This is a genomic window from Pseudomonas bananamidigenes (assembly GCF_001679645.1).
Lineage (GTDB): Bacteria > Pseudomonadota > Gammaproteobacteria > Pseudomonadales > Pseudomonadaceae > Aquipseudomonas > Aquipseudomonas bananamidigenes.
The window spans coordinates 1-57516 of the sequence record NZ_LRUN01000049.1 but is presented as its reverse complement, the minus strand read 5'-3'; the positions used below and the strand labels follow the sequence as shown (position 1 = coordinate 57516).

52 protein-coding genes are annotated in these 57516 nt (G+C 62.0%); 24 read left to right on the top strand and 28 right to left on the bottom strand.

What is annotated here, in order from left to right; translation table 11 throughout:
* Positions 1 to 120 precede the first annotated feature (120 nt).
* Together BBF94_RS17655 and BBF94_RS17650 are read left to right on the top strand one after the other, a co-directional pair.
* Positions 121 to 909 (top strand): hypothetical protein, encoded by a 789-nt coding sequence (locus BBF94_RS17655; RefSeq protein WP_082302433.1) that lies wholly within the window; start codon positions 121 to 123, stop codon positions 907 to 909.
* 58 nt (positions 910 to 967) lie between these two features.
* Positions 968 to 1666 (top strand): hypothetical protein, encoded by a 699-nt coding sequence (locus tag BBF94_RS17650; RefSeq protein WP_141676597.1) that lies wholly within the window; start codon positions 968 to 970, stop codon positions 1664 to 1666.
* An 18-nt stretch (positions 1667 to 1684) separates the two neighbouring features.
* Here BBF94_RS17650 and BBF94_RS17645 read toward each other — a convergent pair whose 3' ends face one another.
* The 12 genes from BBF94_RS17645 to gcbA form a co-directional block, all read right to left on the bottom strand.
* Entirely contained in the window at positions 1685 to 4462 is a 2778-nt protein-coding gene (locus BBF94_RS17645; protein ID WP_065260269.1) for a hybrid sensor histidine kinase/response regulator, read from the bottom strand.
* A 102-nt stretch (positions 4463 to 4564) separates the two neighbouring features.
* Complete coding sequence (gene purD, locus BBF94_RS17640; RefSeq protein WP_065260268.1) at positions 4565 to 5857, bottom strand: phosphoribosylamine--glycine ligase; 1293 nt, start codon at positions 5855 to 5857, stop codon at positions 4565 to 4567.
* A 151-nt stretch (positions 5858 to 6008) separates the two neighbouring features.
* A complete protein-coding gene (gene purH, locus BBF94_RS17635; RefSeq protein ID WP_065260267.1) occupies positions 6009 to 7616 on the bottom strand; it encodes a bifunctional phosphoribosylaminoimidazolecarboxamide formyltransferase/IMP cyclohydrolase in 1608 nt (535 codons plus the stop codon).
* 82 nt (positions 7617 to 7698) lie between these two features.
* Positions 7699 to 8019 carry a DNA-binding transcriptional regulator Fis gene (gene fis, locus BBF94_RS17630; protein WP_003186237.1) on the bottom strand — a complete coding sequence of 107 codons (321 nt, stop codon included), beginning with the start codon at positions 8017 to 8019 and terminating at the stop codon, positions 7699 to 7701.
* On the bottom strand, positions 8016 to 9026 hold the full coding sequence (gene dusB / locus BBF94_RS17625; RefSeq protein WP_065260266.1) for a tRNA dihydrouridine synthase DusB: 1011 nt from the start codon (positions 9024 to 9026) through the stop codon (positions 8016 to 8018). The genes fis and dusB overlap by 4 nt, the downstream gene beginning before the upstream one ends.
* Positions 9027 to 9211: 185 nt before the next feature.
* Entirely contained in the window at positions 9212 to 10483 is a 1272-nt protein-coding gene (locus BBF94_RS17620; RefSeq protein ID WP_065260265.1) for a DUF3426 domain-containing protein, read from the bottom strand.
* Between the two features lie 30 nt (positions 10484 to 10513).
* Positions 10514 to 11392, bottom strand: coding sequence for a 50S ribosomal protein L11 methyltransferase (gene prmA, locus BBF94_RS17615; RefSeq protein ID WP_065260264.1), 879 nt, complete (start codon positions 11390 to 11392; stop codon positions 10514 to 10516).
* 165 nt (positions 11393 to 11557) lie between these two features.
* The gene (accC, locus tag BBF94_RS17610; protein WP_065260263.1) at positions 11558 to 12916 is read right to left on the bottom strand and encodes an acetyl-CoA carboxylase biotin carboxylase subunit; all 1359 of its coding nucleotides are present in this window, start codon (positions 12914 to 12916) and stop codon (positions 11558 to 11560) included.
* Positions 12917 to 12933: 17 nt separating this feature from the next.
* On the bottom strand, positions 12934 to 13401 hold the full coding sequence (gene accB, locus BBF94_RS17605) for an acetyl-CoA carboxylase biotin carboxyl carrier protein (RefSeq protein WP_065260262.1): 468 nt from the start codon (positions 13399 to 13401) through the stop codon (positions 12934 to 12936).
* Between the two features lie 24 nt (positions 13402 to 13425).
* The gene (gene aroQ, locus BBF94_RS17600; protein ID WP_065260261.1) at positions 13426 to 13881 is read right to left on the bottom strand and encodes a type II 3-dehydroquinate dehydratase; all 456 of its coding nucleotides are present in this window, start codon (positions 13879 to 13881) and stop codon (positions 13426 to 13428) included.
* Positions 13882 to 14055: 174 nt separating this feature from the next.
* On the bottom strand, positions 14056 to 15099 hold the full coding sequence (locus BBF94_RS28445) for a methyl-accepting chemotaxis protein (RefSeq protein WP_404820954.1): 1044 nt from the start codon (positions 15097 to 15099) through the stop codon (positions 14056 to 14058).
* A 954-nt stretch (positions 15100 to 16053) separates the two neighbouring features.
* Positions 16054 to 17718, bottom strand: a complete 1665-nt coding sequence (gene gcbA, locus BBF94_RS17590) for a diguanylate cyclase GcbA (RefSeq protein WP_065260259.1) — start codon at positions 17716 to 17718, stop codon at positions 16054 to 16056.
* 324 nt (positions 17719 to 18042) lie between these two features.
* Here gcbA and BBF94_RS17585 point away from each other — a divergent pair, with 324 nt between their 5' ends.
* The 10 genes from BBF94_RS17585 (at position 18043) to BBF94_RS17540 (ending at position 27692) form a co-directional block, all read left to right on the top strand.
* Complete coding sequence (locus tag BBF94_RS17585; RefSeq protein WP_065260258.1) at positions 18043 to 19191, top strand: DUF2515 family protein; 1149 nt, start codon at positions 18043 to 18045, stop codon at positions 19189 to 19191.
* Positions 19191 to 19910 carry a hypothetical protein gene (locus BBF94_RS17580; RefSeq protein WP_065260257.1) on the top strand — a complete coding sequence of 240 codons (720 nt, stop codon included), beginning with the start codon at positions 19191 to 19193 and terminating at the stop codon, positions 19908 to 19910. Before BBF94_RS17585 ends, BBF94_RS17580 begins: the two co-directional genes overlap by 1 nt.
* Positions 19889 to 20395, top strand: coding sequence for an Hcp family type VI secretion system effector (locus BBF94_RS17575; protein WP_065260256.1), 507 nt, complete (start codon positions 19889 to 19891; stop codon positions 20393 to 20395). The genes BBF94_RS17580 and BBF94_RS17575 overlap by 22 nt, the downstream gene beginning before the upstream one ends.
* A 53-nt stretch (positions 20396 to 20448) precedes the next feature.
* Positions 20449 to 20868, top strand: coding sequence for a hypothetical protein (locus BBF94_RS17570; protein WP_225875071.1), 420 nt, complete (start codon positions 20449 to 20451; stop codon positions 20866 to 20868).
* 137 nt (positions 20869 to 21005) lie between these two features.
* A complete protein-coding gene (locus BBF94_RS17565) occupies positions 21006 to 22073 on the top strand; it encodes a DUF2333 family protein (protein ID WP_065260254.1) in 1068 nt (355 codons plus the stop codon).
* 3 nt (positions 22074 to 22076) lie between these two features.
* Complete coding sequence (locus tag BBF94_RS17560; RefSeq protein WP_065260253.1) at positions 22077 to 22634, top strand: NUDIX hydrolase; 558 nt, start codon at positions 22077 to 22079, stop codon at positions 22632 to 22634.
* Positions 22635 to 22821: 187 nt separating this feature from the next.
* A complete protein-coding gene (locus BBF94_RS17555) occupies positions 22822 to 23193 on the top strand; it encodes a translation initiation factor Sui1 (protein WP_065260252.1) in 372 nt (123 codons plus the stop codon).
* 219 nt (positions 23194 to 23412) lie between these two features.
* Entirely contained in the window at positions 23413 to 25326 is a 1914-nt protein-coding gene (speA, locus tag BBF94_RS17550) for an arginine decarboxylase (protein WP_065260251.1), read from the top strand.
* Between the two features lie 231 nt (positions 25327 to 25557).
* Entirely contained in the window at positions 25558 to 26901 is a 1344-nt protein-coding gene (locus BBF94_RS17545; RefSeq protein WP_065260250.1) for a type VI secretion system Vgr family protein, read from the top strand.
* Positions 26898 to 27692 (top strand): DUF4123 domain-containing protein, encoded by a 795-nt coding sequence (locus BBF94_RS17540; protein ID WP_065260249.1) that lies wholly within the window; start codon positions 26898 to 26900, stop codon positions 27690 to 27692. The genes BBF94_RS17545 and BBF94_RS17540 overlap by 4 nt, the downstream gene beginning before the upstream one ends.
* On the opposite strand, the gene BBF94_RS17535 is transcribed toward BBF94_RS17540, so the two are convergent.
* Together BBF94_RS17535 and BBF94_RS17530 are read right to left on the bottom strand one after the other, a co-directional pair.
* Positions 27683 to 29050 carry an MATE family efflux transporter gene (locus BBF94_RS17535; RefSeq protein ID WP_065260248.1) on the bottom strand — a complete coding sequence of 456 codons (1368 nt, stop codon included), beginning with the start codon at positions 29048 to 29050 and terminating at the stop codon, positions 27683 to 27685. The two genes, BBF94_RS17540 and BBF94_RS17535, sit on opposite strands and share 10 nt — an antisense overlap.
* Before the next feature lie 37 nt (positions 29051 to 29087).
* Positions 29088 to 29381, bottom strand: a complete 294-nt coding sequence (locus tag BBF94_RS17530) for a hypothetical protein (protein WP_065260247.1) — start codon at positions 29379 to 29381, stop codon at positions 29088 to 29090.
* Positions 29382 to 29524: 143 nt separating this feature from the next.
* Between BBF94_RS17530 and BBF94_RS17525 the strand changes: the two genes are divergently transcribed.
* From BBF94_RS17525 to BBF94_RS17505, 5 genes are all read left to right on the top strand, one after another.
* Positions 29525 to 29827, top strand: a complete 303-nt coding sequence (locus BBF94_RS17525; RefSeq protein ID WP_065260246.1) for a MazG-like family protein — start codon at positions 29525 to 29527, stop codon at positions 29825 to 29827.
* The gene (locus BBF94_RS17520) at positions 29827 to 30576 is read left to right on the top strand and encodes a methyltransferase (RefSeq protein WP_065260245.1); all 750 of its coding nucleotides are present in this window, start codon (positions 29827 to 29829) and stop codon (positions 30574 to 30576) included. The genes BBF94_RS17525 and BBF94_RS17520 overlap by 1 nt, the downstream gene beginning before the upstream one ends.
* A 12-nt stretch (positions 30577 to 30588) precedes the next feature.
* The gene (locus BBF94_RS17515; protein WP_065260244.1) at positions 30589 to 31200 is read left to right on the top strand and encodes a DUF4136 domain-containing protein; all 612 of its coding nucleotides are present in this window, start codon (positions 30589 to 30591) and stop codon (positions 31198 to 31200) included.
* A gap of 55 nt (positions 31201 to 31255) precedes the next feature.
* Positions 31256 to 31813, top strand: a complete 558-nt coding sequence (locus BBF94_RS17510) for a DUF4136 domain-containing protein (protein WP_065260243.1) — start codon at positions 31256 to 31258, stop codon at positions 31811 to 31813.
* 147 nt (positions 31814 to 31960) lie between these two features.
* Positions 31961 to 33958, top strand: coding sequence for a pilus assembly protein TadG-related protein (locus BBF94_RS17505; protein ID WP_065260242.1), 1998 nt, complete (start codon positions 31961 to 31963; stop codon positions 33956 to 33958).
* Here BBF94_RS17505 and BBF94_RS17500 read toward each other — a convergent pair.
* Positions 33955 to 36705 carry a PAS domain-containing sensor histidine kinase gene (locus BBF94_RS17500; protein ID WP_065260241.1) on the bottom strand — a complete coding sequence of 917 codons (2751 nt, stop codon included), beginning with the start codon at positions 36703 to 36705 and terminating at the stop codon, positions 33955 to 33957. The genes BBF94_RS17505 and BBF94_RS17500 overlap by 4 nt on opposite strands.
* The gene (locus BBF94_RS17495; RefSeq protein WP_065260240.1) at positions 36702 to 37148 is read right to left on the bottom strand and encodes a TadE/TadG family type IV pilus assembly protein; all 447 of its coding nucleotides are present in this window, start codon (positions 37146 to 37148) and stop codon (positions 36702 to 36704) included. Before BBF94_RS17495 ends, BBF94_RS17500 begins: the two co-directional genes overlap by 4 nt.
* Before the next feature lie 75 nt (positions 37149 to 37223).
* Between BBF94_RS17495 and BBF94_RS17490 the strand changes: the two genes are divergently transcribed.
* On the top strand, positions 37224 to 37694 hold the full coding sequence (locus BBF94_RS17490; protein WP_065260239.1) for an A24 family peptidase: 471 nt from the start codon (positions 37224 to 37226) through the stop codon (positions 37692 to 37694).
* Positions 37695 to 37818: 124 nt separating this feature from the next.
* Complete coding sequence (locus BBF94_RS17485) at positions 37819 to 38595, top strand: response regulator transcription factor (protein WP_065260287.1); 777 nt, start codon at positions 37819 to 37821, stop codon at positions 38593 to 38595.
* A gap of 49 nt (positions 38596 to 38644) precedes the next feature.
* On the opposite strand, the gene BBF94_RS17480 is transcribed toward BBF94_RS17485, so the two are convergent.
* Genes BBF94_RS17480 through cpaB form a run of 8 tightly spaced genes read right to left on the bottom strand, consistent with a single transcriptional unit; the run spans position 38645 to position 46098 of the window.
* Positions 38645 to 38917, bottom strand: coding sequence for a DUF3613 domain-containing protein (locus BBF94_RS17480; protein ID WP_065260238.1), 273 nt, complete (start codon positions 38915 to 38917; stop codon positions 38645 to 38647).
* 16 nt (positions 38918 to 38933) lie between these two features.
* Positions 38934 to 39656 (bottom strand): tetratricopeptide repeat protein, encoded by a 723-nt coding sequence (locus tag BBF94_RS17475; RefSeq protein WP_065260237.1) that lies wholly within the window; start codon positions 39654 to 39656, stop codon positions 38934 to 38936.
* A gap of 15 nt (positions 39657 to 39671) precedes the next feature.
* A complete protein-coding gene (locus tag BBF94_RS17470) occupies positions 39672 to 40556 on the bottom strand; it encodes a type II secretion system F family protein (protein ID WP_065260236.1) in 885 nt (294 codons plus the stop codon).
* 1 nt (position 40557) lies between these two features.
* Positions 40558 to 41442, bottom strand: a complete 885-nt coding sequence (locus BBF94_RS17465) for a type II secretion system F family protein (RefSeq protein ID WP_065260235.1) — start codon at positions 41440 to 41442, stop codon at positions 40558 to 40560.
* An 18-nt stretch (positions 41443 to 41460) separates the two neighbouring features.
* Positions 41461 to 42729, bottom strand: a complete 1269-nt coding sequence (locus tag BBF94_RS17460) for a CpaF family protein (protein WP_065260234.1) — start codon at positions 42727 to 42729, stop codon at positions 41461 to 41463.
* Positions 42726 to 43916: a pilus assembly protein gene (locus BBF94_RS17455; RefSeq protein ID WP_065260233.1), complete on the bottom strand. Its 1191-nt coding sequence runs from the start codon at positions 43914 to 43916 to the stop codon at positions 42726 to 42728. Before BBF94_RS17455 ends, BBF94_RS17460 begins: the two co-directional genes overlap by 4 nt.
* Complete coding sequence (locus BBF94_RS17450; RefSeq protein WP_065260232.1) at positions 43913 to 45136, bottom strand: type II and III secretion system protein family protein; 1224 nt, start codon at positions 45134 to 45136, stop codon at positions 43913 to 43915. Before BBF94_RS17450 ends, BBF94_RS17455 begins: the two co-directional genes overlap by 4 nt.
* A gap of 20 nt (positions 45137 to 45156) precedes the next feature.
* The gene (gene cpaB / locus BBF94_RS17445; protein WP_065260231.1) at positions 45157 to 46098 is read right to left on the bottom strand and encodes a Flp pilus assembly protein CpaB; all 942 of its coding nucleotides are present in this window, start codon (positions 46096 to 46098) and stop codon (positions 45157 to 45159) included.
* Positions 46099 to 46428: 330 nt separating this feature from the next.
* Here cpaB and BBF94_RS17440 point away from each other — a divergent pair, with 330 nt between their 5' ends.
* The 4 genes from BBF94_RS17440 to BBF94_RS17425 all read left to right on the top strand — a co-directional run bounded on the left by BBF94_RS17440 (position 46429) and on the right by BBF94_RS17425 (position 50015).
* Positions 46429 to 46635 (top strand): Flp family type IVb pilin, encoded by a 207-nt coding sequence (locus BBF94_RS17440; protein ID WP_065260230.1) that lies wholly within the window; start codon positions 46429 to 46431, stop codon positions 46633 to 46635.
* A 112-nt stretch (positions 46636 to 46747) separates the two neighbouring features.
* Complete coding sequence (locus BBF94_RS17435) at positions 46748 to 46960, top strand: Flp family type IVb pilin (RefSeq protein ID WP_065260229.1); 213 nt, start codon at positions 46748 to 46750, stop codon at positions 46958 to 46960.
* Between the two features lie 63 nt (positions 46961 to 47023).
* Positions 47024 to 47431, top strand: a complete 408-nt coding sequence (locus tag BBF94_RS17430) for a response regulator (protein WP_065260228.1) — start codon at positions 47024 to 47026, stop codon at positions 47429 to 47431.
* Positions 47432 to 47615: 184 nt separating this feature from the next.
* On the top strand, positions 47616 to 50015 hold the full coding sequence (locus BBF94_RS17425; protein WP_065260227.1) for an autotransporter family protein: 2400 nt from the start codon (positions 47616 to 47618) through the stop codon (positions 50013 to 50015).
* Between the two features lie 17 nt (positions 50016 to 50032).
* Here the strand turns inward: BBF94_RS17425 and BBF94_RS17420 are convergent, their stop codons facing one another.
* The 4 genes from BBF94_RS17420 to BBF94_RS17405 form a co-directional block, all read right to left on the bottom strand.
* Entirely contained in the window at positions 50033 to 51703 is a 1671-nt protein-coding gene (locus tag BBF94_RS17420) for a ShlB/FhaC/HecB family hemolysin secretion/activation protein (RefSeq protein ID WP_065260226.1), read from the bottom strand.
* Positions 51704 to 51837: 134 nt separating this feature from the next.
* Complete coding sequence (locus tag BBF94_RS17415; protein WP_065260225.1) at positions 51838 to 53373, bottom strand: collagen-like triple helix repeat-containing protein; 1536 nt, start codon at positions 53371 to 53373, stop codon at positions 51838 to 51840.
* A 349-nt stretch (positions 53374 to 53722) separates the two neighbouring features.
* Positions 53723 to 54577 carry a MaoC family dehydratase gene (locus tag BBF94_RS17410; protein WP_065260224.1) on the bottom strand — a complete coding sequence of 285 codons (855 nt, stop codon included), beginning with the start codon at positions 54575 to 54577 and terminating at the stop codon, positions 53723 to 53725.
* Positions 54578 to 54579: 2 nt separating this feature from the next.
* Positions 54580 to 55932 (bottom strand): 3-oxoacyl-ACP reductase, encoded by a 1353-nt coding sequence (locus BBF94_RS17405; protein WP_065260223.1) that lies wholly within the window; start codon positions 55930 to 55932, stop codon positions 54580 to 54582.
* Positions 55933 to 56187: 255 nt separating this feature from the next.
* Here BBF94_RS17405 and BBF94_RS17400 point away from each other — a divergent pair, with 255 nt between their 5' ends.
* Entirely contained in the window at positions 56188 to 57465 is a 1278-nt protein-coding gene (locus BBF94_RS17400; RefSeq protein WP_065260222.1) for an acetyl-CoA C-acetyltransferase, read from the top strand.
* Positions 57466 to 57516 lie beyond the last annotated feature (51 nt).

Sequence of the window (57516 nt, the reverse complement as noted above, 5' to 3'; positions counted from 1 at the left end):
AACTTGTTGTTGTTAGTTATTGGTAATGGTTGTTGTGTTGTGGCTTTTGTATTGGGTGAGTAAGTTTGCGTGGCGGGCTCAGGAAGAGTTTGCATCAACTAATTAATGGAAGTGGTTTTTATGAAAGATAATACTGTTGTTACCATTGCTGAACGCCTGGAACGTCTGAGCGCCTATGATGTAACGCCTGTTGAAGTTGCAGTGGCGCGCAACGCAAAGATGGTTTCCCTGGCCGTTGAACCGCCCGATCGCGCCTCTGTTGTCGGGGATGCCATACTTTCGTTCGTATCGGGCATGTCCGATCAGAATCGTACCGATGTACTGAATACTTACCTGTTTGCCTCGCTGGCAGCCAACAAGAAGTTTCCGGCAGATAACCAGGGCAAGGAGTGGTACCAGACTTTCCTGGCGGCCATTCAGGACTGTGGCTGGGTCGTGCTCAAGCGATATTACGATTCCACTTCGGCTTCGGGCAAAAGCTTCACGATGGATCAGCTGGCCCTGACTATTCTGGGCTCCGCCGTGGCCGCCGCTGCAGTACCTGGCCCGACCTCGGCACTGTTGCTCAAGGTGGCGGGCGATGCCATGGCTTCCCTGCAGAAAACCGATCAGCCGCTCAAGGTCTTTGATCAGAACATCAAGGAAAAAGGAACGGGCGGCTTTGCCGTCGGTTCCTGCATTGAAACCGCTGACAAGGAAGTCATTCTGACGCTGGGTGCGGTCCGGTTCATCAATCGCACGAACCAGACGAAAGTGCTTTTCGTCAATTGGGACAGCGGTTCGGTCGATCTGTATCGCGGTGAATCCCACATGACCATGGTGCCGTCGATCATTGAAAAGACCCGGGCCATTATTGCCGGGAAGTTGGGAGATCGCGCAGTCAAGCAAGTAAGTGAGTGGGAAATCTGATTGAGTAATGGCAAGTGGTGACAGGGATGTCGCCACTTTCTTTTTTGTGGAGAGTGCCATGGGTAATCAATATTCGATCTACGCCAATGCGGGTACAGTGGTTTTGTTATCGGCCGGAATGTCCGAGCGGGAAAAACAGGATGTTCAGCATTCACTGTTGTTCGCACAATTGGCAGCTACCAAAAGACATCCGCTTTTTTTCGAGACGCAAGAGTGGTATTCGACCTGGCAGCAAGTCTTGAAAGGCAGTTGGTTGCAAAGAACGGTAGGGTGGGACCAGTACAATCCGGGCCCCGCTTCCACGGTGACGGCCATGGAGCAATTGGTCAGTTACATGAAGGAGTCGCTGGCCAGTGTCGACGCTGCAGAATGGGCGCCCATTGTGCAAGGCATTGCCCGGCTGCCGGCGACCGATTCCGTTATTGAATGTCTTCGGGGACGGATCGAGCAAGAGGAGCAGCCTGACGGAAGCGAGACGGGAGCGACCCGTGGGGAGCGGTATCGGTTCATGTTCGTCGTCGCTCAGCCCGGTCCGCGCCTGAACGCGGTTTGCATGACAATGACGTCCTCGCAGGGAGACGGCGGTAATCCGTTTTCCAGAGTGTTAACGGCGGATGAGGTGTCTGGAGCGATTGAACAGCGATTTTTCCAGGCTGACTTTTCTGCGGTACTTCATGACCCGATTCGCGATGATCTGGCAAAACGGCTGAAGCCGTTCGCATCGTTGATCCAGGAAATACCGGGACGGCAGATCTGATCGACAACCGCGTATCGATCAGGATGTACGCGCGGTGCTGCGATTGTGCTGATCACGCTGGGCCACCCAATGCTCGATCAGCTCGCGCAGTTGCGACAGTTCCACCGGTTTGGCCATATGCCCGTCCATGCCGGCCTGGCGCGCACGCTCCTTGTGCTCGGCGAGGATGTGCGCGGTGAGTGCGACGATCGGCGTACGGATGCGCTGATTACCGACTTCCCAGGCCCGCAGTTGCTGGGTCGCGGAAAAACCGTCGAGGATCGGCATTTCGCAGTCCATCAGCACCAGGTCGTAGCGTTGGGCTTTCATGGCCTGCAAGGCTTCCTCGCCATTGCTGGCGGTATCCGGTTGCAGGTTGAGCTTGCCGAGCATGCCGCGGATCACTTTGGTGGAAATCGTGTTGTCTTCGGCGACGAGGATGCGGAAGTCGCTCGGAACCTTGACGGTCGTGGCCGGGCCGGTCACTTGAGGCTGGAACACTACCTGGCCGCGATTGCGCTGGTTCAGTTCGTCGGCCAGCGTGGTCTTGAGGGTATAACCGGCCACCGGTTTGGCCAGAATGCGTTTGATCCCCGAGTTGCGCGCGATGATCTTGCTCGGTGCGTTGCTGATGCCGGTCAGCATGATCAGCAGGATGTCGTGATTCAGGCTAGGGTCTTCCTTGATCTTGGCGGCCAGTTGCATGCCGGTCATGCCGGGCATGTTCTGATCCAGCAGGACCACATCGAAATAGTCGCGCAGATGCGCCTTGGTGCGCAGCAGCGCCAGCGCTTCCTTGCCTGACGGCACGGCGCTGACGTTCAGGCCCCAGGCACTGCACTGTTGCACCAGCACCTTGCGGCAGGTTTCGTTGTCGTCGACCACCAGCACCCGCGCACCTTGCAGCGGGCTGTCGAGATCGGAGGTCGGATGCTCCAGGCGATCGGGATCCAGGGGCAGGGTCAGCCATAGCGTGCTGCCCTGAGAGCCGCCACTCTTGATACCGAACTCGCCCTGCATCAGACGAATCAGTTGCCGTGCGATCACCAGCCCGAGATTGCCGCCCAGCCGGTTGGCCGACAGGAAATGCTTGCTGTGCAGTTCGGCATGCATCAGCGCGTCGCGCTCTTCCTGATCCATCGGCTGACCGCTGTCCTGCACGGCGATGCGCAGGCGCGGCCTGACGCTGCGTTCATCGAGGGCGACCACCACCAGCACTTCGCCTTCCTCGGTTTTCTTCAGGGCGTTTTCCAGCAGGCTCAGCAAGGTCTGGCGCAAGCGCGTCGGATCACCGCTGATGACCCGGGGCACCTGCGGCTGAATGAAACTGATCAGTTCCACGCTCTGCTGTTCGGCCTTCGCCCGATAGATGCTCAGGCAATCGTCGATCAGGGCATTGAGGTCGAACTGCACGTCGTCCAGCTCGATCTGTCCGGACTCGAGCCGGGAGATGTCGAGGATCTCGTTGATCAGGGTCAGCAGTTCGTTGCCGGCGCTGTGAATGGTCTGCACATAGTCTCGTTGCTTGACCGACAGCGGCGTGCCGAGCAAAAGCTCGGTCATGCCCAGCACGCCGTTCATCGGGGTGCGGATTTCGTGGCTGATCTTGGCCAGGAACTCGGCCTTGGCATTGATCTCGGCGTTGCTTGCGGCAAGGTCGCGGCTGATGCTGAAACGGCTTTCGGTGATGCTGCGCTGGCGTTCGCCCAGGGCAATGCTCATCAGCAGTCCACTGATGCAGATAAAGCCCATCAGCGTCATGATCAGGCCTTGCGGCGCCACCAGGGTCAACCCCAGCAGGGCCGGGAGGATGATCAGCGTGCCGATGTTGAACACCACCATCGCGGCGACGAACAGCCGGGCAGGACGGTAGCCCTTCTGCCAGTGATAGAAACCCACCAGCAGCATGCTCAGCCCGGCCAGCGCCACCAGTGCATAGGTGATGATGTTCAGCGGCAGGGTGTTGACGAACAACAGCAGCAGGCTGCAGATCACGATGAGCAGGATGTCGCCCAGCAGCAGCTTGTTCAGAGGATGTTCGCCGAGCGGAGCGAAGAAACGGTAGGCGAACATCAGGCCGGCCGGTGCCGTCAGCAGCAGCGCCAGATAGGCGCCGGGGGTCTGGATCGCATGCCAGTTCGGCAGCCACGGGCCGGCCAGGTTGAGCAGCAGCAACAGGCTCAGGCTCAGCAGGCCTTCGCACACCGCCAGCCACAGGCTGCTGCGCGAGCGGGTGTAGGCGTAGCGGATCAGGTTGTGCAGGATCAGCATGCCGAGGCAGCCGAACAGCAGCCCGTAGATCAGCGTCTGGTTATGGTTGGCCGCGCCCATCACCGCTGATTGCAGGGTGATGTAGGGGCGTAACTGGTGTTCGGAGACCAGTCGCAGATAAACGTCCAGGGGCTTGTCGCTTTGCGGCAGCGGCAGCAGGAAGTCGCTGCTGGGCAGAGGGCGCTCGGCCTGTGCCTGCCTTGTGCCGGTTTCCCGTTGCTCGATCAGTTGTTCGCCGTCCAGTACGTACAGATTGAGGTGCGACAGGTCGGGGGCAAAGATCCGCAGCACCTGTTCGTGCTTGCCGGGAGCGAGTTTGAAGCGAAGCCATAATGCGCCATCGGGTTCGGCTGCGGTCAGGCGGTCGAGTTCGATGGGGCTGAATTGGTTGGTGTAGCGGGCGGAGCGGATATCGCTCAGCTGAAGAATGCCCTGATCGTCGAGCAATATCGACCAGCCACTGCCTTGCGCGGCCTGGGCCGGAAGCATGCAGAGCAAGGTCAGCAAGGTGACGGTGAAGCCTATGGCAATCCTGAGCCAGCGCACGGCGAAATCCCTTCGTAGGTTGATGCCAGAATATAACGATGCGCAGCGTCGGAACAGTCCGGCAGGGACGCAAGGTCCCTGCCGGACACACAGCGTAGCCTATCAGCGGGTTTCGCCGCGTTCACGGGCAATGGCACGGTAGCCGATGTCGGTGCGGTAGAAGCAGCCTTCCCAGTCGATGGCCTTGGTCAGCCTGTAGGCCTGCTCCTGAGCGGCGCCTACGCTGGCGCCCATGGCGGTGGCACACAACACCCGACCACCTGCTGTCACGACGTTGCCGTCCTTGAGTGCGGTACCGGCGTGGAAGACCTTGCCTTCCAGTGCGGCTGCCGCATCCAGACCGTTGATCTTCGCGCCCTTGGCATAGTCGCCCGGGTAACCGCCGGCCGCCAGCACGATGCCGACGCTCGGGCGCGGATCCCATTGCGCTTCGACCTTGTCCAGTGCCTGGGCCAATGCCGCCTCGACCAACAGCACCAGACTCGACTGCAGGCGCAGCATCACCGGTTGGGTTTCCGGATCACCGAAACGGCAGTTGAACTCGATGACTTTCGGGTTGCCGGCCTTGTCGATCATCAGACCGGCGTACAGGAAACCGGTATAGACGTTGCCTTCCTCGGCCATGCCGCGCACGGTTGGCCAGATCACCTGGTCCATCACACGCTGGTGCACATCGGCGGTGACCACCGGGGCCGGGGAGTAAGCCCCCATGCCGCCGGTATTCGGGCCGCTGTCGCCGTCGCCGACGCGTTTGTGGTCCTGGCTGGTGGCCATCGGCAGGACGTTCTTGCCGTCGACCATGACGATGAAGCTGGCTTCTTCGCCGTCGAGGAACTCTTCGATGACGACGCGGGAGCCGGCGTCGCCGAACGCGTTGCCCGCGAGCATGTCGCGAACGGCGTCTTCGGCTTCGGCCAGAGTCATGGCGACGATCACGCCTTTACCGGCGGCCAGACCGTCGGCCTTGATCACGATCGGTGCGCCTTTTTCACGCAGATAAGCCAGGGCCGGCTCGATCTCGGTGAAGTTCTGGTAGTCGGCCGTCGGAATCTTGTGGCGTGCCAGGAAGTCCTTCGTGAAGGCTTTCGAGCCTTCGAGCTGTGCGGCACCGGCAGTCGGACCGAAGCAGTCCAGGCCACGGGAGCGGAACAGGTCGACAACACCGGCGACCAGCGGTACTTCCGGACCGACGATGGTCAGGGAAACGTTTTTCTCGGCGAAATCCGCCAGTTGCTCGAGTGCCAGCACGTCGATGGCGACGTTCTCGCACTTGGCTTCAATCGCGGTGCCGGCGTTGCCCGGTGCGACGAAAACTTTTTGCACACGCGGATCCTGAGCCACTTTCCAGGCCAGGGCGTGTTCGCGGCCACCGCTGCCAATGATCAAAACATTCATTTCAAAAACCTCGGATGACGCTAATTCTGTAGGGGCTGATCGTTCCCACGCTCCGCGTGGGAATGCCTCAACGGACGCTCTGCGTCCGAGGGACGCGGAGCGTCCCGGGCTGCGTACCCACGCAGAGCGTGGGCACGATCAAGCAGGAAAATCAGTGGCGGAAATGACGCATGCCGGTGAACACCATGGCGATGCCGGCTTCATCAGCAGCAGCAATCACTTCAGCATCACGCATCGAGCCGCCTGGCTGGATCACCGCAGTGATACCGACCTTGGCCGCATTGTCCAGACCGTCGCGGAACGGGAAGAACGCATCGGACGCCATCACGGAGCCTGCGACCTGCAGACCGGCGTGCTCAGCCTTGATCGCAGCGATACGTGCCGAGTTCACGCGGCTCATCTGGCCGGCGCCGACGCCGATGGTCTGACGGTTCTTGGCGTAGACGATGGCGTTGGACTTGACGAACTTGGCCACTTTCCAGGCGAAGATCAGGTCGTTGATTTCCTGTTCGGTCGGTGCACGCTTGGTCACCACTTTCAGGTCGTCGGCGCCGATCATGCCGATGTCGCGGCTCTGCACCAGCAGACCGCCGTTGACACGCTTGTAGTCCCAGGCGGGAACGCGATCCGCCGACCATTCACCGCAGGCCAGCAGGCGCACATTGGCCTTGGCGGCGACGACGGCACGGGCTTCTTCGCTGACGCTCGGGGCGATGATCACTTCGACGAACTGACGCTCTACGATTGCCTTGGCGGTCTCGGCGTCCAGTTCACGGTTGAAGGCGATGATGCCGCCGAATGCCGATTCGGTGTCGGTGGCGTAGGCCAGCTCATAGGCCTGACGGATGCCGCCTTCGGCGTCCGGGCTCACGGCCACGCCGCACGGGTTGGCGTGCTTGACGATCACGCAGGCCGGTTTGACGAAGCTCTTCACGCATTCCAGTGCGGCGTCGGTATCGGCCACGTTGTTGTACGACAGCTCCTTGCCTTGCAACTGGGTGGCGGTGGCGATGCCGGCTTCGGCAGGCTTGGCCTCGACGTAGAACGCCGCGCTCTGGTGCGGGTTCTCGCCGTAGCGCATTTCCTGGGCCTTGATGAACTGGCTGTTGAAGGTGCGCGGGAATTCGCTGCGGCCGGAGGTCGAGAGGGTTTCGGCAGCCTGGTTCACGGTGCCCATGTAGTTGGCGATCATGCCGTCGTAGGCGGCGGTGTGTTCGAACGCCTTGAGCATCAGGTCGAAACGCTGCGCGTAGGTCAGGCCGCCGGCCTTGAGGTTTTCCAGGACGTTGGCGTAATCGCTGGCATTCACCACGATCGCTACGTCTTTGTGGTTTTTCGCCGCCGAACGAACCATGGTCGGGCCGCCGATGTCGATGTTCTCGATGGCGGTCGGCAGGTCGCAGCCAGGCTTGCTGATGGTGGCTTCGAAGGGGTACAGGTTGACGGCCACCAGATCGATCGGCTTGATGCCGTGTTCGCTCATGATCGCGTCATCGACACCGCGACGACCGAGGATCCCGCCGTGGATTTTCGGGTGCAGGGTTTTCACCCGACCGTCCATCATTTCTGCGAAACCGGTGTAATCCGCGACTTCCACTGCGGCCACGCCGTTGTCCTGCAGCAGTTTGAAGGTCCCGCCGGTGGAAAGGATTTCCACGCCCAGGGCTTCCAGCTCCCTGGCGAATTCGAGGATCCCGGTCTTGTCGGAAACACTGATCAAGGCGCGGCGGATCGGCAGGCGGGTAGTCTGGTCGGTCATCTCAATTTCCATCAAAAGCAAGGGAAGTCAGCAAAAAAGGCGACCGGTTTTACGCGGGCGCCTTTCTGGTTGGATTGAATGCTTACAGCAGATCGTACTGCTTGAGTTTCTTGCGCAGCGTGCCGCGGTTGAGCCCGAGCAGCTCGCTGGCCTTGGTCTGGTTGCCCTTGACGTAGTTCATCACGCTTTCGAGCAGGGGAGCCTCGACTTCGGAGAGCACCAGGTTGTACACGTCCGTGACGGCTGCGCCCTCAAGGTGGGCGAAATAATTGTGCAGCGCTTTCTCGACACTCCCGCGAAGGGTCTGGCCCTCTTCGCTCGGGGTATTGAGGTGCTGTTTCAAATTCACGTTGTCGCTCACGGGTGTTGTTCCACTCACTAAAGTCTCGGTCATCATCGTCATGCGGCCACCCCTTCTTCGTCCCCTGTCAGGCTCTTGTAACGTTCGGCGAAGAACTCCCGAACGTTGGCGCATTGTGTTTCCGTACCATCCAAACGATTGAAACGGGCGCGAAACTCCCTGGCGCCCGGCAAGGTTGCGAGATACCAGCCCACATGCTTTCGGGCAATGCGTACGCCCATCACGTCCCCATAGAAGGCGTGGAGGGCGGCCAGATGCTCAAGCAGAATGCGTTCCACCTCGGACAGCTCCGGCGCCGGAAGTTTTTCTCCCGTACGCAGGAAGTGTTCGATCTCACGAAAAATCCATGGTCGCCCCTGGGCGGCCCGGCCGATCAACAGGCCGTCGGCACCGGTCGCGTCGAGCACGTAGCGGGCCTTTTCCGGCGATACGATGTCGCCATTGGCAAAGACCGGAATCGACACGGCCTGCTTGATCGCGGCAATGGTGTCGTACTCGGCTTCGCCGGTGTACAGGTCGGCGCGGGTGCGGCCATGCACCGCCAGCGCCGTGATCCCGGCCTGCTCGGCGATCTTCGCCACCGTCAGGCCGTTCTTGTTGTCTCGATCCCATCCGGTGCGGATCTTCAGGGTCACCGGCACATCAACCGCCGCCACGACGGCGTGCAGGATCTCGGTAACCAGCGCTTCATCTTTCAACAACGCGGAGCCGGCGGCCTTGTTGCAGACCTTTTTGGCCGGGCAACCCATGTTGATGTCGATAATCTGCGCGCCCAGCTCGACGTTGGCCCGGGCTGCATCCGCCAGCATCTGCGCGTCGCCTCCGGCGATCTGCACCGAGCGTGGCTCGGGATCGCCTTCGTGGATCATGCGCATGCGCGACTTGCGGGTGTTCCACAGGCTCATGTCACTGGTGACCATTTCCGAGACTACAAGCCCTGCGCCCAATCGCTTGCACAACTGACGAAAGGGCTGGTCGGTGACACCCGCCATGGGGGCGAGAATCAAGCCGTTCTGTAATGTATATGGGCCGATGCGTACCGCCGACATAGGACTTCCCTGAAGTGGGGCCGGATCATGAGAGTTCGAAAAAGGGTTGGCATGATACCCGCTCTCGATGACTGGATAAAGGCTGAATTGAACAAAATCTGAACAGTCATTCCGTTATTGCCTGTGGTTTGGTCGTACAGGGCAAAGTCAGAAAACTGCCGTCAATGACGCTGTGGTGAGGCGCTTTACTCGGGGGAGTGGAAACTCAGACTGTAGTTCACCGCTTTCGGCCCGGGATCGAGAATATCCAGGGCGATGTGGATGGGCGTCTGTGGCGGCATTTCCGCCATGCCTTCGAGATCGCCGTTGAGGTATTCGCCAGGTTTGAATCGGCGACTGGCGATCAGGTGGCCGTTGAGGTCGGCGAAGCGCAACTCGAGCAGCGGGAACGGTTGGGAAAAAGGCGCGCGGTTATAAATGATTGCGTCCACTACCAGTGCGCCACTGAAATCCGGATGGCTGCGTACCACCAGGTTGCTGCTCTTGATCTTGGCAATGTCGACCTTGGACGGCACCGTGCAGCCAATCTGCGGGCACAATTGCTGAAACCATGGGCGGTACTGGTCCTGACGGGCCAGTTCGTCGAAGTGATAGGCGATGTACTGGCCGGCGAGGCCGGCAGCGGCCAGCAATACCAATAGCAGCCAGAGCACGCGTCGGCCCCAGGGCGAACGGCGCTTCTGCCAGTCCAGTTGCAGCGGATCGTCGGTCAGATCCTGCAAGGCTTCGGCGCGCACGCCGGGTTCATTGCGTTCGCGCTTTTTGCGGGGAGGCTCGACAGCTGGCGGATCGTTATCGATTTCCGTATCGGCCGACAGGCGTTCGTGGCGAGCTGCCGGATCGACCGGGTCATGCAGGCGCAGTTGTGGAATGGCGGGTTCGTCATCGAGGTCTACCGGGACCAGCGACAGGGACGGCTCGGTGCGTTCCGGCTTTACCGGTTCAAAATCGGCGACATCGTCTGCGTGTCCGGCCTCGACGATCCGTTCGTCGGCCGGTTCGCTGAAAAGGCTGTCCGACCACGGCTCGTTATCCGGTTCGTGGTCGTCGCGGCGAGCACTGAGGGACTCTTCGCGGGCGCCGCCGAATTCGGTGGTCGGCTGGATTTCCCGCTGTTCGAGACGAGCCAGTTCCCCGTCCAGATCCAGACTGTCGAGATCCAGCTCTGCAGCGCTCCACTGCTTCTGGCTGATGGCGCGCGGTTGGGGCGGTTCAGGTGGCTCGGGTGGTCTGGCGACGACCGGTGCGTCGGTTGCCGGTGCCGGTTCGGCCCTGGCCGGCACCACCGGTGTGACAGCTTCCTTGCTTGCGCGTTGTTCGAGCAGCTGTTTGGCGGCGTTGAACACTTGCAGGCAGGAGCCGCAACGAACCACCCCGCGGGCCACGCTCAACTGAGTATGGCTGACGCGGAAACTGGTTTGACAATGCGGGCACTGGGTGACGAAGCTGTCGGTCATGCGGCGATCCGGATTGAGCAGGCGGTCATTCTAGCGCCGACGGCCGGTGATGCGCACCCAGCCATCACGATTGGCGATCGGGTCGAGATCGAAGTCCTGCGCGTACGCGGCAGCGACTTCTTCGCCCTGTTCGGCGAGGATCCCGGACAGCGCCAGACGCCCGCCGGACTTGACCAGGCCCGACAGTTGCGGCGCCAGGGAAACCAGCGGGCCGGCCAGAATGTTGGCCACCAGCACGTCGGCTTTGACCTGCGGCAGATCCTGCGGCAGATAGAGTGGAAACAGTTCGTCGGCAATGCCGTTGCGCCCGGCGTTGTCGCGGGACGCTTCCAGCGCCTGCACGTCGATGTCGGTGCCCACGGCTTGTTTCGCCCCGAGCAGCAGGGCGGCGATAGCCAGAATCCCCGAGCCGCAGCCAAAGTCCAGCACGTTGCAGTCTTTCAGATCCTGACCGTCGAGCCATTCCAGGCACAGGGCGGTGGTCGGGTGGGTGCCGGTGCCGAATGCCAGGCCTGGGTCCAGCAGCAGGTTGACCGCGTCAGGGTGGGGTGCGGCGTGCCAGCTCGGTACGATCCACAGGCGCTGGCCGAATTGCATCGGCTGGAAACCGTCCATCCAGCTGCGCTCCCAGTCCTGGTCCTCGATCACTTCGCTGTGATGCTCGGGCAACGGGCTGCCGGTCAGCAGTTCGAGATGAGCCAGAACCGGCGCCGCTTCGGTACCGCCCTCGAACAGGGCCAGCAGGTGGGTATGCGCCCACAACGGGGTGGTATTGAGTTCGGGTTCGAAGATCGGCTGATCTTCGGCGTCCATGAAGGTCACCGATACGGCGCCCACTTCAAGGAAAGCGTCTTCGTAGGTTTCGGCTTGTTCCGGGCTGATGGCGAGACGTACTTGCAGCCAAGGCATGGCGGGCACCTGTGAAAAAGATTGATTGCAGCCAGATGGCTGCGAGAAGCGCGCAAGTTTACGCGAGCGCGACGGTTTTGTGGGAGCGGGTAATGTGTGAGCAGATGAAAACTGCGCAAACAACAAAGCCGCCCGAAGGCGGCCTTGTCGTGTGCCGGTGAAAGCTTAGTGCTTGTCGCCGGCCAGCTTGTGCTCGAGGTAGTGAATGTTCACGCCCCCTTTGCAGAAGCCTTCATCGCGGGTCAGGTCACGGTGCAACGGAATGTTGGTCTTGATCCCGTCGACCACGATTTCATCCAGGGCATTGCGCATGCGTGCCATGGCTTCGTCGCGGGTGGCGCCGTAAGTGATCAGCTTGCCGATCAGCGAGTCGTAGTTCGGCGGAACTGCATAACCGCTGTACAGGTGCGAATCGACGCGAACGCCGTTGCCGCCCGGTGCGTGGAAATGCTTGACCGTGCCCGGGCTCGGCATGAAGGTGCGCGGGTCTTCGGCGTTGATCCGGCACTCCAGCGCGTGGCCGCGGATGACCACATCTTCCTGGCGGATCGACAGCTTGTTGCCGGCGGCAATGCTGAGCATTTCCTTGACGATGTCGACACCGGTGACCATTTCCGAAACCGGGTGCTCCACCTGAACACGGGTGTTCATTTCGATGAAGTAGAAACGACCGTTCTCGTACAGGAACTCGAAGGTGCCGGCGCCACGGTAGCCGATGTCGATGCACGCCTGGACGCAGCGAGCGAAGACTTCCTGGCGGGCCTTCTCGTCGATGCCCGGTGCCGGCGCTTCTTCGAGAACCTTCTGGTGGCGGCGCTGCAGCGAGCAGTCGCGGTCGCCCAGATGGATGGCATTGCCCTGGCCGTCGGACAGCACCTGCACTTCGACGTGACGCGGATTGGTCAGGAATTTTTCCAGATAGACCATCGGATTGCCGAACGCCGCGCCAGCTTCGGTGCGAGTCAGTTTGGCGAATGCGACCAGGTCTTCTTCCTTGTGCACCACGCGCATGCCGCGACCACCGCCGCCGCCGGCGGCCTTGATGATCACCGGATAGCCGACCTCACGGCCGATGCGCAGTGCCGTTTCTTCGTCTTCCGGCAGCGGGCCGTCGGAACCAGGAACGGTTGGAACGCCAGCGGCGATCATCGCGTGCTTGGCCGACACCTTGTCGCCCATCAGGCGAATGGTCTCGGCTTTCGGGCCGATGAAGGCGAAGCCGGAATTCTCGACCTGCTCGGCGAAATCGGCGTTTTCCGCGAGGAAACCGTAGCCTGGGTGAATGGCGGTGGCGCCAGTCACTTCAGCGGCTGCGATGATGGCCGGGATGTGCAGGTAGGATTGCGCAGCGGAAGCCGGGCCGATGCAGACGGATTCGTCTGCCAGACCCAGGTGCATCAGCTCTTTGTCGGCCTTGGAGTAAACGGCGACGGTCTTGATGCCCATCTCTTTGCAGGCACGCAGAATCCGCAGGGCGATCTCACCGCGGTTAGCGATCAGAACTTTTTCCAACTTCGCAGTCATCAAAGGCTCTCCGCAGTTCAAACGATGGTGAACAGCGGTTGGTCGTACTCAACCGGCTGGCCGTCTTCGACGAGGATGGATTCGATCACGCCGCTGGTTTCAGCTTCGATGTGGTTCATCATCTTCATGGCTTCGACGATGCACAGGGTGTCGCCTTTCTTCACGGTCTGGCCGACTTCAACGAAGGCTGGCGAGGTTGGCGAAGACTTGCGATAGAAAGTGCCGACCATCGGCGAACGGGCAACGGTGCCGTTCAGCGCCGGAGCAGCCGCGGCAGCCGGAGCGGCGGCAACAGGAGCTGCGGCAGCGGCAGCGGCTGGCGCGGCAACCGGAGCGGCTGCAGGCGCCGGAGCGTAGTACTGCTGGGCTGGAGTCTTGCTGTTACGGCTGATGCGAACGGACTCTTCACCTTCCTTGATCTCGAGCTCGTCGATGCCGGACTCTTCCAGCAATTCGATCAGTTTCTTAACTTTACGGATATCCATGAATCATCAACTCCCAAGGGTCGGTCAGGGGCGTATAGCTTGTTGTTCAAGCTGCTCTAGTGCAGCCTCCAGGGCCAGTCGGTAACCGCTGGCGCCAAGGCCGCAGATCACTCCCACCGCTACGTCGGAGAAGTAAGAGTGATGGCGGAAAGGTTCGCGTTTGTGCACGTTGGACAAATGCACTTCGATGAATGGGATGCTCACTCCCAGCAGCGCGTCACGTAATGCGACACTTGTGTGTGTAAAAGCTGCCGGATTGATAAGAATGAAGTCCACGCCTTCGCTGCGGGCGGCATGGATGCGATCGATCAATTCGTACTCGGCGTTGCTTTGCAGGTGCAGCAGATGATGGCCGGCTTCGCGGGCGCGGCGCTCCAGATCCTGATTGATCTGCGCCAGGGTGGTCGACCCGTAGGTCCCGGGTTCCCGGGTGCCGAGCAGGTTCAGGTTGGGGCCATGCAGCACCAGTAGCGTCGCCATCTGCGTGTTCCTTGTTTTGGGTGAGCCTTTATCAGAACCCGGCGACTATGCCGCAAAGGCTTTGTGACTGTCCAGTTCTCTGCAATAGCCAGCACGATCTCCGATGTTTGCGCGAAATATGTGACTAGGCAGTGAGATCCGGTCATTCGGGCACCCAAAACCGCATTATCGCGATCAGACGCGGAATGCCTGCACCGCTGTATGCAGTTGCCCACCCAATACCAGCAGATTCTCCCCCTGTTCGCGTCCTTCACCGATACGAAGCAGGTTATCCCCACCCAATTGATGGATTCGTTCGCTGTGATCGCGGATCTCGCTGACCGCGCCACTTTGTTGTGCCGTGACTTCGGCGATGCGGACCGCCGTGTCGGAAATGGTCTGGATCGCGCCGACGATCTTGTCCAGCGCACCGTCCGCCGATTGCGCCTGACTGGCCGTGGCTTCTGCGTGCTCCACTTGTGCGCGCATGCCTTCGACCGATTGTCGGGCGGCGGTTTGCAGGCCGGCGATCAGGGTTTGAATTTCAGCGGTGGCGCCGGCGGTGCGTTGCGCCAGCGAACGGACTTCTTCGGCCACCACGGCAAAACCGCGGCCCATTTCACCGGCGCGGGCGGCTTCGATTGCTGCGTTCAGCGCCAGCAGGTTGGTCTGGTCGGCGATCGAGCGGATCACTGTCAGTACACCACCGATGGTCGCCGACTCTTCCGCCAGATGCTCGATCATCTGGGCATTGCCTTGTACTTCACCGACCAGGGCATGCAGGCCGGTGAGGCTCTGGCCGATGACTTTCTGCCCGTGTTCGACGGCCAGGCCGGCATGGCGACTGGCGTCCGCCGCCTGACGCGCATCACCGGCGACTTGCTGGATGGTCGCTTCCAGTTCGCTGAGGGAGTCGCGGATCAGCGCCGTGTCACCGGCCTGATGTTCGGCGCCGCTGTGCAAGTCGTTGCTCAGTTCGGCCAGCGTGCGGCTGCTGCCCGCCACTTGTTCGGCATTGCCGCGAATAGTGCCCACCAGATCCACCAGATAGGCACGCAGACGATTGAGCGAGGCTTCGATGTCGTGCAGCTCGCGGTTGGTCTTGCCCAGGTGGATATCGCGGCTGAAGTCGCCTTCGGCCCAGGTAGACAATGCGGGTGCGAGGTTGGTCAGGGTGCGGGCCAGGCGGCGCTGCAGGGTGTCGATCAGCAGGGCGATCAACAGGATCAGGCCGATCATCACGCCTTGCATCAGCCGCACCTCGCTCTGGATCTGGCCGTGCTGGGCGCGCACCACTGGCTCCAGGCCGGCGATGGCTTGTTGCACGGCAGCGATTTTCTGGTGGGTCGCGGTGCTGAGGTCGGTGCGTTTCTGGATCTGGTCGCGAGTACGTGCCAGTTCGGCCGGATAGCGATTGAGCAGACTGTTGAGGTCGCGCTTGAGGCCGACGCCGGCATCTTCGGCAACCGCTTTTTCGGTGCTTTCGATGCCCATCAACGAGGCGAAATCGTCGCTGTCGGACTCACTGCTGGTCACCACCCCAAGCAAGGGCAGGGCGTCGATCGCCTGGGCCTGGGTGCGGATGCTGCTCACTTCGCGCTCGACATCGGCGGCCAGTTCGCTGCGACCGCTGCTGACCAGTTTGTCCCGTGCCAGCGACAATTTGCCCAGGTGTTGCGACGCGGCCAACAACGGCACCAGATAGGCCGGGTTGGCGCCCGCATAGGTACTGAGCTGGTCGAGGCTGGCGCTCAGTTCGCGCTCGGCCTGGAGCAGCAATGCTTGAGGATCACCGGCCAGTTTGCCGGCAGCCAGCAGGTCGGTCTTGCTGAATTCTTCGAGGCTCGACAGGCTTGGACGCAGCGTCTCGGCCAGCGCCGGTGGCAACTCGCCGAGTTCTTTCTGCAAGCTGTCGATGCCCTGGCCTGCACTGCTCAGGCGCAGAGCATCGCCGCTGCCGAGGTAGTCCTCGACGTTGCGTGCGACTTCATTCTGAAATTGCTGCGACAGACCGAGGTAGCGTTCCATCAGCAGATACGGACGCTCTAGGGCTTTCTGCGACCACCACAGCGTGGCGCCGAGGGCCACGCAGACGGCGACCAGCAACAGCGTGTTGAGATTGGTGAGCAACTTCAGGCGCATGACGGCTACCAACGGCAGTAATGGTAAGCGCCTGAATTTATTGCGGTTCTGTTACAGGGTTATGACCGAATCGGTCGATTCCGATGAAAAAGTGGCACTTTGCTCTCGCGCGGTCTGCACCCGGTTTCGGCCTTGTGCCTTGGCGCGATACAACGCCTCGTCGGCCTGGCTAGCCATCATCAGGCTGTCGGAATCGTCGCGCATTTCCACCACGCCGGCACTGAAGGTGCACCACAAATCCTGAGGCTGGGCCGGGTAATGAATCTCGGCGAAGCGCTGGCGGATTTCGTCGAGCACTTTATGGGCAGCTTCTATATCGGTATCGGGCATGACGATGGCGAACTCTTCGCCACCATAACGACCAATGAAGTCGGTCTTGCGCAGGCGTTGCTTGAGGAACAGCGCCAGGCTCTTGATCACCCGGTCGCCCATGGGGTGGCCGTGGCTGTCGTTGACCCGCTTGAAGTGGTCGATGTCGAGCATGGCAAAGCTCAACGGCTTGTTCTCGCGACGGGCGCGGAACGAACAGTCTTCGAGCAGTTGCAGGATGTGCGTGTGGTTGTACAGCCCGGTGAGACTGTCGCGGACCATGCGTGCCTTCAGGTTGCGCGCGCGGGCGGCGCGATTGCGTACGGTGGTGATCAGGTGCCGCGGCTTGATCGGCTTGGTCAGGAAATCGTCGCCGCCCTCGCTCATGGCATCGAGCTGCTTGTCCAGATCGTCTTCGGCCGACAGATAAATGATCGGCACGCTGACGTAACGGTCGTTGTGGCGGATGACCTTGGCCAGTTCGGTGCCGGTGCAGGCCGGCATGTACATGTCGAGGATGATCAGATCCGGCTGGAAGTCCGCCAGTTCTGCCATCGCCTGAATGGGCTCGATCAGCGTACGGGTCACGATCCCGGCACTGTTGAGCAGCCGCTCGGTGTGCAGGGCCTGGGCGCGGGAATCGTCGATGATCAGCACTTTATAGGGTTCATACTGGGCGACGCAGGTCAGTACTTCGATTTTTTCCAGCAGGCTCGAGGCTTCGAGGGTGCCGGTGAGAAATTCCTGACCGCCGGCGCGCACGGCGGCGAGGCGGGTCGGCGTGTCGGTTTCATGCAGGCTGAAGAACAGCAGTGGCAAGGGTTCTTCCAGACCTTGCTGGGCTTCGGCGGCGAGCTTCAGGCCGACGCCGGCGCCGCTGAAATCCACGTCCATGACGATGGCGGCCGGCAGGCGCTCGACCATCGATGAACGAAACGCCGACACGCTGTCCAGCGCCTGGGCACTCAGGCCGAAGAACTCCAGTTGCTTGGCCAGCCGCTCGGCGCGGTCGTGGTCCTGAAGCATCACGTAGATCGGTTTGCGCAGGGGCGGCAGGAAGGTCTGGTCGAGCTGGTCACCATGGCGCAGGCCGGTGCGTGACAAACGTTGCATCAAGCGATTGAGGTCGGTGATCAGGCCGCTGCTCAGGCGCCCGCGATTGGCGTCCACGGCTTCCAGTGACTGGCTGATATGGTGGGCCAGTTGGGTGTGCTCGGGCTGTTCGAAGCGCTCGGCAAAACGCAGCAGGCGCAAATTGGCTTCGCTCAGCTCGGCGAGGTCGGCCGTGGACCACTCGCTGCGTTGCAGGCGCTGCCATATCTCAAGAATCTGACGTGCCTGATGAATTACCCGCTGGGCAAAGTGGTGCTTGAGGCGCTCACGGCTGGGGTCTTCTGGCTCGGTCATATCCTGACTACTAGTTAGGCTGCATGCTGAGGTCGACTGGTGGCTCTATGCTAGCACCTCTTTTCCCTTACATGAGTGTCGTACGTCAATAATCTGCGGTACGTCACTATTCAGTTTCTGACCGGTTGGTTTCATCCCGGACCTGCTCGTCGATCAAGTGTCCGTGAACAGGGTTCTTCGGGAAATTTCCCAAGGCTTTTGAGGAAGCGTCCCGGTGGCTGGAGGGCTATGTCTGTCAGGGCATTCTGATTTTTCCCTGAGGCGGTTTCGGCAGGATTTCGGACTGGTAGGGTCAGGGAAACCCCTACAAGAATTTCCCCGGATATGAGCCAGTGTTTCAACGAACACCCCAGCGATAACCAGCGTCTGAATCAGAGCACCCGGCCGGTTGCAGATTGTGAATGCAACGAAGAAACCTTGTATGGGGAGAAGAGGCGGGTGACAGAGGTACCCGTGCTGACGTGCCAGTGCATCTGGCGTCGCTTTCAGCAGGAAGCCGAAGCCGTTGTCGCCCCCGATGGCGTGCTGATTGCCGATCCGGTGCAACGCAACCGGGCGATCAACGCCGCCTACGCCCGGCTGTGGTTGCATGACGCGCGATTCCAGTGGGCAGGTCTTGCAGCGTTTGCATCGAAGCAGGTGGGCTGCGGGTTGCTGCATGCGTCCGACAGCATCGAACTGATTCGTCAGGAGCACGAGGCACGGCAGCGAATGCGGGACGGGCGCCGCGAGTCCGGACTGCTGACCCCGGCCAGAATGCCAGGGCAGGCCGAGGCCTTGAGTGACTACGAACAGGCGAGAAGCCGCAATCCGGTGCCAGCGCTGGATCTGCGCCTACCGGGTGAAGAGCTGTCGTTGGTGCAGCAACAGTACCGCCACGTGTACGACATGATGGCGATGGGCAATACCACGCTTTTTCTGGATGTCTATCCGTTGCATCGGTTTTATGCGGTGCGTGGGTGGGAGGAGTTGAAGAAGTGCCTGAGGGCACGCGAACGAATTTATGGGCACGCGAAGTTTCCCGTGCTTTGGCCCATAGGTCAGAAAACGCTTCCGTTTGGGCAAGCGTTTAAGCAAATCCTGAAAGCCTTCGAAGCGATAGATGCGGGCAATATCGCCGAAAGTGTTCAACATCTGGCTTCGCATGAGCAGCGAAACATTCTCCAGCCGAGCATCTATGAAAATCGCCATTTGGTGACGTTGTTGCGCGGCAACCATTTTTCTTACGTGACAGGCTTCCCTTCCGGTGTGGCGCAGGCCATCGAGTTGACTCTCACCAGTCAATGTCAGCGAGTCGATGACGGCCGCACCATCGACTTTGGCCGCGACCCGCTGGCGGACCTGTCCGACATCGATCAGCGAATGGAGTTTGTCCTGCGGGCGGCAGACCGTTTTCACCAGATGCTCAATGACAGCAACAGGGACGCACTGGCGCAATCCATCCGTGAGATCGCTGCCAGGGAGGACGCTTGATGCGCTTGCGATCCTGTCTGTCCAGATGGCGTTGCTGGGCATGGCTGATGCTTTGTGGTGTTCTGGCCGTGGCTGCCGCACGCCAGTTGACGCAGCCATTGTGGGGCGACTCCGTGATCGCCATGTCCATAGGCGGAACCTATGAATACATGCGTGAGCATTCGACCGCACCCCTCGCTATATGGGGCCATGTTGGCAGGCCCGTTTGGGGTGGCGCTTCCAGGACAGCTGCGCGCCTGCGATTTGTCGATCCGCAGTACGGATTCGAAACGCCGCCGGCGCGGTTCTTCACGTTCACGTTCGAGGGCCACCTGGTCGATGATATCCGCATGTCTCCTCAGGTCGAGCCTCTGTTGATCGATGATGCCTTGAAGGTTGTTCTCGATCTGCAAGCCCAATGGTGCGCGAAAGGGTGGAGGCCGCTGGGGACCCCGTTGCATCCCACCATCGCGGACACCCCGGAGTGGCGAGCTTATCTAAGACCGGGGATACGGACTGGAACCACTTACTGGAGGGCCGGCGACCAGTACGAAGTGATGTTGTTCATTGGACGATTCGCCGATTCCAGACACCCCGACCAGGAGCGCTATCTCATCACCCTGGAACTCAGCAAACCCTGGCGATTCGAGGGTATCGAGCACGTCGATGAAGTACCTCATCCCTTTCCCCCGCCTCAACCCGAACAAGGAGCAATACCATGCCAACCCCCGCTTTCATGACGATCTACGGCAGCCGTCAGGGCTTGATCAGCGCTGGTGCCTTCACCGAACCGTCGGTGGGCAACAGCTACCAGAGCGGGCGTGAAGACAAGATCATGGTTCAGGCCTTCAGTCATGGCATTTTCCTGCCCAAGGGATCGGGTGCCGGGCGGCGGATGCACAAGCCTCTGGTCATTACCAAGGTCATCGACAAGTCGTCGCCGCTGATCCAGATGGCAATGTGTTCGGGTGAGCTGCTGAGCAAGTGTTGTGTGGAGATGTATCGCACATCGGCCCATGGCATTCAGGAACATTTTTATACGATTGAACTGGAGGACGCGCAGATCGTCAGCGCCGAAGTCTTTATGCCGGACTGTCAGGACCCCGCCACCTCGCACCTGACGCAACGGGAAAAAGTCCAGTTCAGCTATCGACGCATCTACTGGCGACACGAGATCAGCCGGACGATGGGCTCCGATGAATGGCAGAGCGAGGGCCAGGCATGAGGCTGATTCATCGATCACACGTTACCCAGCTCGAACGCCGACAGGCTTATCCCGTGGATCAGGCACTGGAGCGGGTATGCAAGGCATTGCTCGACCGGCAACCGATCCAAGGCCTGGATCAGCTGCGGGCCGGCCTTGTGGTCGATCTGGACAGCGAGGTGCTGGAGCAGATCGAACAGGGCGAATGGCTGCTGCTCACGGGTGAAACAGAAGGCGGCGACTGGCCGCTCGGCGACGCTGCCTTCGATCAGGCGGTGCTCGATCTGATGAACAATCCTCCGGCCCAGCCAGTCCGGACTCCGCGAATCTATCGTCTGGTCGAGAGCATGACCGGCGAGCCGCTGTCGCAGCAGCCCTACATTGCAACGGTTGACGGGGTCCCCATCCAGCGCCGGACTGATGGCGCCGGCATTGCCCATCTATTCATGGCGGACGATACCCGGCAGATCGCAATGAGGATCTTCAACGTCTGACAGAGGCGTCTATTCTTTCGCTCACGGGCAACGTCCGATTGATTTTTCCCGATGCTCCATTCGTGGGTGCCGGGTCGAGGCACGTTGTTGTATGGTTGCTGTCGAACCGTTGAACCCAAGTTTGAAAGGATATCGCCATGCTGGACTGGAAGAATCGCGCGGGCAGCGCGCCCGAACGTGCCGCCGAGCCGAAATCCGCCACCCGCAGTTATGTGGGCGGCCTGTTGTTCAGCCGCGCGCTGGCCACGCTGGTCGGTATTTACCTGTTGGTGACCATCGCCCTGGGCTGGTACTGGAGCGAGGAGCCGGCCCTGTTCCCGGTGGCGCAGAATGCCCAGCTGGCCGCCGAGAAAGAAGGCAAGCAAATGGTGGTCGGCTACACCACCGTCGAAACCCTCAAGACTGTTGCCGGCACCCTGCTGAACAAGCCGGGCGGCTACATTTCCAATGATCGTTTCCCGCCGGGCCTGTGGATGGACAACATGCCGAGCTGGGAATACGGCGTGCTGGTTCAGGTGCGCGACCTGACCCGTGCCTTGCGCAAGGACTTCGCCCGCTCGCAGTCGCAGTCGGCTGAAGACGCCGATCTGGCCAAGGCCGAGCCGCGCTTCAACTTCGACAACAAGAGCTGGATCCTCCCCTCCAGCGAGTCGGAATACCAGGAAGGCATCAACTCCCTGAGCCGCTATCAGGCGCGCCTGTCCGACCCGACGCAAAAGAATGCGCTGTTCTATGCCCGCGCCGACAACCTGAACAACTGGCTGGGTGATGTCGGGACTCGTCTGGGTTCGCTGTCGCAACGACTGTCGGCCAGTGTGGGTCGGGTCAAGCTTAACACTGCGCTGAAAACCGAAGTTCCGGCGGTGGGTGAAGTGCCGCAGGTGGACGAGGAAGTCGTCGAGACACCGTGGATGCAGATCGACAACGTGTTCTATGAAGCCCGTGGCCAGGCCTGGGCGCTGTCGCACCTGCTGCGCGCCATCGAGGTCGACTTCGCCGACGTGCTGGCGAAGAAGAACGCCACGGTCAGCGTGCGCCAGATCATCCGTGAGCTGGAGGCTTCCCAGGAAACCGTCTGGAGCCCGATGATCCTCAATGGCAGCGGTTTCGGGATCCTGGCCAACCACTCGCTGGTCATGGCCAACTACATCTCCCGGGCCAACGCCGCCGTGATCGATCTTCGTCAACTGCTCAATCAAGGCTGATTCATGAGCGACAACGCCAGAGAGGCGGCCCACCGAGCCGCCTCGGATGCCGAACGGATCGCCTGGGTCGACGAGCAGGACAACCTGCTCGGCTCCCTCGTCCGCTCCGACTTGCGCGCGCGCGGGCTGATCGGCCGTGGCACCTACATCATGCTGTTCAACTCCGCCGGTGAGCTCTGTGTCCATCGGCGGACCCTGAGCAAAGCCATTTATCCCGGTTACTGGGACGTGGCGGCGGGCGGCATGGTGCAGGCGGACGAAACCTACGCCGAGTCGGCGGCCCGTGAGCTGGAAGAAGAGCTGGGCGTGAGCGGCGTTGAGCTGACGGCGCACGACCATTTTTTCTTCGAGGACCCCGGCAATCGCCTGTGGTGTTCGGCGTTTTCGGCCGTGTGGGACGGACCGCTGATCCTGCAGCCGGAAGAAGTGCTTGAAGCGCGCTTCATTCCGGTCGATCAGGTCATGCTGGAAATCGAGCAGAAACCTTATTGCCCGGACTCTCTGGCCGCATTGAAACGCTATCTGAAAGCCCGACAGGGCGACGTCGCAAAGAACTCGTAAATTGGCGCCGATTGGCACTTAGCAATCGGCGTTTTTGCCGTTACACTGCGCGACCTTTTCAAGCTGTGCCGGTCTGTCTTCTGGAAGCAACCGGTGCAGTAGCGCTGCCCCTGCCTGAGTGGGGCTTCGCGGTCGATAGCCTTGCCCAAGGCTGCGATCAGTCTTTGTCCTCCCGAGAGGATTGCCGGTGGCCAAAAAAGCCGCATCCTTCGCCGCCCTGGGCGGCCTGGTATTTTCCACCGACGCAGGTCGTCATTGCCCGGAATGCAGTAAGCCGGTGGACGCCTGTATCTGCAGACAAACCGTGATCCCGGCCGGCGACGGCATTGCCCGCGTGCGTCGCGAGAGCAAGGGGCGTGGCGGCAAGACGGTGACCACCATCACCGGCGTGCCCCTGGCCGAAGACGCGCTCAAGGAGCTGGCGACAACGTTGAAGAAACGTTGCGGCACCGGCGGTGCGTTGAAAGATGGGGTCATCGAGATCCAGGGCGATCACGTCGAGCTACTCTTGGCCGAGTTGGTCAAGCACGGTTTCAAGGCGAAGAAGTCCGGCGGCTAGCAGCCTCTGTGAAAACCACCAGCGGCTTGGTCCGGCACTGATGGTCATCGGTTCCGGCGTCGTCTCCATGGTTTTCACAGAGCCTGTTCAAGACCGGTTTCTAAACTCAACGCTGTCAGCGCGGTCTACCGCCCCGCTGACGAACCGTCATTTTCATTCTTTAGACTGCGCCGGCCTGCAACCAGGCGACGCACCATGACTTCTTTATAGGGGACTTCGATGTCCGTACGACGCACACGCAAAGACGATGGCAGCCAATGGACAGTTGCGGACAGCCGCAGTGTTTACGGGATTCGCCATTGGGGGGCCGGGTATTTCGCGATCAATGACGCCGGTCGCGTCGAAGTTCGTCCGAACGGCCCGAACAGTTCGCCGATCGACCTGTTCGAACAAGTCGACCAGTTGCGCAAGAGCGGCCTGTCGTTGCCGCTGCTGGTGCGTTTCCCCGACATCCTGCAAGACCGCGTGCGTCAGCTGACCGGTGCTTTCGATGCCAACATCGAGCGTCTGGAATACCAGAGCAAGTACACCGCGCTGTACCCGATCAAGGTCAACCAGCAGGAAGCGGTGATCGAAAACATCATCGCCACCCAGAACGTCTCCATCGGCCTGGAGGCCGGCTCCAAACCTGAGCTGCTGGCCGTGCTGGCGCTGGCGCCGAAGGGCGGCACCATCGTCTGCAACGGTTACAAGGACCGCGAGTTCATCCGTCTGGCACTGATGGGTCAGAAGCTCGGCCACAACGTGTTCATCGTGATCGAGAAAGAGTCCGAAGTCGGTCTGGTGATCGAAGAGGCCGCTTCGCTGCGGGTCAAGCCACAGGTCGGCCTGCGGGTGCGCCTGTCGTCGCTGGCCTCCTCGAAGTGGGCCGATACCGGTGGCGAGAAATCCAAGTTCGGTCTGTCGGCGGCGCAACTGCTGTCGGTGGTCGAGCGCTTCCGCGCGGCCGGCCTGGATCAGGGCATTCGCCTGTTGCACTTCCACATGGGTTCGCAGATCGCCAACCTGGCCGACTACCAGCACGGTTTCAAGGAAGCGATCCGTTACTACGGCGAGTTGCGCAACCTCGGCCTGCCGGTCGACCACATCGATGTCGGCGGCGGTCTGGGCGTGGACTATGACGGTACCCACTCGCGCAATGCCAGCTCGATCAACTACGACATGGACGACTACGCCGGTGTCGTGGTCGGCATGCTCAAGGAGTTCTGCGATGCGCAGAGCCTGCCGCATCCGCACATTTTCTCCGAGAGCGGCCGTTCGCTGACCGCCCACCACGCGATGCTGGTGGTGCAGGTGACTGACGTCGAGAAGCACAACGACGACGTGCCGCAGATCGAGAACAAGGAAGCGCTGCCGGAAACCGTGCAGTGGCTGGTCGACCTGCTCGGGCCGACCGACATCGAAATGGTCACCGAAACCTACTGGCGCGCCACCCACTACATGAGCGATGTCGCTGCCCAGTATGCCGACGGCAAACTGACCCTGGCCGAGAAAGCCCTGGCCGAGCAGTGCTATTTCGCCGTGTGCCGTCGCCTGCACAACTCGCTGAAGGCGCGCCAGCGTTCGCATCGTCAGGTGCTCGACGAGCTCAACGACAAGCTGGCCGACAAGTACATCTGCAACTTCTCGGTGTTCCAGAGCCTGCCGGACACCTGGGCGATCGATCAGGTGCTGCCGATCATTCCGCTGCACCGTCTCGACGAAGAGCCGCTGCGTCGTGCGGTACTGCAGGATCTGACCTGCGACTCCGACGGCAAGATCAACCAGTACGTCGACGAGCAGAGCATCGAGACCAGCCTGCCGGTGCATGCGCTGAACGAAGGCGAAGACTACTTGCTCGGCGTGTTCCTGGTCGGCGCCTATCAGGAAATCCTCGGCGACATGCACAACCTGTTCGGTGACACCGACTCGGTGAACATCTACCAGAACGCCGACGGCAGCGTGTACCACGCTGGGATCGAGACCCACGACACCATCGAAGACATGCTGCGCTACGTGCACCTGTCGCCGGAAGAGCTGATGACTCACTACCGCGACAAGTGCGCCAGTGCCCGTATCAGCGCCAGTGAGCGCACCCAGTTCCTCGATGCGTTGCGCCTGGGCCTGACCCGTTCCTCTTACCTGTCTTCCTGACGGCAGGTTCCGACTCCATCGGGTTGTCTGAAATTGTTCCGCACCAAGCGGAAGTTTCAGATGACCTGGTGAGACTTCTCTTCTTCGACTTGCGAATTGACCGTCGTCCTCACGAGAAAAGTGATGTCGTCTGCTTTTCGCGTAGGTCATTTCCGAATCTGTACTTCGGCTCTCTACTCGGCCATGGCTCTCGGCGAGAATCCCCGCCCGCCCTCCTGTAGAGAATCGCTTATGTTCGATCCAGCCGACGAGCCGTCGTTTCGCCTCGATGTCGCGGGTCTGCCCGCCCCGCTCGAAGTCCTGGCCTTTACCGGGTGCGAGGCCATCAGCGAGCCGTATGCGTTTGAAGTCGATCTGTTGATCGAGGATCCTCATCTTGACCTGGCCGGGCTGCTGCATCGCTCGGCATACTTGTCTTTCGGGCCGCCGGGCAACGGAGTGCACGGCCAGTTGCAGGGGCTTGTCCAGCACGAACACGGTCACGGGCCCAGGTTGTGCCGCACGCGGCTGGAGCCTCGGTTGAGCTGTCTGGGACTGCGCCACAGCCAGCGAATCTTCAGTGGTCGATCCGTTCCGCAAATTCTGGATCAGGTCCTCAGGGAGCATGGCATCACGGGCCTGCGACGGCGGTTCGAATTGCACTCCGAGTATCCGGTCCGGATGTTCTGCACCCAATACGGCGAATCGGATCTGCAACTGGTACAGCGCTTGTGCCGGCAGGCACGGATTCACTATCACTTCGAACATGGGCATGACAGCCATTGCCTGGTGTTCGGGGATGATCCGGCGAGGTTGTCCCGGGTCGGAACAGTACGATTCGATATCGAGGGACAGGAGCCGGCAGTGCGGCGCTGGCTGATCAGAGAGCGAGCTGGAGACGGTGGCGAACGTGTCCGGCGGATTCGCACCGCACAGGGGCATTCGGATGTGCCGAGCCTGCGCTGCGGACAATGGCTGAGCCTGGCTCCGGCACCGTTTGCAGAAGGTGCGACGGACTGGCTGCTGACCCGGATCGAGCATCGTGCCGACCGGATGCTCGAACCTTCCTATGTCAATCGTCTATGCGCCGCCGAACACTTGCGAGGCAATGTGCCGCTCGTCGAGCATCCGGCACCGCGCATGAGCAGTCTGCAACGGGCCTGGGTCGTGGCGGTCGATGAACCACGACCTGACCGTTCGCGGCCCGTCGCGGTGCAGTTCGACTGGCTCTATCAGGGCGAGGGCGCACTGCCCAGCCACTGCTGGCTGCCTTTGGCTCCCGTGCTGGCGGACAACGTGCTGGCGTCAATGCGTGAAGGTGTCGAGGTGGTGGTGAGTTTTCTGGAAGGCGATCCGGAGCAGCCGGTGATCAGTGGTGTTCTGCAACCGCCTGTATCTTTCGAATGCCCTGAGCGTGACGAACCGCCGCCACTGCCCGATGTCCTGGAGAGTGACGGACTGGCGCAATGGCTGCTTCGCGGTGAGCCGTTGCTCCTGCTATGCCTGATGCCCGGAGGTGGCAGCTATCGACACTGTCGGGCGTCGGTGTGCAGTTGTCGGCTGGTTGCCGGGGTCGGCCCGAGCGACGGGCGATGAGCGGCAGGGGGCCGGGGCAGAGTGCGCAATGGCTGTTGCTGGATGTCGCACAGGCGGCGCAGGCCGTGAATGTATTGCAGAAGGCGTTTGCGGGTGTGCCGAGCACGAGGTTGTTTGACGGCACGGAGTTTCAGCCCACAGCCGATCTCGGCCCGTTGCTGATCGACCTGCGCGACCGGCCGGTCCTGTCGGCGCTATGTCATTCCGACCCGCAGACCTGGTGCGGGCTGTTGCTGGGCAGCAGGGCTCCTGCCGAGGCCATGCGTGGCCATTTGCAGCGGATGCTGACGGTTACGGTCGGTCTGAATCATCGTGCGCTGCTCAATTATTACAACGCCCAGACCGCCAGTTACTTTTTCGACGCCTGTGATGCCCGGCAGTTGAGTCAATGGCTGGGTCCGATCGACTGGCTGCGCTGGTTCGGCGGTACGTGGGTCGATCGGGCGAACGGCAGCCAGGGGTGGCAGCAACTGAGCAATCCGAGGCTGGCCGTCGAACCGTTGCCGATCGAACAAGACCTGACCCGACGGCAGCGTGAACATCTGCATCGTTGCCTGCTGGACCAGCATCTGTGGCGCTGGAGCCGAGCGACAGGTGCCGGTTATCGCTCGTTGTCCAACTGGTTCGAGCAGGGGCTGTCATTGGGTTTCAGCGAGCGCAGCATACTGGACGACTGGTTATGGTTACGCTTGCAGCATCCGCGGGCGGCACTGGTGCAACCGCCGCCGGGATTGACGCCGCGCGAGCGGCTCGAGCATGTACGCCGCCGCTGGCAGAACGATCAAGGGTGAGCGCTGCCTCCGTGAGCGGCTCCGGCGAACCAGCCGTCGTTGTGCCGCAAACGCCACGCCAGCGTTCCGAGCGTCAGGCTGCGCAACACCATGAACAGCAGGAAGGATATCCACAGACCATGGTTGCCCAGTCCACTCAGTGCCCAGGCGACGGGCAGCAACAGCATCACCGTCAACAACATGCCGTTGCGCATTTCCCTGGCGCGGGTGGCGCCGATGAACAGGCCGTCGAGCAGGTAGCTCCAGACCGCAATCAACGGCAACACGGCGAGGTAGGGCAAATAGATGAAGGCGGTCTCGCGTACGCTCGCTATGTCGGTCTGCATTTCGATGAACAGGTGGCCGGCGAACAGAAACAGTCCGGCAAAACCCAGGCTCGCCAGCAACGACCAGCCGCCGGCCACCACCAGTGAACGGCGCAGGGCGAGGCGGTCGCGGGCGCCGATGGCGTGGCCGCACAAGGCTTCGACCGCGTGGGCCAGACCGTCCAGTGCGTGGGCGGTCAACAGCAGGCCGTTGAGCAGCAGCGCATTGGCCGCCACCGTCGCGTCGCCCAGTCGCGCGCCTTGTACGGTGATCAGGAAAAACACCGATTGCAGCGCCAGGCTGCGGATGAAGATATCGCGATTGACCCCCAACAGCGGACGCCAGCTTTGCCACACCCTTAATGCCGCCCAGACGATATGCCCGGGATAAGCGCGCAAGGCCTTGCGGGTGAGCGCCAGACCGAGCAGGGCGCCGCACCATTCGGCGACCACCGAAGCCCTGGCCGAACCGACCACACCCCAGTCCAGACCGATCACGAACCACAGGTTCAGCACGATATTGATCAGGTTGGTGGTCAGCAGAATCGCCAGCGGCGCCCGAGCGTTCTGGGTGCCGAGGAACCAGCCGACCAGCGCATAGCTGGCCAGTGCCGCCGGCAGCCCGAACAGACGGGTGTGGAAGAAGTCGCGGGTCAGTTCATTGAGTTCCGGCGACGGCTGCATGAAGTGCAGGGCGACACCGCTCAACGGCACGCCCACGGCACCCAGCAGCAATGCCAGCCCCATCGCCAGCAACAGGCCCTGCAACAGGATTTGTCGCAACGCCGCCCCATCGCTGCGCCCGGCGGCCTGTGCGGCGAACCCGGTGGTGCCCATGCGCAGGAAGCCCATGGCCCAGGCCAGCACGGTGTACAGACTGGCGCCGACTGCAACGGCACCCAACTGATGGGCGTGGGGCAAGTGACCGATGACGGTGCTGTCGACCAGCGCCACCAGCGGCACGGAAATGTTGGACAGGATCATGGGGGCGGCGAGGGCCCAGACCCGGCGATGGGTCGGGCGGTCGCGCCAGTCGGTGATCAGATTGCGCATGCGGGCTCCTTGGGGAGCGGCATTGTAACGGGTGATGTCAGTGAATGATCCAGCTCAACAGCCAAAGGCCCAGCAGCAACCAGATGATCCCGGCAATAATCGAGGCGTTCATGAAGGCACGGATCGCCGACCACAGCAGCATCAGGCCGATGATCAACGCGATGATGCTGATGATCGACGTGTCCATGCCCAGCGCCTTCGCCAACCCGTCGACGAAGTTACCGCCGGCATGGCTCAACACGTTGAACAGACCGCTCAGGCCGTCGACGATAAAACGGATGATCGAGCCGAGCGCCTGGCCCAGCCATTCGAAAAAGCTTTCTACCTGCATGTTTGCATCCTGATGAAAGAGCTGAGCCTTGGGCCGCAGCGGGGGCGGCCGAGTTCCCTGCAAGCATAGAGGGTTTTAACCGGTGACTGGCCCTTGCCTTCGATCCGCATCCCCCCGAAGCTATACGCCTTCAGGAGAACCCGATGAACCTTGTTGAACTGACCGAACGCCTGCACGCCATTCGTGACCGCAATGACTGGCGGCAATTTCACAGCCCGAAAAACCTGGCCATGGCCGCCAGCGTGGAAATGGCCGAACTGGTCGAGATCTTCCAGTGGCTGAGCGAAGACCAGTCCCGCGAATTGCCCGCCGATAAACTGGCCCACGCCGGGCAGGAAGTCGGTGACATCGTTCTGTATCTGTTGCTGCTGTGCAGCGAGCTGGGGCTGGACATGAATGAAGTGGTGCGCAGCAAGCTCGCCGACAGCGAACGGCGGTTCAGCTGATGAGCGACCGTCATTTCGATCAGTTGGCGACGCGCTTCGCCGAGAAAATCTACGGCGGCGCCAAAGGCGCGATCCGCCTCGCGGTGCTGCAGGCCGATCTCGCCGAAGTCCTGCCGGATCGTCCGTTGCGGGTGCTGGATATCGGCGGCGGCCTGGGTCACATGTCGCTGTGGCTGGCCGAGCGCGGGCACGACGTGACCTTCACCGAACCGGCTGAACCGATGCTCGAAGGCGCACGCCAGCGTTTCGCCGAGGCCGGACAGACCGCGACGTTCATTCAAGCACCGTGGCAGGCACTGCTCGGCCAGCTCACCGAACCCTATGACGTGGTGATCTGCCATGCGGTGCTCGAATGGCTGGCCGAACCGCACTCGATCCTGCCGGTGCTGCATCAACTGACCAAACCTGGCGGCTGGCTGTCGCTGGCGTTCTACAACCGTGATGCGCTGGTTTACCGGAACCTGCTCAAAGGCCATTTCAAGAAAATGCGCAGAAACGACATGGCCGGGGAAAAACAGAGCCTGACGCCTCAGCAGCCGCTGGATCCCCGCGAACTGGCCACGCAACTCGAAGGGTTGTGGCAGGTCGAAATCCAGAGCGGGGTGCGGGTTTTCCATGATTACATGCCGGTGGAATTCCAGGCCCGCGCCGAGTTGATCGATATGCTCGAGATGGAGCTCGCCCACCGTCGTCACCCAAGCTTCGCCGGGCTTGGGCGCTACCTGCACTGGATCTGCCGGCCGATCTGATCGGAGCATGAAATGAAAGGTCATTCCGGGGTATTGCTGATCTGTCTGGGTCTGGCCGCGTGCCAGGGCAGCAACCCTTATGTCGCGCAGTCACGGCCCCTGCCGCCGGCGCCAGCGCAAGCCGCGACCACCTTCGACCGCAGCGCCTATCCCGCGCCGCCACGGGATTACGGGCGCTACCGCAGCTGGGCGTGGCTCAACGGGCGCCTGCCCCCGGGCAGTGCCTGGGCGGATTCGGCACAGGTGGCCGAAGCCGTCAGCAGTGCGCTGGACCAGCGTGGCTTGCGTCCGCTGCACGACAACCGCCCGGCCGATCTGTTCGTCAGCGCCAACCTGAGTCTGGAAACCCGCTTGCGCCAGGTCCAGGACGATTACGGCTACTACGGCGGATACGGCGGCTATGACCGCTACGGCCGGGGCTACGGGATGTACAACACGGTGCCCATTGTTCGCACTTATCAGGAACAGGTCGTGGTGGTGCGGATCGATCTGTTCGATGCCGGCACCGGTCAGCCGGTCTGGAGTGCCAGCGCCGAAACCGGCACGCAAGGCAATCAGAGTGACCGGGCCGATGCGATCCGCGAGGCTGTGGAAAAGGCCATGTCGGCGTATCCTCCCGGTTAGCTTCCCGTGAACCGGAAGCTCCCCCCAGGTTCATGTTTTCCACCGGAGAAAAACCATGTTCCGCCGTTTTGCTTTACTGGCCATGGCCGCGCTGCTCAGCGCCTGCGCCGCCAACCAGGTCAATCATGACTACGACGCCAGCCGCGACTTCGCCGCCTACCGCAGCTGGAGCTGGAAAGAACCCGCCCTGCAATACCGTCCGGACGACCCGCGGATCAAGAGTGACCTGACCGAACAGCGAATTCGTCAGTCCGTCGCCGATCAACTGGACCAGCGCGGCCTGCGTCCGGCCGCGGCGGGCAGCAAAGGTGATTTGAACGTACAGGCCTATCTGATCGTCGAGGATCGTCAGCAACAGGTCACCACCAACTATGGCGGCGGTTGGGGCGGCCCATGGAATGGCTACTGGGGCGGGCCGATGTACAACGAAACCCGCAACATCACGTACAAGGTCGCGACCATCCAGATCGATCTTCTCGATGGCAAGGACGGCAAACTGGTTTGGCGTGGCAGCGACGAGCAGATGCTCAGTCGTACGCCGAACCCGGCGGATCGCAGCAGCGCCATCCATGAAACGGTGACGCGTATCCTGTCGAACTACCCTCCGCGCTAGGTGAGCGCCACATAACGGGAGCCCAGGGGCTCCCGTTTTTTTTGGAGGGGCGGCTGGCGCGTTGCCAGCAGTGTCGTCCTGCCGCGTCTACACTGAAATCCACCCACGGAGCTTGCGCCCGGCCGTGCGCCGGCAAAGGAGTGCGCCATGTCGCGTCGTTCGCAGTGTCGCGGCCCTGCCCGGCAGCGGGGGGCTATCGGCTTGATGGCGGCCGCCACCCTCAGCCTGGCGCTGGTGTTGATGTTGCTGATGGTGGACACCGGCCGTTTGTATATGGAACAGCGCAAACTTCAGCGGCTGGTGGACAACGCGGCGCTGGAAGCGGTCAGCCGTGGCGGCAATTGCCTGCCGGGCCTTACTGCCGCCGCTTACGCCGGGCAGAGTGCGGCGCGCAATGGTTTTGTCGCCGATGCCAACAATGTGCTGGTGGTCGACTGCGGCACACTGGTGACAGCTTCCAGCGGTCTGCGCACATTCAGCGTGGACGCCACCCAGGCGGTGGCGGTCAAGGTCGCCGCCAACCACAGCGTAACCACCAGTTTCGCCGGCGGCGTACAGTCGCTGTTCAGTGGTACGCCGTTCAATCTCAACACCGTGCTTTATGCCTCGGCAGTGGCTGCCAAACCCCAGCCGACCGTGGCCCAGCTGAATATCCGCAGCAATCTGGCCAATATCAGCACCGCCCAGTCGAACATCCTCAATCCGCTGTTTTCCGGCCTGCTCGGCGGTAACGTCAACCTGACGGCCCTGGGCTGGAACGGCCTGCTGAACACGGACATCAATCTGCTCAGCTATCTGAACCAACTGGCGATCAACCTCAACGTCGCCGCCGGCAATTACACCCAGCTGCTCAATACCCAGACCACCGTGACGCAACTGATCCAGGCCGCGATTACGGTGGTTCAGCTCAACGGCGCAACCGCCGACGTGATCACCGCGCTGGGACAATTGCAGGTGGCGGCGATCAATGCCGCGCCGCTCAAGCTGGGCGATATTCTGCAGTTGCAGACCGGCACCACGGCGGCCGGGCTCGACGCCAATCTGCAATTGCTGCAACTGATCCAGGGTGTGATCCAGCTGGCCAACAGCAACAGCGCCGTGGCCGCCACCCTGCCGATCAGCGTGCTGGGGCTGGCGAACGTCACGGTGCGGGTCAAGGTCATCGAGCCGCCGCAGTTTTCCGCCATCGGCGATCCGGCGCTGGCCAAGGCCGATCCGCTGGGGCCGAACCGGATTTATGTGCGCACTGCGCAGATCCGCACGATGCTTTCGGTGAATCTGCCGGTCCTGTCCGGAGTGACCGGACTGACCAACGCGGTGTTGGGATTGGTCGGCACACTGACGCCGACACTCAATGCGCTGCTCAGCCTGAACCTGGTCGCCACCCTGAACTCGGTGGGTTGCCTGCTGGGTGCCGGCTGTCAGCAACTGGACCCGCAACTGCTGCCCTCGCCGGAAATCGACATCAGCCTCGATGCCGGCGGGGCCGTCAGTTATGTCACCGATTACAGTTGCCCCACCGGTAATACCGGGACCAAGAGCCTGACGGCCCACACCCTTACCTCCGTAGCCGACCTCAAACTGGGCAGGATTGATCCGACCAACGCCTTTTCTTCTTCGGCCGAACCCACGGTCACGCCGTTGCCGCTGGTGGACCTGGGCATCGTGACGTGCCACAAGATCCTTGGCATCGGCACCTGCGACCCGAGCACCCACGTGCAATACGGTGCCGGCGGCATTGCAATCATGGTCAACTCCAGCGTGGCGCAGAACACTCAGGATCTGCTGTTTTCCAGCGGCACGCCCTTCGCCACGCCGCCCAACCTGAAGCTGCCGCCGAGCGTGATTGCCGTCGCGCCCACCAGCAATATCGTCAACAGCCTGGCGAGTACACTCGCCGGGATCAATCTGATCGTCTACAAGCCGCAGGGCAGCAATCCGCTCGGGGCTGCCGTGACCGGCGTCGCCAGCCTGATCAGCGATGTCACGACGATCCTGCAACCGCTGATCACCAATCTGGTCAGCCCGCTGCTCGACCCGTTGCTCAACAACTTGCTCAAGGGGTTGGGGATCAATCTGATGGACGTGGACGTGGGCGCCAACATGACCTGCGGTCAGACCGGCAAGGCCTATCTCGTCATTTAGTCGTCGTGGGCGATCGGCAGCTCGATACAGAACCGAGCGCCGTCCGCCGAGTTGCTTACGCTCAGATGGCCGCCCATGTTTTCGATGATGCCGTAACTCACCGACAACCCCAGACCGGTACCCACACCCACCGGTTTGGTGGTGAAGAACGGCTCGAAAATCCGCTCCAGCAGACGCGGGTCGATACCCCCGCCGTTGTCCTCGACCCACAGACGCACCTTCTGCTCGTTGCGCTCGGCGTAGATCGAAATCCATGGCTTGAACGCCGCATCGGACTCGCGTTTGCCCAGCAGCGCATCCCGGGCGTTGACCATCAGGTTGATCAACACCTGCTCCAGTTGATCGACGTATCCGCGTACCTGAACCTCAAATGCGGTTTCGCTGATACGCAGGTCCACGCCCTTGCCGCGCATGCCTTCGGCCAGCAGCGACAGCGTGCCTTCGATGGCGCTGGCGGGGTTGAACAGTTGTTGCTCGATCTCCGAGCGGCGGCCGAAAACCCGCATGTGGTCCACGACTTTCGCGGCACGCTGGACCTGGGCGTCGATGCGGTTGAGTTTGTCGGTCAGGTAGTCGATCTGTGCATCGCCATTGCTCAGGCGTTTCTGCACATTGACGATGGCCATGCGCATCACGTTCAGCGGCTGGTTGATCTCGTGAGCGAGGCCTGTGGCCATTTCGCCGAGGGTGGCCATTTTCGCGCTTTGGGTCAGTTGTTGCTGGGAGCGGCGCACTTCGGTGTTGTCGCGGCCCACGGCCTGCACTTCGATGAGTTTCCCGTGCTCATCGAACACGCCGCGATCCGACCACACCCACCACGCATGCTCGCGCCCCGGCAATTGCAGATTGATTTCGGCGGTGCTGACCGGGGACTCCGGGGTCAACTGTGCCAGGCGTTCGACGAATGCTGCGCGCTGCGCATCGGACATCCAGCTGCCCAGATCGACGCCGGCCAGCGCTTCGGGAGCGCATTCCAGATACTTCGCCAACGGGCGGTTGCCGAAGGTCAGGATCAGGTCCGGACGATAGCGGCAGATCATCGCCGGGGAGTCTTCCACCAGGATCCGGTAGCGTTCTTCGCTTTGCCTGACCTGCTCGGCGGCCAGCGTCGCCTCGGTGACGTCCAGCCAGAGCCCGACGGCTTCCACCGGCAGGCCGAGGTCATTGCGCAACAGGCGGGCTTCATCGAGCAACCAGTGATAATCGCCACGATGGTCGCGCAGGCGATAACGGGCACGCACCGAGCCTTCGCGCAACAGCTGCCGGGTCCGTTCGAAATACAGGGGCCGGTCATCGGGATGAATCCGCTCCACCAGCGCCGCGGCATCGCAGTCTTCCAGGCTCCAGCCCAGCAGCGGTTGCAGGCTGGCGCTGAAAAACGCCGGCAGCAACGCGCCCTCGACGTAGTGCTGGACATAGATCACCGCCGGCGAGCTGGCGATCAGATTGTCCAGCCGCGCATGGGCCGCAGCGGCCCGTTGCTGCTGATTCTTGATGTCGCTGATGTCCAGCATGAAGCCCGCCAGCCGACGGTGATCGCCGGTGCCGCTGACCTGTCCCTGAAGGCGATACCACGCTGGCATCTGACTGGCGTCACGAGGGTGCAGGCGCACGCACAGGTCGAGGACTTCTCCATGCAGCTGGAGCGACTGCAATCGGCTGCGCACTTCTTCGCGGTCGGCGGGGTGGATCAGGTTCAGCCAGTTTTCCAGGGGCAACGTCGAACTGTCCTGTTGCAGAATGGCGGTCAGCGTCGGCGCCAGTTGGATATGTTCGCCACCGCTGCCGATTTCCCACCAGCCGGTGCCCAGCAGTGTCTGCAACGATTCCAGGCGTTCCAGTTGCAGTTGATGCTGTTGCTCGCGCAGGCGCCCAAGCAGCGGCCCCGCCAATGCCCCGGCCAGCATCAGCCAGTCGCGGTCGGTCAGGTACGGCGCGGTCTTGTCGACGGCGTAAAAGCCGCAGAGCAGCCACGCCATGACGCCTCGATCGTCGCTGTAGGGCACGGCGAACCCCTCGGCGTTGCCGAACAGGCCCTGGACCCGTGAATGTTCATACTGGCCGTAATGCGCACCCAAGCGTTGCGGGGCGGTGCCATTGAGACTGTCCAGCGGCGTGCCCAGGCGCTGGCCGTCATGCCACAGCGCCGGTGCATCGTGGGCGTGGAATTGGCAGTGAATCTGCCACCCCTGTTCCTGTTCATTGAGCAGGGCGAGTGCCACACACGGGATCTGCCAGCGCTGGGCAATCGTCTGCAGTTGATCGCTGACGACCGTTGGCAGTCGCCCCAGGCTGCAGCTGCGCAACTGCTTGCTGATCTGCTCGGCGATGGCGTGGCACGCCTCGCGTTGATGGGCCTGCCGGCGTTCGGACAAGAGATCGGTAATGTCGATCAGTTGCAGCAGCCAGCCGTTGCCCAACGGCTGTACCCAGCCGCGCAGGTGCAGGACCTGCTCGCCCTGACCGGTGAAGTCCAGGTCCAGCAGCTGCCCTTGCCAGTCCTGGGGCCGGCCTTCGATGGTCAGAGTGCTGTGGGGCAACAGATGGTCGCGCAGTGGCAGCGGTGTATCCCGGGGCACCTGTTGCGCCAGCAGGTGGCGCAACGGTCCGGCGATTTGCAACACAGAACCTTCGCCATCGAGGTACAGATGCAGTCCCGTCGCCGGTGAGCCGAGCACATCCGGCACGTCGCCGGCGAGCAGACCGCGCTTGAGCAGGCGACCGAACAGATTGTCCCCGGGCGTCAAAATTTCAGGCTCGAGCTGGCGGTCAAATTGGTGGGCAGGCTCGGAACAGCGCCGATGCCCGGCAACACCAGAAACGGAATGACCTGATTGAGCTTGCTGACGGGGTAGTTGACGCTGACGGTGAGCGTGCCTTGCGCGGCGTCATAGGTCGCCGACGTGTCCACGCCCACCACCACGTTCAGAGAGGATGGCAAGCCTGAAAACTGCTGCGTCAGGGCGGCATTGGCGGTGTTGACGACAACCGTCGAATAATTGGGCGTCGTGGGATCGACCGCGACGCTGCGACGGACTGCTTCAGCGGTGGCCTGATTGAACGTCTGCATCAGCACGAGCGGCAGGGCGTAGCTGACCAGGCCGTAAAACACCGCGAAAAAGATCACGAACACCAGGGCGAACTCGATCGCCACCGCGCCTTTTTGCGCCTTCCGAGAGCCGGTTTTCATCCGTGCGTCTACCCTGACAGTCACTGCGTAGTATCAGCATAGAATCATTCAGCCAAAACGGACGGTTTTTACCGGATGCAAAGTCTTGTTCTCTTGATCTGGCTGACCCTGTGCGCGGTCCAGGATGCCCGGCAACGCAGGATTGCCAACATCATGACGTTGGGTGTTGGTGCCCTGGCACTGGTTTATCTGCTGTATTTCGGAACGACCTGGACGGGGGCCGCAGCGGCGCAGGGTGGCTGGGCTTGTCTGTTGGCGCTGGCGTTCACCCTGCCGGGGTATTTCATGGGGCGCATGGGGGCCGGCGATGTGAAATTAATGACAGCCCTCGGTCTGGCGACGGACGGTCTGTCGCTGCTCGGTGTTTTTGTCGGTGCCGGCGCAGCGAGCCTGGTCTGGATCCTGCTGGCGCCAAGACTCTGGCTGCATATGAGTCAAGGGCTTAGGCATCGTCTTCGATATATGACGCCATCGCTGTCAAAAAAGCTGCCATTTGCGCCGTTCGTGCTGGTCGGTTTTTTGCTGGCACTCCCCTGGATCCATTAGTCGCCAAACGCCACTAGTCTTATGTACATAGTCGGAAAGTGCGTCTACTTTCAATGTACTGGTTATACAGCCAACGGCTGACAGTACAGGAATGGTCAGTTTTGGCCCGGGCATGGAGTGGCACGTGAACAAGCTTACGTCTGCGGTAAAGGTCCTCGTTGTCGATGATCAGCCATTGATCGTCGAGGAGCTCTGCGAGTTTCTCGAGAGCAGCGGGTTTCGCTGTGTACCCTGCGGGTCCGGCAGGGAGGCGGTCGAGCGTTTTGCCGAAGATCCGGCGATCGGTCTGGTGCTGTGCGATCTGCACATGCCGGACCTCGACGGCATTCAACTGGTGCAAGAGCTGCAACGCCAGGCCGGCAAGCAGCGGGTGTTCGAAGCGATCATGCTCACCGGTCGCGCCGACAAGCAGGATGTGATCAAGGCGTTGCGCGCCGGAATTTCCGATTACTACCAGAAGCCGGTCAATCTCGACGAGTTGCTCGAAGGCTTGCAACGCCAGGAGACGGTCCTGCAGGAACGGCAGAAAACCCTGCAGCTGGGGCACTTGAACCAGAAATTGCAGGACCTGTCGTCGTCCATCGATGATCTGTATCAGGATCTGGACAGGGTGCGCCGCGGGCCGGCAATCGTCAGCGAACAGGCATCGGGTGACGGGGATGCACTGGAGATCCCGGCCATCTTCAATCAGTTGTCCCCACGGCAACTGGATGTGGCGCGCCTGGTGGGCAAGGGGCAGACCAACTATCAGATTGCCTGCGAACTGGGCATCACCGAAAACACCGTGAAACTTTACGTCTCGCAGGTGCTGCGCCTGACCCACATGCACAACCGCACCCAGTTGGCGCTGGCCCTTTCGCCGAGCGCAGCGGCTTTGCGGCAGCGGGTCACGGAGCATTGACCGGGCTTTGCAGCCGTCAGAGTCAGATCACCGACGGCTGCCTTACCCCTCAATTCTTGGTGTCGATCTTGCCTCCGGCATCCTGGTCATAGAAGTCGGGGATGTCGTATTTGTATTTCTTCAGCCAGCGTTGCATGGCCAGTTCCCGCTCGGTGGCCGTGGCGGCCTGCGGATCGGGTGACGCGGCCTTGTTGCGGCTTTGCAGCAGCAGCCAGCCCTCGGTTTCCTGCTGCTGGGCCGAGGCGGGGCCGGCGTCGATGGCCTGTGCGCCGAGCGGCAGGCTCAGCAGGCTCAGGCAGCACAGTGTCTTGAAGATGTGCATGGCAGCTCCTTGAGGGTCATTTGAGGGTTGCCGGTTGCGGATCGGCCACCGCCGCGACCTGATTGCTTGCGGCAGATTTGGCCGGAACCGGAGCCTTGAGTCTTTCTGCGCGCTCCTGAGCCTCGGTGAATTGTTCCGGGGTCAGGTGCGCACGACTGACGATTTCGGCGGCTTGCTGCCAGTTGTTCTGGTAAATCAGCAGGGTGACCAGATTCAGCGTCGCCAGTTGATTGTTCTGCTTGAGTTCGATGGCAGTCAGGAACTCGAAGCGCGCGTCTTCGAGTCGCAACTGATTGAGGTACACCACGCCCAGATCGTTGTGGATGTTTTCATTGGTCGGCGCCAGCCGAACGGCCCGTTGCAGGTGAGCCTGCGCCTGACCGTTATCGCCCCGGGCGGCATACAGCTGTCCCAGACCGTGTTCGGCGTCGGCACTCAGGCAGGTGCCGAGCAGGCCGCGATACAGCGGTTCGGCTTCGCTGCGCCCCAGCAGGCGATAGACCTTGGCCTTGCGCAGACGCACTTCCACCAGGTTGTCGGGCAGACCTTGCAGGTTGGCCAGACTGGCGTGCAGCTTGCCGTCGTTGGCCAGTTCGTCCACCAGATTCAGCGACAGCTCCTGCTCCGAACTCAGCTTGCTGCAACCGGCGGGGGCCAGCATGGCTGTCCACGGCGCCTGGCCATCGGTTGCGCAACCGCCCAGCAGCAACAGGCTCGCCACCACCATCAGTGCTTTCATCAAACGCTCTCCATGTCAGGACGCGAACGCCCGGGTGATTGCGGTAAATCCGGGGCCTGCCAGCACGATCAGCAAGGCCGGAAACAGGAACAGCATCATGACCACCGACATCTTCGCCGACATCTTCGAGATGTACTCCTGCAAACGCGTCAGACGTCGGTCATCCAGTAATTGTTTGAGCGCCAGCAGCGATTTCATCGCGCCGCCGCCCTGTTGAATCAGTTGCTGGAGGATCACGCAGGTGTCGGTGAACTCATCCACCGCCAGCATCGTCGCAGCGTTGTTCAGTTCCTGACCCAGTTCCAGTCCCGAGTCGACGCGGGCCAGAATCAGGCGCAATTCGCTGGTCAGTTCCGGCAACAGTTTCTGCCCTTCGATGCTCAACACACGTAGCGCCTGTTCGACCGCCATGCCGGATTCGAACAGGATGCGCAGCAGGGGAATGAACGTCGAAACCTCCACGGCGATGTTTTTCTGCCGCCGGGCGGCGGCATAGGCCAGCAGGCGCTTGGGCAGCAGGTAACCGGTGCCGGTGGCGAACATCGGCACCAGCCAGCCCTTGGGTGTCTGGGGAAAGAACACTTCCTGCAAGAACAACCCGATGCCCAATGCCAGCAGCGGCGTACCGATCTGGCACGCGGCAAACAGCGAGCGCTCGCTGGCGCGGCGCCAGCCGAGACGGTTGAGCAGGGTCTGGGTTTCGCTGTCCATGCTCACCGAACGCTGGCCGAAGCGGCTGTTGCCCAGCGCTCGCATCCAGTTGCGCAGGCGGCTCTCGCGCACCAGATGGCCTTGCAGGCGCTGGTTGACCTGACGTACCCGACGGCGTTCGGTCAACAAGTGGTTGCCGACCAGCATCAGCGCCCCGAGCAGCAGCATGAGACTGGCCAGGATCACCATCTCAGACACTCCTCAACATGCGCCACAGCGCCAGGCTGCCGATCACCTGCAACATCACCGCGACGATCAGCATGGTCTGGCCACCGGGGTCTTTCCACATGCCGAGCATGTAACCGGGATTGGTCAGCATGAAATAGCTGACCAGGATCACCGGCAGCGATCCGAGTACCCACGCCGTCAGACGGGTTTCGCCGGTCAGGGCGCGCAGCTGGCGGGCGCCCTGGTCACGCTCGCGGATCAGTTTGATCAGGTTTTCCAGCAGCTCGCTGGCATTGCCGCCGTAGCGGTGATTGACCTTCAGGCCCAGGGCGAACATGCGCAGTTCGTCCTGTTCGTAGAGCTCGGCGAAGTCGCTCACCGCATCCGGCAGGTTTACCCCCAGTTGCACATTGCGCTGTACCCGGCCCATTGCGGTTTTCAACGGATCCTCGCTGGACTCGATGCCGCCGAGCACGGCGTCGCTCAGGGTGCGCCCGGATTTGAGGCTGCGCACCGTGTGATCGAGCAACTGCGGCAGTTGCTCGATCATGCGATGGAGCCGCCGTCGATACAGCCAGGCGATGTACAGCCGTAGCGCCAGAGGCGGCGCCAGCGTCAGGATCAACAGACCGACCCAGTCGGCGGCCAGGTAACCGAGCATCATCGCGATGACCCACAGCGCCAGCCATAACCCCAGACGCTCGCCGGGACGGCCCAGACCTGCGCGCAGGAACATGCGCTCGAGTCCGGTCCACGAGGTTTTTCCCGGTGCAATCTGCGGCTGTCCGGCGGCCAGGCGGCTGAGCACCCGTTCGTTGGCGGTCTTGCGCACGCCATGCAGGAACAAGCGGATCGACAGCCCCAGCAGCATCAGGCAAATGGCGATGAGAATCACCGGCCCCGTCATGACGAAAGCTCCATGCGCTCAGCCCAGACTCGATTCGTGCCGCAACTTGTCGCCGGCCGGATTGACCGCTTCGCGCAGGAAGCCGAACCCGGTGCGCCGGTCGAGGCGGAACAAGGTGTTGGTGACGTAGATGTCTTCGCGCACACCGACCACTTCCACCACCTCGCTCACGCAGCGTCGGCCATCGGGCATGCGGGTCAACTGGATGATCAGGTCGAGCGCGGCACAGATCATCTGCCGCAACGTGCGCTCGGCCACCGAGCGGCCGGTCAGACCGACCAGGGTTTCCAGACGCAGCAGTGCGTCCTGGGCATTGTTGGCGTGCACCGTACTCATCGAACCGTCGTGACCGGTGTTCATCGCGGTGAGTACGTCGAGCACTTCGACGCCACGGATCTCGCCGAGGATGATCCGGTCCGGCCGCATCCGCAGGGCATTGCGGATCAGGTCGCTGGCCTTGACCTCGCCATGGCCTTCGGCGTTCGGCGGGCGTGTTTCAAGACGCACCACGTGCGGGTGGCCAAGCTGCAGTTCGGCGACGTCCTCGATGGTCACCAACCGTTCGTGGGGATTGATCAATTGGCTGAGAATGTTCAGCAGCGTGGTCTTGCCGGTCCCGGTGCCGCCGCTGATCAGGATGTTGCAGCGCTTGCCCACCGCTTCCTGCAGGCAGTCGAATATGGCCAGGTCGATGGTCTGCATGGCGATCAGGTCGCTGCTCTTGAGCATGTCCTTGCGAAACTTGCGGATCGACAGGCACGGCCCGTCAAGGGCGATCGGCGGGATGATCGCGTTGACCCGACTGCCGTCGGGAAGGCGCGCATCGACCATCGGCGAAGATTCGTCCAGCCGTCGCCCGAGGGGCGCGAGAATGCGTTGCATGACCCGTTCGACGTGATGTGCATCGATGAAGCGCAGGTCACTTTGATGCAGCACGCCGTCGCGTTCGATGAACACGCGGTGCGGGCCGTTGACCAGAATCTCGGTCACGGCGCTGTCGCGCAGCAACACTTCCAGCGGGCCGAAACCGGTCAGTTCATCGACGATCTCTTCCGCCAGCCGTTCCATCTCGTAGCGTGAAATCGCCAGGTGCAGGCGGGCGATGTATTCGGCGACCTTGTCGGTGACGAACTGCGCCAGCAACTGCCGCGAACCTTCCAGCAGGTTTTTTCCGGATTCCTCGATGGCATCGATGATGTAGCGATGCAGCACCAGTTTCAGGCCTTCGTGGTCGCCGTTGCCCGACTGACCGCGCGCCGGGGCACCGAAGAGTTTTTCCGCGCTCATGAGGTGCCTCGCAACCGGTCGAACCAGGTGACCTTGGGTTTGGCCAGGCGTTCGGAACGTTTGGCCAGTCGTTCGCCAAGCGCCCGCAGGCTCTGGGTGAGTTTTTCCCGGGGGGCCAGTTCAAACAGGCTGACACCCTGATTCTTGGCGTTCAGACGCAACTCCGGACTCAAGGCCAGCACGGCGATCACCTCCAGATTGAAGGTCTTGCCGAGGGTCTCCGCATCCGGCGCCACGTTGCTCAGATAACGGTCGACCAAGAGCCGTCCGTGGTCGAGCTTCATGCCTTTTTCCCGCCATAGATTGAACACAGCGAGGTTGCGTCGGCAGTTGAGGACGTTCTGGTCGGTGTACCAGATCAGCTTGTCGCAATGGCTGACGAAGGTGCGCAAGGCTTCGCTGTCGGGCTGGCCGGTGAGGTTCACGACGATGTGCTGGAAGTGCTGGCGCAGGGCGCTGAGCAGCATGTACAGCTCGGCGGCGCTGGTGCTTTCCAGCGGCTCGTCATTGTCGGCGTACGCGAGAATCCGCAGCCCTGCTTCGGCGCTGGTGAAGGCACTGTCGATCAGCGTGGCGTCGAGCCTGCGCACATGGCGCAAGGCATCGCCGAAGTGGAACGAACTCTCCAGCCCCAGCAGCGCCAGACTGTCGCCGCGGGGCAGACCGAGGTCCAGCAGCAGTGTCTGTTGTCCGCTCTTTTGCACCACCAGTGCCATATGGTTGGACAACAGCGCACCGTCGGAACTGCTCTGCACGCCGTACAGAACCGTCAGGCCACCCAGTTGCGCGTTGTGGGTCACCGGCGGCATGCGTTTGCTCAGGCGGCGCACCAGCCCGGCCACCTCGCTGGAGCGCGAACCGTAGGCGACGAAATCACGCGCCCCGGCGCGCATGGCGTTGAGCACCAACTGGTTGTCCATGCCGTCGCCCAAGGCCACGATCGCCAGCATCGGCTTGGCTTCCAGCGCGCCTTCGATCAGCGCGCTCTGGGCCACCACATGTTCCCGATCGAGGCCGACGAACACCAGGCTGGCGAAGGTGACATCCACCAGTGCGAGCAATTCGTCGAGGCTGCCCGTACCGGCGCTGACCACTTGCCCCAACGGGGCGAGCGCGTTTTGCAGCCACTCCAGATCGGTGCTGTTGCGGGTGATGGCAAGAAAGGTCTGGCTCAGGTTCTGGCTCATTGGGACAACCCGCTGCGTTTGTCGAAGTTGCCGTTCTCCAGGAAAAACATGCGGTAGAAGTTCGGATCGTAGTTGCGCAGTTTCTCTCCCGGCAGCGACGGCAGTTGCGCCTCTGCCGACAGCGGATGCACCAGATGCGGGGTGACGATCATCAGCAGTTCGCGCTCTTCGCGTTTGATCTGCGAGCTTTTGAAAAACGCTCCCAGCACCGGGATATCCCCCAGCCCCGGAAACTTGTCGACCTGAGACGTGTTGCTGGTGCTGATCAGACCGCTGATGACGAAGCTCTCGCCATCGGCCAGGGAAATGCTCGTGTCGGTACGGCGGATGGTCAGGGCCGGCACTGTGGTGCCAGCAATCTGCACGGCATTGCTGAAGTCCAGCTCGCTGACTTCCGGTGCGACTTTCAGGGCGATGCGGTCGTGGCTGATGATCGTCGGCGTCAGGGTCAGGCGTATGCCGAATTCCTTATATTCGATCGACACGCTGTCGCTGCCGGCGCTGGGTACCGGAATCGGGATCTGGCCACCGGCAAGGAAGCTCGCGCTTTGTCCGCTCAGCGCCACCAGACTGGGGCGGGCCAGGGTGTAGGCAAACCCGCTGCCCTCAAGGGCGTTGATGATTGCCATGGTCTTGCCGCCGATCCACGAGAAGTTGAACAGCGAGTTATCCACCGGCAGGCGTGGTTGCGGTACGCCATCGATCGGCGGCAATGTCCCCGGAGAGCCGAAGAGGAAATTGCCACGGGTACCGATGATCGAAGCCGAGGCCTGTTTGAGCTTGGTGCGGCTGACTTCGACGAAGCGAATGTCGGTCTGTACCTGTGATGGCAGCTGCGCATCTTCCGACGGCAATGGAGCGCTCCCGGTCAGCGCGTTCGTGGCGGCGCCCTGGACAAACACCATGCTCTGGCGCGGCTCGCCCGAACACGCGGTCCAGACCATCAGGCTGGTGGCGCCGGGGGCCATGCCGGTGAGCAGAAACGACGAATTGCCGGTGGCGTGCACATCGGCGATTTTCGGGTCGCCGATGGCCAGGCGCGTGATTGCCACCGGCGATTGCATGTCTTGTTGCCAGCCCTCGTTGACTTCAATCACTGGCGGCAGCCGGCTCAACGCCGAGCAGTTGCCGGTGGCCGCCTGCGCGGCGCTCATCGACAGTCCCATCAACAGCAAGCCCCGCAGCAGGGGGTTGAAGGTCGGCCAGGAACGACTCTGCATGCACTTGGATCCTTGCTCAGTCATGGATTCTGTTGGGTGATCTGATTGCCGCGAATCACTTCCACCGCCGGCCGCGCTGCGCCGTTGTGTTCGCCGCTGTGCGGGACTTTCGGCGCAGCGCCCAGCGCGAGCTGGGTGAACTGGAAGAGCTGGCTGTTGGCGGCGACCAGTTTGTCCTGTGTCTGCTTTTCGCCGGCCCAGTATTTGGCCAGGCGCTGTTCTTCGCTGCTGCGCACCGCCAGGCGCAAGGTCCCGACTTGAGTGGCGAGCATCATCCGGCTCAGCAGTTGCTCCGGTACCGCCAGTACCACGGTGCGCGCGGTGAGCCGGCGCTGATCCTGTTTGAGCTTGTCATCGGTGCCCAGTGCCGGTGTGGCTGGCTGGCCGTCGTTGGTCAGGCCGTACTGTTCGCCAACACCGAGTACGCGCATTGCCGGCACCACGATCTGCGCCGACTGTTGCGGGTTGCTGGCGTCCTGACGCAGGTACAGCAACACATCGACATAATCGCCGGGCATCAACTGTCCGGCGGCACCGATCACTTCATCCACCGAAACGGCCAGCGCACGCTCATCGCTGTGGATCATGCGGGCCAGCGCACCACCGGCTTCGAAGCTTTCAGCGTTGAGCCAGGTTCCTGCACTGAGACGACGCCAGGGCGTGCGGCCTACGGCTTGTTCGAGGGTGCCGAGGCTGCCGGCGGGAGCGCTGCGCAGTTTTTCGATGGCCAGGTCGGCGGCGGTGAGCGGGGTGAATGGCGGAACGTCGTGCACCAGGACGACCACGGGCTGGCGGGTCTGGTCTTCGGCGGCGGCAACGGTCTTTTCCACGGTGACCACCGCAGGTGCAGGAGTCTCGGCAACGGGAGCCGGTTGCCGGCTGAGAACAAGGCCCCAGTAGCCGACAACGATGGCTCCCAGCAAGAGCACGGCGGCAAGGCCCATGGTGACGCGACTGTTCATGATGGCTCTCCCTTTCCTGCTGCACTACCAGCCCGCACTTCCAACAAGGGAACATCGCAATCAGGCAGCTATGAACATCCAACTATTTCGCTATTTCCACGCTAGCTGAAACAAGCCAAAACGCCATTACTGGCGGGCAAATAACCTACGAAAGTATGGGGGTTGGCCAATTAGCAGTCGAAATGGGCAGAAAGACGAAGCGATTAATGCTTTGGGATTAATCCGTTCTTACAGTTGTTGAGGGGTGGTTTGTTGACAATGCTCAGATGGCACGGTGGAAGCATTGCCGCTGTAGCGACATCGGCGCCGGGAGCGCAAAGGAGTGAAGGTATGATTCTTGATTATCTGCTGGCCAGAGCCCGTTTGTTTTTCAAGAGTGAGGAAGGGGCTTCGGCTATCGAGTACGCGATCGTGGTAGCGATGGTCGCGGTGGTGGTCGTGGTGTTCGTGACGCCGATCGGCACCAAGGTGCTGAACATCTTCAACTCTGTTCTGGTCGCTCTTGGCGGTACTGCGCAGACCAAGCCTGTGCCCTGATCACGTCGTTCGTCGAATCCTGCCTGCCGGTTTGCGGCCTGTGTCCCGGGCCGTAAATCGCGAGCACCCTTGAAAGCCGCAATCCGGTGCCCCGGCACTAAGGAGTAGCGCCATGCTCTTCGAATTCCTGATGTTGCATGCCCGGCGTTTCCTGCACAGCAATGAAGGCGCGTCGGCCATTGAATATGCCATTGTGGTGGCCATGGTCGCCGTTGTGGTTGTGGTGTTCGTGACGCCGGTAGGCGCCAAGGTGCTGGCCATTTTCAACAATATCCTCGTGGCTCTGGGTGGCACCGCACAAACCGCACCCGTGCAGACGCCCTGACTCGCTGGGGCGCCATTCTCACACTACACTCGGTTTCACTTTCAGCTTCTCAGGGATTGACCCATGACTGCTTCCTCGCTGCCCCGCCAACAGTTGCTTCTGGTTGACGATGAGGAGGACGCGTTGCTGGAGTTGGCGGAGTTGCTGGAGGGCGAGGGCTTCGTCTGTCATACCGCGACCTCGGTGAAACTTGCCCTGCATCATCTGACCCGCCATCCCGATATCGCCCTGGTGATCACCGATCTGCGCATGCCGGAGGAAAGCGGCATGTCGTTGATCAAACGCCTGCGCGAACACACCTCGCGCCAGCATCTGCCGGTAATCGTGACGTCGGGGCATGCGGACATGGAAGACGTCAGTGACATGCTGCGCCTGCAGGTGCTGGATCTGTTCCGCAAGCCGATCTATCACGTGCGGTTGCTGGAAACCCTCGACAACCTGTTTCCCAGACCCGGTATCAATATCTCGTGATGACCGGTACGAGGCATTCATGAAATTGACGCCACTTGTTTGACTTTGAGGTGGTGTCGAAATGATGGCTCGTGTACATTCCCCGCGCCCGATCCGGATGACCCGGACTGGCGCGGCAGGGACGTCCGACACAATGTGTGAACCCTGCTGAAACTGCTTTTCATGTTTTGGAAGGGAATCCCGTTTGAACACTGCTCGCTTGCGCCGCTCGCTTTTAGCGCTGTCTATCGCTGCAGCCATACTGCATGCCCCGATCACTACCGCCGCCGGCGCCAGTCTGAACCACAACCTGAGCGGCGGACCGTTGAACAGCAACCTGCAGAACTACGGGCTGGTCGATTTGAACGGCAACGGGACCATTGCCCCCGCTTCGCCGTCGACTTTTACCTATGGCGCCCAGTTCATGGGCCTGACCGCTGACCAGTTGCGCAACGACGGCACCATCCGGATCGATGGGGCCAATCATGGCGTCGGCATCAATCTGGGAGCCGCCGGTGCAACGCCGACCACGGTCGCCTACAACGTGATCAACAAGGGTTCCATTGCTGTCCACGGCCTGGCCGGTTCCGGCAGTTCCGCCGGCATTTCCGATATCGGAAGCACATTCACTGGCTCGCTGCTCAACGATGGCGTTATCGATGTCAGTGGTGCGGCCGCCAGCGGAGTGATGCTGGTGCATACCACTCTGAACGGGGTATCCAACAATGGCACCATCAGCGCCAGCGGGACGGATGCTTTGGGGCTGTTTCTCGACGGTGCCACGCTCAAGGGAGCCCTGAACAACAACGGTACGATTCGCGCCACCGGGGCAAACGCCGAAGCCTTGACCCTGGAGGGCGTGAAATACAGTGCCCCGGCAGGAACGGGTACTTTCGCCCTGTTCAACCAGGGCACGATTTCAGGTGAGTCCATCGGTGTGCACGTCAGCGATCAGCCGGCCGGTGGCCTGCCGTTCGTGATCTATCAGCAGGAAGGTCTGATCGAGGGTGGTCAGGCGGCGATTCAGGTGGATGACGGGGCCAGCTACTTTCACCTCTATGGCGGCCAGGTCAAAGGCGATTTGATCGGCCTGTCCGGTGTGAGTGTCGACGGTGAAGCTACCTTCGATGGTTCCACCATCAAATCCGGCTACGTCTCCATCGAAGACGGCACGCTGACCCTGATGAGACCGCACACCACGATCATCGGCGACTTCGACATGGAAGAATCCGACTCGGTGCTGGAGATGTATTTGGGCAACGACACCAACCCGGCGTTGCCGGTGCTGAAAGTTACCGGCACCACCGATATCGCCGCCGGCGCGACCTTGCGTCTGCTGGCGCGCTCCAGTGATTTTCGCGTGACCCCGGGCGGCACGAAGTACACCCTGATCAGCTCGGGCAATCTGATTGGCGGCAGCAACCTCAACGTAACCTCCAGCTCCGCGTTGCTGGATGTGAAAAGTTTTGGAGTCGCAGGCAACGACATCATGTCCGTGGTGACCAACAAATCCGAAGAGACGCTGGCGCAAAACACCCTTGTGGCCGGCGGCAGTCGCAACGCTGCCACGGCGGTGGGCCGCGTGTCGGGTCTGATGTCCCGCCTCGACGAGCAGGATCCGGTGTTCCAGGCTTTCGCCAACGCCAGTACCGACGCACAACTGGCGCGGCTGTCCGAAACCCTCAGCCCCGATGTCAGTCGCGGGGTGATCAAGGCCGCCACCAACAGCCAGACGCTGGTTTCCGGTGTGCTCGACGAGCGCTCCAGTCGCGCCCGTGATGCGGCGGCTGCGATGGAAAAAGGCGTCTGGCTGCAAGCCCTGAGCAGCGACGCCAGTCAGGATCAGCGTCGCGGTGTCAGCGGTTATGACGCCGACAGCCACGGTATCGCCGTCGGTGCCGATGGTCAGCTGAATGCCGATCTGGCGGTCGGCCTGGCCTACAGCTACCTCGACACCGACGTGAAATCCGATCGCGGCAACAAGACCAGGGTCACCGGGCATGCGCTGACCCTGTACGGCAACTGGACTCACGACAACTGGTTCGCCGATACGTCGTTGATGTACGGCTGGAACGACAACGAATCAAAGCGCTACATCACCGGCACCCGGGCCAAGGGTGATTACGACAGCAACGTGTTCGGTGTCAGTGCGCTGGCCGGTTACACCGTGCGCCTGATGCCGGATGTGGTGCTCGAACCCCGGGTCGGCGCGCGTTACGCCAATGTGAGCATGGACAGCTATCGCGAGAAGGGCAGTTCGGCCTCGCTGAATGTCGGCAGCCAACGCTACGAAGTGGGTGAAGTCGGCGCCGGCGCACGTCTGGCCGCAGCGTTTGCGATGGGCTCGGGCAGCTTCGAGCCGGAAGCGAAACTGATGGCCTGGCATGACGTCATTGGCGACAGGACAGCGACCACTTCGTCCTTCGTGCTGGGTGGTGAGTCGTTCACCAGCCAGGGCACGACACCGGTTCGCGACAGCTATGAACTGGGGCTGGGCGCCAACTATCGCATGGGCCCGTGGAGCGTCGGCGGGTCTTACAACTACGTGACCGCCAGCGGGTTCAACGCTGACGGGTTCACTGCAAAAGTGCGTTACGCCTTCTGACCGCACCGTCGGCCGGGCTACAGCTGATAGCTGAAGCTGATGCTGTAGCGCGGTCGGCGGTTGTAGGTATCCAGCGCTTCATCGGACATGGGTTTGGCCGCTTCCAGGGCGATGTTGTAGTACCTGGCATCGCCAAATCTGAGGCCCACGGCTGCCGATGACAGGCTGTTGGCCTGCACCGGCAACTGGTTGAACCAGCTGCGGGAACGGTCGAGCACGACATAGGGTTGCAGGATGCGCACCCAGTTGCCGTCGCGGTTGAAGCTGTAGTTGACCTCGTAAGCCACGCCCCAGCCCTTGTCGCCGGACGCCTGATCGTCCGGGTAGCCGCGACCGAAGTTCTGCCCGCCGAACACTGCGCGCTCGCTGTCGGGCAGGGTGTCGTCGGTCCAGTACAGCGCGCCGGAGAGCACGCCCTGCCAGTTATCGAGGAACTTGTCGCTCTGCACCCCGGAAAGCCGCAGGCGCAGGAAATCGAGATCGATGGCGCTGTTGTTGGTGTGCGCGCCCATGCTGTCCAGCCCTTGATAGACGCCGCCGCTGAGAATCCGCAGCTGCCGGGCATCAGCCTTGCGCCAGTCGCTTTCGAATGCCAGGGCGCGGATGTCGGTGCGTTCCTCGACACTCAACGGGTAGCCGATGACGTTATAGCGGGTCTTGTCGTTGACCGCATACAGGCGGGCGCCCGCGGTCAGCAGTTCATTGGGGGCGGCAATCAGCGGCAGGCTGAAGCCGACCGAGTACCGGTCGTTCTCGCGGTGTGGCTTGAGCTCCAGGCCGTTGTCCAGCACGACGCTGGTGCCGGGGTCGGCGCGGTAGCGCGAGGCGGACAGGTTCAGTTGCGTGCCTTCGGCGTCGAGAAACTGGCTGTAGTCCAGACGGTAGTAATGCTCGTGATCCTTTCCCGGTGGAAACAGCCCGCTGAGCGTCAGCTGTTCGCCCATCGACGTCTGGGAGTTGCTGCTCACACCGAGCAGGGCCTGGGTGCCCTTGCGATTGTCTTCGGTGGTGCTCAGGGAACTGGTGAACGGCTTGCGGCTGGCCTGGGCGATCAGCGTGGTCGCGCCGTCGGTGGTGCCGGGCGGCGGTACCTGGGCCTGGATCGTGACACCCGGAATCCGCGTCATCAGCGTGGTATAGCGCTCGAAGGTCTTGCGGGTCAGCGGGCGTTCCGCCTGGATTTTCGCCGCCAGCCTGTCGAGCAGTCCCTTGACCCGGCCCACGTCGCCCTGCACCTGCACATCCCTCACGTAGCCTTCCACCAGCACCACCCGCGCCACACCGTCCTGGAAGTTCTGTTGTGGCAGAAACGCGTAGGACAGCAGGTAGCCGTCGTTCTGGTAGCGTCGGGTGATGTTGCGGGTGGCTTCGATCAGGTCGGCGAGGCTGGATTGATGGCCGATCAGGGGTTTGTAGATTTCTGCCAGTTCGTTGAGCGGATAAAGCGTTCCGCCCTCGATCTGTACGGTTTTCAGATTGATCTTCGTCCCCATCATCAGCGGTTCGGCTGCCGCAGCACCGGGCTCCGGGACTTGCAGTGGCGCCGCACGCGGCCGATAGGCGTCCGCGGGCAGATTCGGCACCGGCAGGTTGCGGATGGTTTCGTTACTGTTCAGAAAGCTGGGAAGGGTGTCGGCCAGAGCTGTGGAACTGAGACTGAGCAACAGCAGGGATGCCATAACGCGCATAGGACACTCCATGTTCAAACCGCAGCACCGGGCAGGGTTTTTCCTAAGAAAAAAGCGGAAGACTCATCGGAATCTTCCGCTCTCAACCAAGCGTAGGCGCTGTAGGTTCGGCCGTCGAATCGGCCAGGTGCAATTCAGGGTTTGCTGCCGCCCAGGGTGCCACTGAGGCCGCCGAGCACTCCGCCCAGGCCACCGCTGGCGCCAGTGCCGCCGGTGGAGGTGCCACCGTTGACCAGTCCACCGACCGCGCCCACGGTGCCGCCCACGTTGCTGACCAGGCCACCGACTGCGGTGGTGACCGGGTTGTTGGTGGCGGCGATCGCGCCACCGAGATTGCTGACCGCACCGCCCACCTGACTGGTGATGCCGGCAACCGGAGTACCGAGCCCGGTGGCGCTGCCGACGTTCTGGGTCAGGCTGGTGACGGCGCTGGTGACTGGCGCGAGGCCGCTGCCGACATTGTTGCCCAGTGTGGCCAGTGGTGTGGTGGGTGCAGTGATCGGTGTACCCGAACCGCCCAGCGCAGTGTTGAGCGAAGCCACGGTATTACCGGCCGAGGCCAATACACCGCCAGGTGCGCCCAGCGCGCCATTGCCGGCTGCCAGCCCGGTGCCGACGTTGGAAACCGCGCCACCGACGGTTTGCAGCAGGCCGTTGTTGCCCAGTCCGCCACCCACGCCGGTGCCCGATCCGGTGCCGTTGTCCACCAGCCCGCCGGCCTTGCCGACGGTGGTGCCGACATTGCTCAGGGCGCCGCCTACGGTATTGGTCAGGGCATTGCCGTTGCCGGCCGCCGTGACATTGTCGCCCACACCGTCGACGGTGGTACCGACTTTCTGCAGCAGTCCGTTCACGGGGTCACCCAGGCCGGTGGTGCTGCCCAGTTTGTCGGTGGTGCTTTCGACCATGGCGATCACGGGTACGAGACCGTTGCCGACATCTTTGGTCACCGAGCCGAGGGGGCCTGTGGTGGTGGCCGTGCTCAGGGTATCGCCGAGCATGGTGACTTTCTCGCCGACGCCGTTGACCAATGGCGCGACCTTGGTCACGACACCGCCGACCACGGGGACGCTGCCGGTCGCGCTGGCCAGTTTGCCGCTCAGGTCCGATACGCCGTTGCCGACATCCTGGACCACGCCACCGACCGCCGAGGCGGTTACGCCCAGGCCGTTCTCGGTCGTGCCCAGTTTGCCAAGGCCGTTGGCCACGCCATCGCCCAATGTCGTCACCACATTACCTGCGGTTCTGGCGGCGCTTTGCACTACACCACCGACGACCGGCACGCCACTGAGCGAATCGCCGACCTGACCGACACCGCTGCCGACGCCGGCGACGGTGTTGCCGACATCCTGCACCAGGGTCGAGGTAACCAGTGGCGATGGTGTGCTCGGATTCGTGGGGTTGGTCGGATCCGTCGGGTTGGTCGGATTTGTTGGATTGGTCGGGTCCGTGGTGCCGGTACCACCTGTGCCACCTGTGCCGCCTGTTCCCGCAGTTCCACCCGTACCGCCGGTCCCGCTTGTTCCGCCAGTGCCGGCGGTGGAACTGTCCGGAGTCGAGCTGCTGGAGCTGCTGTGATGACCGCCACCGCCGCTGCTGCAGCCGGCCAGGCCGAGGGAGAGGATCAATGCCAGCGCTGTTGCCGATTTGCACCACACTTGAGTTTTCATGAGGTTGATTCCTTGCACCTGTCACAACGTTCGTTGTCTTCGATGGCTCGCCGATTCTCTTGCCGGCAATGCCTTCGCCCGTGGTGCTCATATCAGTCGCAAGGCTGGATCCACGCCATTCTCGAGTTGGTATTAACGCCTTTATACAAATGGCCGGGGCTGCTGCTTAACGACTAATGCCGAAGATATAAAGGCGCAAAAAAAAGCCTTGAAAATCAAGGCTTCCTGTTGGGCGTAACGGCGGATGCGGGAGGTGGAAACTTAAGTTATATACACACAATTGATCATGTGAGCAGGCCTGGATCGCCCCCCTCACAATGCGCAGTGGCGACTGCGCCGGTGTCTTGATTCAGGCAATCGGTTGCCAGTTTCCGACCATGTGCTCCAGATCCCCGGCGCCGATCAGACGCAACTCACCGCTGGAGCCTGCCGAACTGGCGAACAGCGACACCTCGCTTGGCAGGCGCACCGGCTTGCGAAAATGCACGGTGATCTCCAGATTGGCCCGGGGCAGGTGATCCGCCAGCGCCGCCAGCGTGCGAGCCTTGTTCCACAGGCCATGAGCGATGGCGGTGGGAAAACCGAACAGCTTTGCACTGGCCGCGCTCAGGTGGATCGGGTTGTAGTCGCCGGAGACCCTGGCATATTGCCGGCCGATGTCCGCCGGGGCTTTCCACTGCGCCACCTGCAACAGTGGCAGTGACGGTTCCCAGGCTTGCTCCAGAGCATCGCCCTCCAGCTTCACGCCTCGACAGAGCATCCGGCTTTCGGCTTCCCACAAAGGCCCGAGCTGATCGTCGAAGGTGGTCAGCAGATCGAAGGTTGCACCTTTCGGATGGGGTTTGAGGTTGTGCACCCGGACGCTGACCTGCGCCCGACTGATCCCGCCCATCGGTCGCAGCACGCGGATACGGTTGCTCAGGTGAATCAGCCCCAGCAGCGGAAAAGGAAAATCCCTGGCCGTGAGCAATTGCATCTGCAATGCAAACGCCAGGACATGTGGATAAGTCGGCGGGAGCAGACCGTCGTCGGCAAAACCGCAGACCCTGCGGTAGGCCGCCAGACGTTTGCCATCGACGTCGACCCAGCAGCGCAGACCGGTGTCGGGCAACGTGGTGCCGGTGATTTTTCGCCGGGTCGCCGCTCGGACATACAGCCCCGGCAGGCTCGGCTCGCGGTGCAGGGTGTGCCATTCGATGCTCATGCCTAAGCCCCCAGAACACTTTGTCCACAGACCCGCAGCGCCTGCCCGGTGAACGCACCGGTGCCCGGCTGTGCCAGCCACGCCACGGCTTCGGCGACGTCTTGCGGCAGGCCGCCCTGGCCCAGCGAACTCATGCGCCGCCCGGCTTCGCGCAGGCCGAAAGGAATGTGTGCGGTCATCCGGGTCTCGATGAAACCCGGCGCCACGGCGTTGATGCTGATGCCGCGCTCCAGCAGCGTCGGCGCCCAGGCCTGGGCCAGGCCGATCAACCCGGCCTTGCTCGCGGCGTAATTGGTCTGCCCGCGATTGCCGGCGATGCCGCTGATGGAGGCCAGCAGAATCACCCGTGCGTTGTCGCGCAGGGTGCCGCTGTCGAGCAGGGCCTTGGTCAGCACCTGCGGGGCGTTGAGATTGACCGCCAGCACCGCATCCCAGAATTCCGGGGTCATGTTGGCCAGGGTCTTGTCGCGAGTGATACCGGCGTTGTGCACCAGAATGTCGAGGCCGTCCGGCAATTGTTCGATCAATTGCGCGGCGGCGTCTTCGGCGCAGATGTCGAGGGTGAAGGCACGCCCACCGAGGCGGGCGGCCAGGGCTTCGAGATCGGTTTTCGCTGGCGGTACGTCAAGCAGGATCACCTCGGCGCCGTCCCGGGCCAGGGTTTCAGCGATGGATGCACCAATGCCCCGCGCTGCGCCGGTGACCAGCGCCTTGCGCCCGGCCAATGGGCGAGTCCAGTCGCTCACCTGCGTCGTACACGCATTCAGGCGGATCACTTGCCCGGAGACGAACGCGCTTTTCGGTGACAGAAAGAAACGCAGCGGCCCTTCCAGCTGATCTTCGGCACCTTCACCCACGTAAATCAATTGCAGCGTACCGCCGCTACGCAACTCCTTGGCCAGCGAACGGGAGAAACCTTCGAGCGCCCGCTGGGCACTGGCGGCAAATGGTTCGCGCAAGGTTTCCGGGGCACGGCCGAGGATCACCAGGTGCGCACTGTGGTCGAGGTTTTTCATCAACGGCTGGAAGAATTCGCGCAGTTGCTTGAGCTGATCGGTGTGCTGCAATTGACTGGCGTCGAACACCACCGCCTTGAGTTTCGGGCCATGGCCGGGAATCCATTGGGTGGCGGTCGCAGGCTGGTCACCGTAGCGATAAATGGCATCGGTCAGTCGGTTGGCGAAGGTGCTGACCCGTTCGGCCAGCGGCCCGCCACCGATCAGCAGTGCTCCGTCCACCGGCCGCAGGCGCCCGGCCTGCCAGCGTTCCAGCCGCACGGGCGACGGCAGGCCCAGGGCCCCGACCAGACGGTGGCCGATGGACGAGTTGGCGAAGTCGATATAGCGGTCAGACATGGAACGCTCTCCGGAAGATGGGGTTCAAAGTGTGGACTGCGAAGGGCAATCAATCGTTCGATCCATGCAATAAGGCCTACGCTAGAACACTGAGGTTTAGCAGGTCTTGCAGATAAATGCGGACGTTGTGGGAGCGAGCCTGCTCGCGAAGGCGTCGTCAGCCTCGACATCCAGATGCCTGACAGTCAGCCATCGCGAGCAGGCTCGCTCCCACAGGGATCGTTTTTCAATTCAGAATTTCACAAGGAGTTTTTCATGAGTCAGCTGCGCCGCGTCGCGATCATTGGTGGCAACCGCATTCCGTTCGCCCGTTCCAACGGCCCGTACGCTACTGCGAGCAATCAGGACATGCTCACCGCCGCCCTTGAAGGCCTGATCGAGCGCTACAACCTGCACGGGTTGCGCCTGGGCGAGGTGGTCGCGGGGGCGGTGCTGAAATTGTCACGGGATATGAACCTGACCCGCGAATGCGTGCTCGGCTCGCGCCTCTCACCGGCCACACCCGCCTATGACATCCAGCAGGCCTGCGGCACCGGTCTTGAAGCTGCGCTGCTGGTGGCGAACAAGATTGCCCTCGGCCAGATCGATTGCGGCATCGCCGGCGGCGTCGACACCACGTCGGACGCGCCGATCAGCGTCAGCGAAGGCCTGCGCAAGATTCTCCTGCAAGCCAACCGTGCGAAAACCACCGGCGACAAGCTCAAGACTTTTCTCCAATTGCGCCCGAAACACCTGATCCCCGAATTCCCGCGCAACGGCGAGCCGCGCACCGGCCTGTCGATGGGCCAGCACTGCGAATTGATGGCGCAGACCTGGGGCATCCCACGCGAAGCGCAGGATCAACTGGCCCTCGAAAGCCACCACAAACTCGCCGCGTCCTACAGCGAAGGCTGGCACAACGATCTGATGACCCCGTTTCTCGGCCTGACCCGCGACAACAACCTGCGTCCCGACCTGACTCTGGAAAAACTCGCGGCCCTGAAGCCGGCCTTCGAGAAAAGCGCCAAAGGTACGCTGACCGCCGGCAACTCCACACCGTTGACCGATGGCGCGTCGGTGGTGCTGCTGGGCAGTGAAGAATGGGCGAAAGAACGTGGTCTGCCGATCCTCGCGTACCTGCGTGACGGCGAAACGGCGGCGGTGGATTTCGTCAATGGCGCCGAAGGACTGCTGATGGCCCCGGTATATGCGGTGCCGCGTTTGCTGGCGCGCAATGGCCTGACCTTGCAGGATTTCGACTATTACGAAATCCACGAAGCGTTCGCCGCACAGGTGTTGTGTACGTTGAAGGCCTGGGAAGATCCGGAATACTGCCAGACCCGGCTAGGTCTGGACGCTCCGCTTGGCTCGATCGATCGCAGCCGCCTGAACGTCAAGGGCAGCTCGCTGGCGGCAGGGCATCCGTTTGCCGCGACGGGCGGGCGGATCGTCGCCAACATGGCGAAACTGCTGGATGCGGCAGGGCAGGGGCGGGGGTTGATTTCGATTTGTGCGGCGGGGGGGCAGGGGGTGACTGCCATTGTCGAGCGCTAGAAGAGCAAAAGCTTGCCCTCACCCTGACCCTCCCGAAACGTCGGACCGCCC

Coding starts and splice junctions, on each gene's coding strand:
- BBF94_RS17650 (WP_141676597.1), top strand. CDS start 968: ATGGGTAATCAATATTCGATCTACGCCAATGCGGGTACAGTGGTTTTG.
- BBF94_RS28445 (WP_404820954.1), bottom strand. CDS start 15,099: ATGATCGGCCTGATCCTGTTGATCGCCCTGCTGATCGACACCCTGCAG.
- BBF94_RS17410 (WP_065260224.1), bottom strand. CDS start 54,577: ATGAGCATCGAATGGCACACCCTGCACCGCGAGCCGAGCCTGCCGGGG.
- BBF94_RS17520 (WP_065260245.1), top strand. CDS start 29,827: ATGAGCGACCGTCATTTCGATCAGTTGGCGACGCGCTTCGCCGAGAAA.
- BBF94_RS17400 (WP_065260222.1), top strand. CDS start 56,188: ATGAGTCAGCTGCGCCGCGTCGCGATCATTGGTGGCAACCGCATTCCG.
- BBF94_RS17620 (WP_065260265.1), bottom strand. CDS start 10,483: ATGACCGACAGCTTCGTCACCCAGTGCCCGCATTGTCAAACCAGTTTC.
- BBF94_RS17580 (WP_065260257.1), top strand. CDS start 19,191: ATGCGCTTGCGATCCTGTCTGTCCAGATGGCGTTGCTGGGCATGGCTG.
- aroQ (WP_065260261.1), bottom strand. CDS start 13,881: ATGGCGACGCTACTGGTGCTGCATGGCCCCAACCTGAACCTGCTCGGC.
- BBF94_RS17465 (WP_065260235.1), bottom strand. CDS start 41,442: ATGACGGGGCCGGTGATTCTCATCGCCATTTGCCTGATGCTGCTGGGG.
- speA (WP_065260251.1), top strand. CDS start 23,413: ATGTCCGTACGACGCACACGCAAAGACGATGGCAGCCAATGGACAGTT.
- purD (WP_065260268.1), bottom strand. CDS start 5,857: ATGAATGTTTTGATCATTGGCAGCGGTGGCCGCGAACACGCCCTGGCC.
- accB (WP_065260262.1), bottom strand. CDS start 13,401: ATGGATATCCGTAAAGTTAAGAAACTGATCGAATTGCTGGAAGAGTCC.
- BBF94_RS17510 (WP_065260243.1), top strand. CDS start 31,256: ATGTTCCGCCGTTTTGCTTTACTGGCCATGGCCGCGCTGCTCAGCGCC.
- BBF94_RS17440 (WP_065260230.1), top strand. CDS start 46,429: ATGATTCTTGATTATCTGCTGGCCAGAGCCCGTTTGTTTTTCAAGAGT.
- BBF94_RS17475 (WP_065260237.1), bottom strand. CDS start 39,656: ATGAAAGCACTGATGGTGGTGGCGAGCCTGTTGCTGCTGGGCGGTTGC.
- BBF94_RS17490 (WP_065260239.1), top strand. CDS start 37,224: ATGCAAAGTCTTGTTCTCTTGATCTGGCTGACCCTGTGCGCGGTCCAG.
- BBF94_RS17535 (WP_065260248.1), bottom strand. CDS start 29,050: ATGCGCAATCTGATCACCGACTGGCGCGACCGCCCGACCCATCGCCGG.
- BBF94_RS17460 (WP_065260234.1), bottom strand. CDS start 42,729: ATGAGCGCGGAAAAACTCTTCGGTGCCCCGGCGCGCGGTCAGTCGGGC.
- BBF94_RS17560 (WP_065260253.1), top strand. CDS start 22,077: ATGAGCGACAACGCCAGAGAGGCGGCCCACCGAGCCGCCTCGGATGCC.
- BBF94_RS17540 (WP_065260249.1), top strand. CDS start 26,898: ATGAGCGGCAGGGGGCCGGGGCAGAGTGCGCAATGGCTGTTGCTGGAT.
- BBF94_RS17655 (WP_082302433.1), top strand. CDS start 121: ATGAAAGATAATACTGTTGTTACCATTGCTGAACGCCTGGAACGTCTG.
- BBF94_RS17430 (WP_065260228.1), top strand. CDS start 47,024: ATGACTGCTTCCTCGCTGCCCCGCCAACAGTTGCTTCTGGTTGACGAT.
- BBF94_RS17565 (WP_065260254.1), top strand. CDS start 21,006: ATGCTGGACTGGAAGAATCGCGCGGGCAGCGCGCCCGAACGTGCCGCC.
- BBF94_RS17495 (WP_065260240.1), bottom strand. CDS start 37,148: ATGAAAACCGGCTCTCGGAAGGCGCAAAAAGGCGCGGTGGCGATCGAG.
- purH (WP_065260267.1), bottom strand. CDS start 7,616: ATGACCGACCAGACTACCCGCCTGCCGATCCGCCGCGCCTTGATCAGT.
- cpaB (WP_065260231.1), bottom strand. CDS start 46,098: ATGAACAGTCGCGTCACCATGGGCCTTGCCGCCGTGCTCTTGCTGGGA.
- BBF94_RS17505 (WP_065260242.1), top strand. CDS start 31,961: ATGTCGCGTCGTTCGCAGTGTCGCGGCCCTGCCCGGCAGCGGGGGGCT.
- gcbA (WP_065260259.1), bottom strand. CDS start 17,718: ATGACCGAGCCAGAAGACCCCAGCCGTGAGCGCCTCAAGCACCACTTT.
- BBF94_RS17530 (WP_065260247.1), bottom strand. CDS start 29,381: ATGCAGGTAGAAAGCTTTTTCGAATGGCTGGGCCAGGCGCTCGGCTCG.
- accC (WP_065260263.1), bottom strand. CDS start 12,916: ATGACTGCGAAGTTGGAAAAAGTTCTGATCGCTAACCGCGGTGAGATC.
- BBF94_RS17585 (WP_065260258.1), top strand. CDS start 18,043: ATGAGCCAGTGTTTCAACGAACACCCCAGCGATAACCAGCGTCTGAAT.
- BBF94_RS17420 (WP_065260226.1), bottom strand. CDS start 51,703: ATGCGCGTTATGGCATCCCTGCTGTTGCTCAGTCTCAGTTCCACAGCT.
- dusB (WP_065260266.1), bottom strand. CDS start 9,026: ATGTCGGCGGTACGCATCGGCCCATATACATTACAGAACGGCTTGATT.
- BBF94_RS17415 (WP_065260225.1), bottom strand. CDS start 53,373: ATGAAAACTCAAGTGTGGTGCAAATCGGCAACAGCGCTGGCATTGATC.
- BBF94_RS17480 (WP_065260238.1), bottom strand. CDS start 38,917: ATGCACATCTTCAAGACACTGTGCTGCCTGAGCCTGCTGAGCCTGCCG.
- BBF94_RS17435 (WP_065260229.1), top strand. CDS start 46,748: ATGCTCTTCGAATTCCTGATGTTGCATGCCCGGCGTTTCCTGCACAGC.
- prmA (WP_065260264.1), bottom strand. CDS start 11,392: ATGCCTTGGCTGCAAGTACGTCTCGCCATCAGCCCGGAACAAGCCGAA.
- BBF94_RS17525 (WP_065260246.1), top strand. CDS start 29,525: ATGAACCTTGTTGAACTGACCGAACGCCTGCACGCCATTCGTGACCGC.
- BBF94_RS17545 (WP_065260250.1), top strand. CDS start 25,558: ATGTTCGATCCAGCCGACGAGCCGTCGTTTCGCCTCGATGTCGCGGGT.
- BBF94_RS17405 (WP_065260223.1), bottom strand. CDS start 55,932: ATGTCTGACCGCTATATCGACTTCGCCAACTCGTCCATCGGCCACCGT.
- fis (WP_003186237.1), bottom strand. CDS start 8,019: ATGACGATGATGACCGAGACTTTAGTGAGTGGAACAACACCCGTGAGC.
- BBF94_RS17470 (WP_065260236.1), bottom strand. CDS start 40,556: ATGGTGATCCTGGCCAGTCTCATGCTGCTGCTCGGGGCGCTGATGCTG.
- BBF94_RS17455 (WP_065260233.1), bottom strand. CDS start 43,916: ATGAGCCAGAACCTGAGCCAGACCTTTCTTGCCATCACCCGCAACAGC.
- BBF94_RS17515 (WP_065260244.1), top strand. CDS start 30,589: ATGAAAGGTCATTCCGGGGTATTGCTGATCTGTCTGGGTCTGGCCGCG.
- BBF94_RS17450 (WP_065260232.1), bottom strand. CDS start 45,136: ATGCAGAGTCGTTCCTGGCCGACCTTCAACCCCCTGCTGCGGGGCTTG.
- BBF94_RS17575 (WP_065260256.1), top strand. CDS start 19,889: ATGCCAACCCCCGCTTTCATGACGATCTACGGCAGCCGTCAGGGCTTG.